The organism is Sanguibacter sp. Leaf3 (assembly GCF_001425965.1).
In the GTDB taxonomy this organism is placed as follows: domain Bacteria; phylum Actinomycetota; class Actinomycetes; order Actinomycetales; family Cellulomonadaceae; genus Sanguibacter; species Sanguibacter inulinus.
Genome location: NZ_LMRH01000003.1, coordinates 227,271 through 283,062, shown reverse-complemented (window position 1 = coordinate 283,062; position 55,792 = coordinate 227,271). Strand labels below are relative to the sequence as shown.

Annotated in this window: 57 protein-coding genes and 1 pseudogene (1 of these 58 running past the window's edge); 33 read left to right on the top strand and 25 right to left on the bottom strand. The window is 70.3% G+C overall.

Annotated elements, in window-relative coordinates:
• The 4 genes from ASG53_RS14710 to ASG53_RS19585 form a co-directional block, all read left to right on the top strand.
• A protein-coding gene (locus tag ASG53_RS14710) for a hypothetical protein (RefSeq protein WP_056135015.1) crosses the window boundary here: on the top strand, positions 1 to 601 show its 3' portion. The gene continues 494 nt to the left of window position 1, outside the view; 601 of the gene's 1,095 nt are visible here — the last part of the coding sequence; its start codon lies beyond the left edge, outside the window; its stop codon occupies positions 599 to 601.
• Positions 602 to 1,063: 462 nt separating this feature from the next.
• Positions 1,064 to 1,330, top strand: a complete 267-nt coding sequence (locus ASG53_RS14705; RefSeq protein WP_162246156.1) for a helix-turn-helix domain-containing protein — start codon at positions 1,064 to 1,066, stop codon at positions 1,328 to 1,330.
• 695 nt (positions 1,331 to 2,025) lie between these two features.
• Positions 2,026 to 3,294, top strand: coding sequence for a hypothetical protein (locus tag ASG53_RS14695; protein ID WP_156382830.1), 1,269 nt, complete (start codon positions 2,026 to 2,028; stop codon positions 3,292 to 3,294).
• A gap of 84 nt (positions 3,295 to 3,378) precedes the next feature.
• Positions 3,379 to 6,417, top strand: a complete 3,039-nt coding sequence (locus ASG53_RS19585) for an SIR2 family NAD-dependent protein deacylase (RefSeq protein WP_082544096.1) — start codon at positions 3,379 to 3,381, stop codon at positions 6,415 to 6,417.
• 182 nt (positions 6,418 to 6,599) lie between these two features.
• On the opposite strand, the gene ASG53_RS20685 is transcribed toward ASG53_RS19585, so the two are convergent.
• The 3 genes and pseudogenes from ASG53_RS20685 to nrdH all read right to left on the bottom strand — a co-directional run bounded on the left by ASG53_RS20685 (position 6,600) and on the right by nrdH (position 7,514).
• Positions 6,600 to 6,791: an SOS response-associated peptidase family protein gene (locus ASG53_RS20685; protein WP_082544095.1), complete on the bottom strand. Its 192-nt coding sequence runs from the start codon at positions 6,789 to 6,791 to the stop codon at positions 6,600 to 6,602.
• Between the two features lie 12 nt (positions 6,792 to 6,803).
• A complete protein-coding gene (locus ASG53_RS19915; protein ID WP_156382829.1) occupies positions 6,804 to 7,214 on the bottom strand; it encodes a hypothetical protein in 411 nt (136 codons plus the stop codon).
• 67 nt (positions 7,215 to 7,281) lie between these two features.
• Positions 7,282 to 7,514: pseudogene (nrdH, locus tag ASG53_RS14685) on the bottom strand (glutaredoxin-like protein NrdH).
• An 11-nt stretch (positions 7,515 to 7,525) separates the two neighbouring features.
• Here nrdH and ASG53_RS19575 point away from each other — a divergent pair.
• Positions 7,526 to 7,666, top strand: coding sequence for a universal stress protein (locus ASG53_RS19575; RefSeq protein ID WP_235533953.1), 141 nt, complete (start codon positions 7,526 to 7,528; stop codon positions 7,664 to 7,666).
• Between the two features lie 62 nt (positions 7,667 to 7,728).
• Here ASG53_RS19575 and ASG53_RS14680 read toward each other — a convergent pair whose 3' ends face one another.
• Both ASG53_RS14680 and ASG53_RS14675 read right to left on the bottom strand, forming a co-directional pair.
• A complete protein-coding gene (locus ASG53_RS14680; RefSeq protein ID WP_156382828.1) occupies positions 7,729 to 8,250 on the bottom strand; it encodes a hypothetical protein in 522 nt (173 codons plus the stop codon).
• A gap of 172 nt (positions 8,251 to 8,422) precedes the next feature.
• A complete protein-coding gene (locus tag ASG53_RS14675) occupies positions 8,423 to 10,210 on the bottom strand; it encodes an ABC-F family ATP-binding cassette domain-containing protein (RefSeq protein ID WP_082544094.1) in 1,788 nt (595 codons plus the stop codon).
• A gap of 451 nt (positions 10,211 to 10,661) precedes the next feature.
• On the opposite strand from ASG53_RS14675, the gene ASG53_RS14670 reads away from it, so the two are divergent.
• From ASG53_RS14670 to ASG53_RS14655, 4 genes are all read left to right on the top strand, one after another.
• Positions 10,662 to 11,027 carry a hypothetical protein gene (locus ASG53_RS14670; protein WP_056134996.1) on the top strand — a complete coding sequence of 122 codons (366 nt, stop codon included), beginning with the start codon at positions 10,662 to 10,664 and terminating at the stop codon, positions 11,025 to 11,027.
• 85 nt (positions 11,028 to 11,112) lie between these two features.
• Positions 11,113 to 11,688, top strand: coding sequence for a GTP-binding protein (locus ASG53_RS14665; RefSeq protein ID WP_056134994.1), 576 nt, complete (start codon positions 11,113 to 11,115; stop codon positions 11,686 to 11,688).
• The gene (locus ASG53_RS14660; RefSeq protein WP_082544093.1) at positions 11,685 to 12,149 is read left to right on the top strand and encodes a roadblock/LC7 domain-containing protein; all 465 of its coding nucleotides are present in this window, start codon (positions 11,685 to 11,687) and stop codon (positions 12,147 to 12,149) included. Before ASG53_RS14665 ends, ASG53_RS14660 begins: the two co-directional genes overlap by 4 nt.
• 172 nt (positions 12,150 to 12,321) lie before the next feature.
• Entirely contained in the window at positions 12,322 to 12,801 is a 480-nt protein-coding gene (locus tag ASG53_RS14655) for a hypothetical protein (protein ID WP_056134991.1), read from the top strand.
• 11 nt (positions 12,802 to 12,812) lie between these two features.
• On the opposite strand, the gene ASG53_RS14650 is transcribed toward ASG53_RS14655, so the two are convergent.
• The gene (locus ASG53_RS14650) at positions 12,813 to 13,274 is read right to left on the bottom strand and encodes an aminoacyl-tRNA deacylase (protein WP_056134988.1); all 462 of its coding nucleotides are present in this window, start codon (positions 13,272 to 13,274) and stop codon (positions 12,813 to 12,815) included.
• Positions 13,275 to 13,405: 131 nt separating this feature from the next.
• On the opposite strand from ASG53_RS14650, the gene ASG53_RS14645 reads away from it, so the two are divergent.
• Entirely contained in the window at positions 13,406 to 13,951 is a 546-nt protein-coding gene (locus ASG53_RS14645; RefSeq protein ID WP_162246155.1) for a DUF1990 family protein, read from the top strand.
• 25 nt (positions 13,952 to 13,976) lie between these two features.
• On the opposite strand, the gene rbsD is transcribed toward ASG53_RS14645, so the two are convergent.
• The 6 genes from rbsD to ASG53_RS14615 all read right to left on the bottom strand — a co-directional run bounded on the left by rbsD (position 13,977) and on the right by ASG53_RS14615 (position 20,258).
• Entirely contained in the window at positions 13,977 to 14,360 is a 384-nt protein-coding gene (gene rbsD, locus ASG53_RS14640; protein ID WP_056134982.1) for a D-ribose pyranase, read from the bottom strand.
• The gene (locus tag ASG53_RS14635) at positions 14,357 to 15,592 is read right to left on the bottom strand and encodes a ribokinase (RefSeq protein WP_235533952.1); all 1,236 of its coding nucleotides are present in this window, start codon (positions 15,590 to 15,592) and stop codon (positions 14,357 to 14,359) included. Before ASG53_RS14635 ends, rbsD begins: the two co-directional genes overlap by 4 nt.
• On the bottom strand, positions 15,589 to 16,548 hold the full coding sequence (locus tag ASG53_RS14630) for a substrate-binding domain-containing protein (RefSeq protein WP_056134979.1): 960 nt from the start codon (positions 16,546 to 16,548) through the stop codon (positions 15,589 to 15,591). The genes ASG53_RS14635 and ASG53_RS14630 overlap by 4 nt, the downstream gene beginning before the upstream one ends.
• A 106-nt stretch (positions 16,549 to 16,654) precedes the next feature.
• Complete coding sequence (locus tag ASG53_RS14625) at positions 16,655 to 17,656, bottom strand: ABC transporter permease (protein ID WP_156382826.1); 1,002 nt, start codon at positions 17,654 to 17,656, stop codon at positions 16,655 to 16,657.
• On the bottom strand, positions 17,653 to 19,251 hold the full coding sequence (locus tag ASG53_RS14620) for a sugar ABC transporter ATP-binding protein (protein ID WP_156382825.1): 1,599 nt from the start codon (positions 19,249 to 19,251) through the stop codon (positions 17,653 to 17,655). Before ASG53_RS14620 ends, ASG53_RS14625 begins: the two co-directional genes overlap by 4 nt.
• Entirely contained in the window at positions 19,248 to 20,258 is a 1,011-nt protein-coding gene (locus ASG53_RS14615) for a LacI family DNA-binding transcriptional regulator (protein ID WP_056134976.1), read from the bottom strand. The genes ASG53_RS14620 and ASG53_RS14615 overlap by 4 nt, the downstream gene beginning before the upstream one ends.
• Positions 20,259 to 20,421: 163 nt before the next feature.
• Here ASG53_RS14615 and ASG53_RS14610 point away from each other — a divergent pair, with 163 nt between their 5' ends.
• From ASG53_RS14610 to ASG53_RS14605, 3 genes are all read left to right on the top strand, one after another.
• Entirely contained in the window at positions 20,422 to 20,844 is a 423-nt protein-coding gene (locus ASG53_RS14610; protein ID WP_056134972.1) for a hypothetical protein, read from the top strand.
• A gap of 122 nt (positions 20,845 to 20,966) precedes the next feature.
• Positions 20,967 to 21,131, top strand: a complete 165-nt coding sequence (locus ASG53_RS20160) for a hypothetical protein (protein ID WP_179912050.1) — start codon at positions 20,967 to 20,969, stop codon at positions 21,129 to 21,131.
• 202 nt (positions 21,132 to 21,333) lie between these two features.
• Complete coding sequence (locus ASG53_RS14605) at positions 21,334 to 26,088, top strand: DUF3418 domain-containing protein (RefSeq protein ID WP_056134969.1); 4,755 nt, start codon at positions 21,334 to 21,336, stop codon at positions 26,086 to 26,088.
• Positions 26,089 to 26,187: 99 nt separating this feature from the next.
• On the opposite strand, the gene ASG53_RS14600 is transcribed toward ASG53_RS14605, so the two are convergent.
• Complete coding sequence (locus tag ASG53_RS14600) at positions 26,188 to 26,475, bottom strand: hypothetical protein (protein WP_156382824.1); 288 nt, start codon at positions 26,473 to 26,475, stop codon at positions 26,188 to 26,190.
• A gap of 445 nt (positions 26,476 to 26,920) precedes the next feature.
• Entirely contained in the window at positions 26,921 to 27,544 is a 624-nt protein-coding gene (locus tag ASG53_RS14595) for a hypothetical protein (RefSeq protein ID WP_056134962.1), read from the bottom strand.
• 53 nt (positions 27,545 to 27,597) lie between these two features.
• Here ASG53_RS14595 and ASG53_RS14590 point away from each other — a divergent pair, with 53 nt between their 5' ends.
• From ASG53_RS14590 to ASG53_RS14580, 3 genes are all read left to right on the top strand, one after another.
• Positions 27,598 to 27,972: a pyridoxamine 5'-phosphate oxidase family protein gene (locus ASG53_RS14590; RefSeq protein WP_162246154.1), complete on the top strand. Its 375-nt coding sequence runs from the start codon at positions 27,598 to 27,600 to the stop codon at positions 27,970 to 27,972.
• A gap of 67 nt (positions 27,973 to 28,039) precedes the next feature.
• Positions 28,040 to 28,564: a GNAT family N-acetyltransferase gene (locus tag ASG53_RS14585; protein WP_056134957.1), complete on the top strand. Its 525-nt coding sequence runs from the start codon at positions 28,040 to 28,042 to the stop codon at positions 28,562 to 28,564.
• Positions 28,565 to 28,657: 93 nt separating this feature from the next.
• Positions 28,658 to 29,143, top strand: a complete 486-nt coding sequence (locus tag ASG53_RS14580) for a tetratricopeptide repeat protein (RefSeq protein WP_056134954.1) — start codon at positions 28,658 to 28,660, stop codon at positions 29,141 to 29,143.
• Here the strand turns inward: ASG53_RS14580 and ASG53_RS14575 are convergent.
• Positions 29,121 to 30,203 carry a helix-turn-helix transcriptional regulator gene (locus tag ASG53_RS14575; RefSeq protein ID WP_056134951.1) on the bottom strand — a complete coding sequence of 361 codons (1,083 nt, stop codon included), beginning with the start codon at positions 30,201 to 30,203 and terminating at the stop codon, positions 29,121 to 29,123. The genes ASG53_RS14580 and ASG53_RS14575 overlap by 23 nt on opposite strands.
• 109 nt (positions 30,204 to 30,312) lie before the next feature.
• Here ASG53_RS14575 and ASG53_RS14570 point away from each other — a divergent pair, with 109 nt between their 5' ends.
• From ASG53_RS14570 to ASG53_RS14560, 3 genes are all read left to right on the top strand, one after another.
• On the top strand, positions 30,313 to 30,768 hold the full coding sequence (locus ASG53_RS14570) for a VOC family protein (RefSeq protein WP_056134946.1): 456 nt from the start codon (positions 30,313 to 30,315) through the stop codon (positions 30,766 to 30,768).
• A gap of 186 nt (positions 30,769 to 30,954) precedes the next feature.
• Entirely contained in the window at positions 30,955 to 31,794 is an 840-nt protein-coding gene (locus ASG53_RS14565) for an alpha/beta fold hydrolase (protein ID WP_056134943.1), read from the top strand.
• Entirely contained in the window at positions 31,787 to 32,365 is a 579-nt protein-coding gene (locus ASG53_RS14560) for a TetR/AcrR family transcriptional regulator (RefSeq protein WP_056134940.1), read from the top strand. The genes ASG53_RS14565 and ASG53_RS14560 overlap by 8 nt, the downstream gene beginning before the upstream one ends.
• A 101-nt stretch (positions 32,366 to 32,466) precedes the next feature.
• Here the strand turns inward: ASG53_RS14560 and ASG53_RS14555 are convergent, their stop codons facing one another.
• Positions 32,467 to 33,861 (bottom strand): MFS transporter, encoded by a 1,395-nt coding sequence (locus tag ASG53_RS14555; protein WP_235533951.1) that lies wholly within the window; start codon positions 33,859 to 33,861, stop codon positions 32,467 to 32,469.
• A gap of 891 nt (positions 33,862 to 34,752) precedes the next feature.
• On the opposite strand from ASG53_RS14555, the gene ASG53_RS14545 reads away from it, so the two are divergent.
• From ASG53_RS14545 to ASG53_RS14500, 10 genes are all read left to right on the top strand, one after another.
• Entirely contained in the window at positions 34,753 to 35,373 is a 621-nt protein-coding gene (locus ASG53_RS14545; protein ID WP_056134932.1) for a hypothetical protein, read from the top strand.
• Between the two features lie 70 nt (positions 35,374 to 35,443).
• The gene (locus tag ASG53_RS14540; RefSeq protein WP_156382823.1) at positions 35,444 to 36,082 is read left to right on the top strand and encodes a hypothetical protein; all 639 of its coding nucleotides are present in this window, start codon (positions 35,444 to 35,446) and stop codon (positions 36,080 to 36,082) included.
• Complete coding sequence (locus tag ASG53_RS14535) at positions 36,079 to 36,675, top strand: hypothetical protein (protein ID WP_056134927.1); 597 nt, start codon at positions 36,079 to 36,081, stop codon at positions 36,673 to 36,675. The genes ASG53_RS14540 and ASG53_RS14535 overlap by 4 nt, the downstream gene beginning before the upstream one ends.
• Entirely contained in the window at positions 36,672 to 37,304 is a 633-nt protein-coding gene (locus tag ASG53_RS14530) for an LPXTG cell wall anchor domain-containing protein (RefSeq protein WP_056134923.1), read from the top strand. Before ASG53_RS14535 ends, ASG53_RS14530 begins: the two co-directional genes overlap by 4 nt.
• Positions 37,297 to 38,592: an RCC1 domain-containing protein gene (locus ASG53_RS14525; RefSeq protein ID WP_056134919.1), complete on the top strand. Its 1,296-nt coding sequence runs from the start codon at positions 37,297 to 37,299 to the stop codon at positions 38,590 to 38,592. Before ASG53_RS14530 ends, ASG53_RS14525 begins: the two co-directional genes overlap by 8 nt.
• Positions 38,589 to 39,242, top strand: a complete 654-nt coding sequence (locus ASG53_RS20005) for a hypothetical protein (protein ID WP_056134916.1) — start codon at positions 38,589 to 38,591, stop codon at positions 39,240 to 39,242. Before ASG53_RS14525 ends, ASG53_RS20005 begins: the two co-directional genes overlap by 4 nt.
• Positions 39,239 to 39,922 (top strand): signal peptidase I, encoded by a 684-nt coding sequence (locus tag ASG53_RS20000; RefSeq protein WP_056134913.1) that lies wholly within the window; start codon positions 39,239 to 39,241, stop codon positions 39,920 to 39,922. The genes ASG53_RS20005 and ASG53_RS20000 overlap by 4 nt, the downstream gene beginning before the upstream one ends.
• Positions 39,919 to 40,629 (top strand): zf-HC2 domain-containing protein, encoded by a 711-nt coding sequence (locus ASG53_RS14510; RefSeq protein ID WP_056134910.1) that lies wholly within the window; start codon positions 39,919 to 39,921, stop codon positions 40,627 to 40,629. Before ASG53_RS20000 ends, ASG53_RS14510 begins: the two co-directional genes overlap by 4 nt.
• A 100-nt stretch (positions 40,630 to 40,729) precedes the next feature.
• The gene (locus ASG53_RS14505; protein WP_056134907.1) at positions 40,730 to 42,184 is read left to right on the top strand and encodes an RNA polymerase sigma factor; all 1,455 of its coding nucleotides are present in this window, start codon (positions 40,730 to 40,732) and stop codon (positions 42,182 to 42,184) included.
• A 217-nt stretch (positions 42,185 to 42,401) separates the two neighbouring features.
• A complete protein-coding gene (locus ASG53_RS14500) occupies positions 42,402 to 43,064 on the top strand; it encodes a dihydrofolate reductase family protein (RefSeq protein ID WP_056134904.1) in 663 nt (220 codons plus the stop codon).
• A gap of 21 nt (positions 43,065 to 43,085) precedes the next feature.
• Here ASG53_RS14500 and ASG53_RS14495 read toward each other — a convergent pair whose 3' ends face one another.
• Positions 43,086 to 43,664, bottom strand: coding sequence for a sugar O-acetyltransferase (locus ASG53_RS14495; protein WP_056134901.1), 579 nt, complete (start codon positions 43,662 to 43,664; stop codon positions 43,086 to 43,088).
• Positions 43,665 to 43,718: 54 nt separating this feature from the next.
• A complete protein-coding gene (locus tag ASG53_RS14490) occupies positions 43,719 to 44,285 on the bottom strand; it encodes a TetR/AcrR family transcriptional regulator (protein ID WP_056134897.1) in 567 nt (188 codons plus the stop codon).
• Between the two features lie 89 nt (positions 44,286 to 44,374).
• Here ASG53_RS14490 and ASG53_RS14485 point away from each other — a divergent pair, with 89 nt between their 5' ends.
• Entirely contained in the window at positions 44,375 to 45,244 is an 870-nt protein-coding gene (locus tag ASG53_RS14485; protein WP_056134894.1) for an alpha/beta hydrolase, read from the top strand.
• A 129-nt stretch (positions 45,245 to 45,373) separates the two neighbouring features.
• Here the strand turns inward: ASG53_RS14485 and ASG53_RS14480 are convergent, their stop codons facing one another.
• The 6 genes from ASG53_RS14480 to nirD all read right to left on the bottom strand — a co-directional run bounded on the left by ASG53_RS14480 (position 45,374) and on the right by nirD (position 49,708).
• Positions 45,374 to 45,790, bottom strand: coding sequence for a hypothetical protein (locus ASG53_RS14480; protein WP_056134890.1), 417 nt, complete (start codon positions 45,788 to 45,790; stop codon positions 45,374 to 45,376).
• A 97-nt stretch (positions 45,791 to 45,887) separates the two neighbouring features.
• Positions 45,888 to 46,481, bottom strand: a complete 594-nt coding sequence (locus ASG53_RS14475) for a GNAT family N-acetyltransferase (RefSeq protein ID WP_056134888.1) — start codon at positions 46,479 to 46,481, stop codon at positions 45,888 to 45,890.
• Between the two features lie 119 nt (positions 46,482 to 46,600).
• Positions 46,601 to 47,206, bottom strand: coding sequence for a GNAT family N-acetyltransferase (locus tag ASG53_RS14470; RefSeq protein ID WP_056134885.1), 606 nt, complete (start codon positions 47,204 to 47,206; stop codon positions 46,601 to 46,603).
• Between the two features lie 32 nt (positions 47,207 to 47,238).
• Complete coding sequence (locus ASG53_RS14465; protein ID WP_056134880.1) at positions 47,239 to 48,477, bottom strand: amidohydrolase; 1,239 nt, start codon at positions 48,475 to 48,477, stop codon at positions 47,239 to 47,241.
• Positions 48,478 to 48,551: 74 nt separating this feature from the next.
• The gene (locus tag ASG53_RS14460) at positions 48,552 to 49,289 is read right to left on the bottom strand and encodes a CbiX/SirB N-terminal domain-containing protein (RefSeq protein WP_082544090.1); all 738 of its coding nucleotides are present in this window, start codon (positions 49,287 to 49,289) and stop codon (positions 48,552 to 48,554) included.
• Complete coding sequence (gene nirD, locus ASG53_RS14455) at positions 49,286 to 49,708, bottom strand: nitrite reductase small subunit NirD (RefSeq protein WP_056134877.1); 423 nt, start codon at positions 49,706 to 49,708, stop codon at positions 49,286 to 49,288. Before nirD ends, ASG53_RS14460 begins: the two co-directional genes overlap by 4 nt.
• Before the next feature lie 262 nt (positions 49,709 to 49,970).
• On the opposite strand from nirD, the gene nirB reads away from it, so the two are divergent.
• From nirB to ASG53_RS14440, 3 genes are read left to right on the top strand one after another with little or no spacing between them, the layout of a single operon-like run.
• The gene (nirB, locus tag ASG53_RS14450) at positions 49,971 to 52,610 is read left to right on the top strand and encodes a nitrite reductase large subunit NirB (RefSeq protein ID WP_056134874.1); all 2,640 of its coding nucleotides are present in this window, start codon (positions 49,971 to 49,973) and stop codon (positions 52,608 to 52,610) included.
• A 3-nt stretch (positions 52,611 to 52,613) separates the two neighbouring features.
• Positions 52,614 to 53,636 carry a uroporphyrinogen-III C-methyltransferase gene (gene cobA, locus ASG53_RS14445; RefSeq protein ID WP_056134871.1) on the top strand — a complete coding sequence of 341 codons (1,023 nt, stop codon included), beginning with the start codon at positions 52,614 to 52,616 and terminating at the stop codon, positions 53,634 to 53,636.
• On the top strand, positions 53,633 to 54,766 hold the full coding sequence (locus ASG53_RS14440) for a uroporphyrinogen-III synthase (RefSeq protein WP_056134868.1): 1,134 nt from the start codon (positions 53,633 to 53,635) through the stop codon (positions 54,764 to 54,766). The genes cobA and ASG53_RS14440 overlap by 4 nt, the downstream gene beginning before the upstream one ends.
• Before the next feature lie 12 nt (positions 54,767 to 54,778).
• On the opposite strand, the gene ASG53_RS14435 is transcribed toward ASG53_RS14440, so the two are convergent.
• Positions 54,779 to 55,777, bottom strand: coding sequence for a serine hydrolase domain-containing protein (locus ASG53_RS14435; RefSeq protein WP_200945511.1), 999 nt, complete (start codon positions 55,775 to 55,777; stop codon positions 54,779 to 54,781).
• Positions 55,778 to 55,792 lie beyond the last annotated feature (15 nt).

The window sequence follows — 55,792 nt, the reverse complement described above, 5'->3', positions numbered from 1 at the left end:
TCCGAGCCTCGCCATCTCTGGCGAGGATCACACCTACACGGTCGTCGAAGCCATCCACCTCATGGTCGCTCGCCCTCGCCTCCGGAACTACCACAGCTACGGGAGCGAGTGGCACTACTCCGACTTCGACAGGCGCGCGGGCCGGGCGGTCTATCGCTGGCGGGTGAACGAGCTCCTGGAGCAGAGCAGTTCGCTCCTGAGACTCGATGAGACCGGGGTGCTGGTCGAGACGACCGGCGACCCGCGCGATGAGCTGTTAGAGACGCTGGCTCACGATGAGGAGGCCCCGTCGCCGAACGCGTTGCACCACGCGATCGATCAGTTCCGGCGGCGAGGAGCGACTCGTGAGGACAAGCGCGCTGCCATCATCGCTCTATCCGGGATCCTGGAGACGAACAGAGCCCTCCTCAAGGAGGAGCTACTTCGGTCGGACGAAGGCGCGCTCTTCAATATTGCGAACAGCTACGCGATCCGACACCAGCGGGCAGACCAGCGGCCCGACTATGACGACGCGTACCTCGATTGGATTTTCTGGTGGTACCTGGCCACCGTCGCTCTCGTGAAGGAATTGCTTGCACGTCAAGCTGCAACCTCTACCTAAGCCCAGACGATGACCAGCCGATACCTGCTCGATGAGCTCTGTAAGGACTTGACCGTAGGGCTCCGGTCGAGTCTGCTGCGCGCCTCCGCGCAGGCGTCACTACGTCATGGCACAGAACGCCTAGGGTCCTCCTCGGGGGTCCGGCTCATACGAGCCGGACCCCCGAACAGTTCAGCGCCGCACGGGGCGGGCACAGTTGCCGACGGGGCACCGCCAGCAGTCGAAGTCGAAGACCATCTCGACCCCGTGCTCCTTGCACCTGGGTTGTGGCATCCGGACCACCTCCTTCCTGCAGGACCACCGCGGTGGGCTCTGCACGACCACTAGTGCCGCCATGTAGCGTGGGCACATTCACCGACCAGCGAAAGGTGGCGGATGTCTAGGGCGAAGGTCCCAGCGGTAGTTGTCCGGTCTTGGCCAGAACTCGGGCTCTCTGCCACCGAAGTCGCGCACGCGGCGCACGTGCTGCAGGTCGTCGCCCAAACCACCCGGCTACGGATCATCAGTGAGGTGGCCCGGAGCGAGCCTCCCGGACCGTCATGTGAGGAGTTGCGGCGCACGCTCGACCTGAACAGCTCGGCGGTTGTGCCTGGCCACGTGGATGCGCTCGAGGAAGTCGGCCTCGTGGTCAGCACGCATCGGCCAGACCGGTGGAAGCGCACCGTCCAGCTGCGCGACCCCGCCGCCGTCGCCGAGCTCTTACGCGCTGCGGCAAACATCCACGCCTAGGTGTGTTGTCATCGCCCGACCTCTCGGATCCCGCCATCGCGTCGGCGCGCCTAGATCACGCGAATGAGTTCCGGGGCGGTCAGTCGGCAATGCGGACGTCGTTCAAGGCGCGGCTGACCAGGTGCGTGGCCATGGCCGTGGCGATTGCCTCTCAGCTCGCGTCGATCATGGGCACCATTGCCGTGGGGCCCTCGACCGCGGCACGAACGATTTTTGCCTCTCAGGGAATCCGCGGCCGCGCAGCGGCCTCCAGCAACTCGTCCACAGCCGACGCGTCCGCTTGAGGGCATCTGCCGTTCGAGGGTGGGTCCCGTCGTGCCCCTGTGGGCGGGTGGAGCCGCGCAGCGACGGAGCTCGGGCCGTCCCCAGGTGTGCGAGGGGTGACGCCCCTCCCCTGGGCTCACCAGAAACGCCTGGTGCTGAGTTTCGGGTCGACGAGGTTCCGGGGACAGGTTTCGGTGCGGCGGCGGTCGTCGTGTCGCACTCAGACTGACCCAGCCGCGACCTCTCCCGGAAGCGATCGTTTTCGGCTCAGCCTGCCGGGAGCCCTTGGTGTTGATGTCGACTTCACCCGGCAGGCCACTAGGTCCGTCGGTCTTGACTCGTAGGCTCTCGAGCGGGAGGTCCACATGCTGTGGCAAGAACGCTTCACTGCCAGCCCCGCCTGGCAGCACCTCGAGCAGGCTCGCGCGCACATGAACGCCTCAACGCTGCCCGAAGATCCATCCGAGCAAGACGCGCTCGCCTATGCCGGCTGGGTCCTTGTGCACCTCAAGACCCGCCGCGACGACAGCGATCCGCACGAGATCACTCCCACGATGCTCGCCAACCTCGCCAGCACTATCGCCTCGTTCGCGAGCTATATCGAGAACGTCAACGCTGGTGGCTACACCTGGGCCATGGTCGTCTCCCAGGCGGATGCAGTGATGGACTCGCTCGCCTCCTGGCCCCCCTTGAAGATCGCGCGCTACATGACAGGCATCAACGGTGCGATCGAGTCCTTCCAGACGAAGGCGTCGAAGGCCGTTGAAGAGGTGCGTCAAAATGCCCAGACCTTGACCGGCGAGTTGCAAGCGATGACTGAGCGCCAGACTGAGGTGAGGACGCTAGTTGAGACTGAGCGGCAGAGGATCTCGGAGGCGGTGGCACAGTTCACGGCGAGCTCCGCAGAAGCCATCTCTCAGGTGCGTGAGGATCAAGAGCAGCGGCTGGTCGCCCTAGCCCAGCACTGGGAATCGGCTGAGGAAGCCGCGAACACTCGTGCGGATGCCACCGTGGACCGGCTGGGCGCTCTCGAAGAACAGGCAAAGAACGTTGTTCACGCCACGACGTCGCGCATCGTGGCCACCGACTATGGCAAGTACGCACGGAACAAGACCATCGCCGCGTGGATCTGCGACGTCGCCGCCGCCCTGATCGGCGGTGCCGGGGTCGTAGTCATCGTCTATCACCTGCTCAGCATCGATCCCGAGGCTCACGCGAACATCGGCCTGTCACTGACACGGATAGCCGTGTCCCTGGGGACGCTGGGCATCGCCGGGCTGCTCGGCCACCGGGGCCAGCAACACCACCTCGAGGCCAGAGCGGCAAAGAGAACCGCCTGGCCCTCAGGCAGATTCTGCCCTTCACCGCGAACCTCGAGGAGGACGAGCAACGCAAGATCGTCCGAGAGTTCACCAACCGGGTGGTCATCAGAGGAGACATTGACATCCTCAAGACCACCCGACCGTCGCCGAGGGTGCGCCGGCCCCGGGGGGCGGCCGAAGCCTCCGCTGAAGAGGCGGAAACGTAGGCCTCAAGCCCTCCCCGACCTCCGCCAGAAACGATCGTCTTCGATACGCGGCAACCTCCGTCCTCCCGTCACCGCCCCAGGCGTACCCCGACACCACCACCCATCAGCTTCGGTCATGCGTCCGGCTGTCCACCCGATAGCCGACTTAATTTCACCCATCTCTCCGCCGTGAGATCTCTCGCCGAGGCTAGAATCACCCGCATACTCGCTCGATCAGCCGACCGAAGCCCGCCGGCCACGAACCCACCGGAGAACCATGACTCTCGATGACCTCAAGCGGAAGATTGCTGCCGGTGACGCGCTCCTAATAGTGGGAACTGGTGTTAGCAAGGCGTTGAGCGATAACGCCCCCACAGCGGATTGGTTGGGGCTCCTTCAAGATGGCTTGACTCGCATAGCGAAGTATCCCGAGGTGGATGGTGACCTGCATTCCACCTACGAACTGATGCTTGAGCAGGCAAGAAAAAGTTCCACGACCAATTTTCTCATTACATGTGCCAGCACAATCGGCGACACCATCAAGGATGGATCGTTGCAGCGTTACCAAAACTGGCTTTCAGAGGCAATCGGTGACTTGGAGATGACTGACTCGCGTCTAGCGAAAGCACTAGCAAAACTCGAAACTCCAATCCTTACCACTAATTACGACACTTTAATAGAGAAGGCTCTCGGACTGCCGTCCGTGGCGTGGACCGACGCCGAAGCAATGAGAGAGGTCTACTCCGGAGAGAAAAAGGCAGTCGCTCATCTCCACGGAATCTGGGATCAGCCGGAAAGTGTCATTTTAACTAGCGCGGACTACGCCCGTATTCTGAGCGACACATCGAGCCAACACTTGCAGAGCGCCTTCCTTACCGCCAAATCCTTTGTCTACATAGGGTTTGGAGCAGGACTTGCTGACCCAAACTTCTCACGTCTACTGGCCGAAAACGCTGCACTCTTCAAGCATTCGAGGGCAAGACATTTCCGCCTCTGCGCCGCCTCCGATCTAGATAAATTGACGGCCGAACATGCAGACGACAGCATTGAAGCGATCTCTTACGGCAATTCACATCAGGATCTACCTCTATTCCTGGAAAGGCTTGCTACGGCTCGACGCCAACTCCTTTCGAACACTCCGGGTTCTTCCGTCTTTGCACGTCAGCTGATCGTAAAGAACGTACGTGGAAACTATCTATTTACCCGTCAAGCAACCGACTACAATGAACGCGAGATTGACAGACTTACGATCCCGCCCGTGTTATTGCGAGTGCCTCACAATCAATCTTCAGCCGCTCAGGCGGCCATCGAAGAAGACATGGAGCCGATTCGCGTCGACGCCACAACGGTGCTCGAGAAAAAGAAGCTACTGATAGTCGCGGGCGACGAACTTTCAGGCGTCAGCACTGCTCTGCAGTGGCTACTGGCAGAGGGAAGCATGAAGCACTCTCTTGCCCCTCTTTACGTCGACGCGATGGCCGCAAAAGCCCCCAAGCAACCTTTGAGTGCTTTGGTGCTTGACGCCGCTAGTACCGCCCGTTTGATCAATAACGATTTTGATCCAATTCCGCCTTACATCCTTGCCGTGGACAATATGAGGCCATCATCCTCACGCATTCAACGGGCATTCGTCGAGAATATTAAGACTATCGAAGCAGATACGGTCCTGATTGGGTGCCGAGAAGGCGACGAAAGAGGCCTCTTCGAGTCCCTGCAGGGATCCGCCCTCGAGGTTGAAGTCGTCTACCTCGGCAGGTTTGGACTTCCGGAGATTGAGGCTCTAACCGGTTTGGTCTCGAGTTCTGACACCTCCAAGGTGGCTCGAACCGTTGCTGAAAACCTTCGCAAACACCGCCTCCACCGCACTCCGCTCAATATCTGTCTCTTGATCGTCTTGGTTCTTGATGGAGAGTCACTCGGACCGACCTCTTCCGAAACGGCGATCTTGAATAAGTACGTTCTTCGAATGATTGGCGCCGACGGACCTTACGTGGATCCACGGTTGACAATTTCTCCACAGAACCGTGAGGCCGTTTTGGCCGAACTCGCCCGCGTCATGACCGTCGCAAAAGTTGGCTCTCTTGGATACGCGGACGCGCTCCAAGCGGTGGCCAAATACATGAGGTCTGTTGGTTGGAATGAGCAGCCGAGCGCCACTCTCACAGGCTTAATTGAAACGCGAATTCTACGGATTGGCGCCGGAGACGAAGTCAGTTTTCGCCAGACTAGCTACCTGCATTTATTTGCTGCGAAAGCCGGCGAAATGGATCCTGATGGCTTTTACCGGGACCTTCTGGAAGATCCTCTAGACTACGCGCCTATAATTCGCCACTACTCGGCCCTGAAGCGGTCGAGTGAGATCACACTGATTAAAATGCGTGACTTGCTTATCTCGAACGTAGGCGTTCATGAGCCCGGAAGCCGGATCTTCTCGCAGCTTGAATTGACCGACGCTCCTTCTGATTTGAGCCGCCGCCATAGCGAGAAGGAGGTCCGAGATTCTGCTGCGGAGGAGGAGGATGAGGAGGAGTACTACGACGACACTCCTGACGACGACACGGTTCCTTTCCCCGTGAAGCGCAGCGTGGATCGACCTAGCTGGGTCCACAAAACCGACCTCCTTGACCTCGCGTCACGCGTTCTCCGCGATTCGGATCACGTCCCCAATCCGGAATTGAAGGACGAGGTCTTTATCCTGGTTGTTCGCGGATGGGGAGAGTTGCTTGACGAGTTTAGCAAGCAGGGAGTGCTTGATGAAGCGGCAGCCTTCGGCGCGAATGCCATGCTTGAGGCCGGGTACTTCGACGAATCATCGCTCGAGGATGTACGAGAGGCCTTGAGCCTCCTGCTGCCAACCTTCACGATTGTTGGAGCATTGTACACATGTCTTGTCTCAACAAAACTTGCCGTCAACGCAAAGAACGCACTGTCAACGCCCGGATTTGTTGAGGACGTTCAAGGCGCATCGGCCGCGGCGATATTTATGCTGGCGCTTTCGCTTCCAGGGTTCGGCGATTCGCTGAAGAAGATCGGCGATCACCACGGGAAGAAGTGGTTTGTCGGATTCGTGCTCGCGGTTCTAGGTGAGCGCGCCTATATGAACCAAGACCTCTCCAACGATGATGAGATTGCTTTGCGGAAGTTCATCGTGCAGATGACCGGTGGGCGACACAGATTCCGCGACGATGCGCAGAAGAAGGAGAAGCTTGACGCCTTCGATACAAAACTAAAGAAGGAACGCCTCCTCTCGAGTCCAAAGCGTCTCAGTGAAGGTGAGACCATCATCGACCGGCTCGGGGAGAAGACGTCAGAGTAGTGCGACTCATCAATCGATCGGGGCGATGAGGATCGGGGCGGACAGATCGGCCTTCTGCGTGCTGTTGACCTTTCGGTCGACGGGTGCGTGGTGATCGTGGCCGCGACCTGCTCCGACGAAGACGTCAGGGCCTCGACCATGACGTCTTTGTCGCCGAGCTTGTCGGGAGACAGCCACTCGTCTCACAGATCCGACAGCAGGAACGTGGGCATCCTGTCGTGGACCTCACCGGAGGCGTCGCGGGCCTCGCGGGTGATGATCGTGTAGGTCAGCGCCAACTCTCCCGACGCCTCGTCCTTGCGGGCGGCGTAGAGGCCGTCTGCGGCGAGCGGCCCGGGGCCGTGGATGCAGTGCGGCTGAGCCTGCCACGCAATCGGACGGGCCGCTCAGAAATCAGGCATGTCCTCAAGTGCACGATCTCGCACCTCGGCCAGCGCGCTCTCTTTGGACACCTCTAGACCTGCTCGGTTCAGGAGAATCCACGCCCACGTCCCGTCCGGTTCGTAGCGGCGGACCCAGCGGTAGCCGAGATCGCGAAGTGCGGCGCTCTCTGCCTCGCGGTCGGCTTCTCGTGCGGCCTGTTTTGCTGCCCGGAGATCTGCGCTCTGCGTCTTCCGGATGCCCTTGGAGCAGTCGGCACAGGTCTTGCGACGGCCGTCGACGCTGGATGGCCACAGCGGGAAGGCGGAGGCCGGCAACTTCTGGTCGCAGCCGGGGCAGTCCTTGGGGTCGTGCACGTGGGGGCCTGCGTCGACGTCGACGCGTTGCTTGCAAGCCCCGCAGGTCTTCAGGTTCATGGCCCGACGCTATGGCGAGCCACCCACACGGCAGCCGCCGGCCTGGCGCGTGCGGGCTGTGAGTAAGTCAGGAAGCGAGGGCGGTGATCTGGTCGGGGCGGAATCCGGACCAGTGGGTCTTGCCGGCGACGGCGACGGGGGCCTGGAGGTAGCCGAGGGATCGCACGAGCTCGAGAGCGGTCGGGTCCTGGGTGAGGCCGACGACGTCGTAGTTGATGCCGTGTTGTCCAGCGCCCGGCAGATCGCGTCGCACTGCACACAGGCGGGCTTGGAGTAGACGGTGACGGGGTTGGCACTCATGGAGTCCTCCTGTGCTCCGCTCCGAGGCGCAGTTCATCGTCATCGGGTCGCGCAAGCGCCCGAGCGTCGACAAGTTCCTCCTCGGCAGCACCACCCAGCGCGTCCTGCTCGACTCCGCCGTCGCCGTGCTGGTCATCAAGGCGAGGCGCTGACCCTCGCCGCCTGCCGAACGGCGGCGCCCGGCCTCAGGGCGTGACTGCCGACCCTGCCGCGGTCAGCCCTGCGACGGTCCGAGCACCATCGCCGACCACGCGCCGTCTCGGTCGGCACCCGAGACGCTGAAGCCGACTCCCGTCACACCGTCGGCCTCGAGGGCGAGCTCGGTGTCCTCCCCGCACGGCAGAGCCCGGAACGTCTTCGCCGTCCTCTCAGTGCCTGCACCGTCGGAGGTGGTCGACAGGTGGACCGTCAGGTCCACAGTGCTCTCACCGAAACAGGATGCGAGCACACCTCGGACAGCAACCTGTCCTTGGCCGAGCTCCACGGCGACCGGCTGTTGCGCCGCCTGCTCGTCGTCGAGCTCCTCGGTGGGGACGACGACCCCGGACGCCGACCCGAGGCTGTCCTCCGTGGACACCCCTGCGAAGGGCCGGTTCATCCATTGCTGGATCTCCTCCGAAGGTCCCCCTGCGGGCATCTCTTCGGAGGTCGCCCCGTCGGACGACGAGCACGCGCCGAAGACGAAGGCGACGGCAAGGACTGGAACCCATCGGACGACAGAGCTGGTCGAGGTCATCGGAGGAGCCTAGCTCCGCGGGGTCGCCCGAGGACACCGTCACACGCACGACCCTCACGACCCCAGCGGCAAGAGCCAGCGCACCCTCTGTCCGCGCTCTCCTGCCCGGTCGACGTCCACATGACGACTCAGCCCGATCAGTCCAGCCCTGCCGCGCAGACCAGCACGCCCCTCACCCCAACGCCAGCGTCGACCCCTTCCACGTCCGGCGGAACCACCGGTCGTGCGATGCGACGACGATCGTCCCCAACGCCGTCCGCACAGCCTCCCCGAGCTCTTCGGCGAGGCTCAGCGAGATGTGGTTGGTCGGCTCGTCGAGCAGCAGCACCTCGGGGGCCTGGGCGACGAGCATCCCGAGGACGACGCGTCTGCGCTGGCCTGTGCTGAGCTCGCGCAGCGGCCTGTCGAGGTCGTGGCGTCCGACGAGGCCGAAGTCTGCGAGGGCCTCGGAGGCGCCGAGCAGCGTGAAGAGCTCGCGCGGCGAGCGGACGTCGTCCTGCAGGTAGATGTCCTGCTCGAGCAGGCCCACCCCGACACCGGGGGCCTGGGTGACGGTCCCGCTCGCAGGCACCACGTCACCCGCGAGGACCGAGAGCAGGGTCGACTTGCCGGAGCCGTTGGGTCCGGTGACAAGCAGCTTGGTCCCGGCGAGGAGGTCGAGCGAGGCGATCTCGAGGCGTCCGGGGACGACCACGTCGCGCAGCGACATCACGACGCCGCGGCCTCCCTCGGCCGCCATGCCGTAGCTGCTCGGCCTGAAGACGAGCGGGCGTGGCGGGCGCCGGACCTGGGCGGCGCTCAGGGTGTCGATGCGCTGCTGGACGTTGCGCACGCGCCGGGACACCTGCGACTGGACCCTGTCACCGCGCCGGCCGTAGGCCATCTTGTTGTTGTCGGTCGCATCACGAGAGTGCGAGACCTTCCGGGCCGTCGTCCCGATCGACTCGCGCAGGTCGGCGAGCTCCTCCTGCTCCTGCGCGTACTGGCGCTCCCACGCGGCACGCTCGTCACGCTTGGCCTTGCGGTACTCGCTGTACGCGCCGCCATAGAGCGTCCCGCTCGTGCCCTCTGCGGTCGGGTCGAGGTCGAAGATCTCTGTGCAGACCTCGTCGAGGAAGTCCCGGTCGTGGCTCGCGAGCACGACGGCACCGGGGATCGCCGCGACGGCCGAGGCGAGGAACTTGGCCGCGTCGTCGTCGAGGTGGTTGGTCGGCTCGTCGAGCAGGAGCGCGGCGGGCTGGCGGATGAGCAGGGCCGCGAGGCCGAGCCGTGTCCGCTCGCCACCGGACATCTGCGCGACGGTCCGCCCGCGGACGTGCTCGATGCCCAGACCGGCGAGCGTGATCTCGGCGCGGCGGTCGGCGTCCCAGACCTCGGAGGCGTCGCTGCGCGCGAGAGCCGTCGCGTAGGCGGCCTCGGCCTGCTCGCGCGCCTCTCGGGCGAGGGTGCGGGAGTCCGCAGTCTCGTCGTCGCTGCCGTCGCTGCCGTCGCTCCCTGCACCGTCGGTGCTCGCTCCCCCGTCGGGGCCGTCGTCGTCGACCGGGGCCAGCGCCGCGAGCGCGGCGGCGGCCGACGCGAGGTCAGCCTCGACGGCCCGCACCTCGGCGAGGGCGTCGGCGACGACCTGCTCGACCGTCGCGGTCAGCGGGTACGGGGTCTCCTGGTGGAGGAAGCCGAGGTCGTCGGGGCGGACGACCGAGCCGCGGTCGGGCTCCTGCTGCCCGGCGAGGAGGCGGAGCAGCGTCGACTTGCCGACGCCGTTCTCGCCGACGAGCCCGACCCTGTGGCCGGGCGGGACGTCGAGGTCGACGCCGTCGAGGACGGTGCGGTCGCCGTAGGCGAAGGTCACGTCGAGGGCGCGCAGCGCGACGGCGCCGGGCTCCCCCTCGGCGAGGGCTGCCGCGTCGGCTGCGGCGGTGAGGTCGTGCTGAGGACTCGGGGTGCTGTGCTGGTGGGTCATGGAGCTCCTACCCGCTGCGCAGCGCTCGTCCGTGCTCGCCTGTCCTCGTCGGGCGCTCGTCGACCAAGGTCGGGAGGCTCAGCAGGGGTCGGCACGTGTCGGCACTGCGGTCGGGTGCGTCGGTCGGACTGGTCCGGGGCGGCTCACATCCACATGCGACCAGTCTGCCCTGCCGGGCGGGCGGTCCGCGACGTGATTGATCGCCGGGGCACCCTCCCGCGACAAGGCCCGCGAGCGCGCGCACGGGGCGTCAGCAGAGCATGACCGGGGGTGGAGCGGGATCGGAGCAGAGCGGGACGGGACCAGGTGTGGTCGGTCGCAGAGACACAGATCACCCGAGATTCAATCGGATTCAACTAACGCTCGGCCTCGCGCGTCCCGATGAACCTCGTGGACGGGCGCCCGGACCGCGGCCCCTGCTCTCCCCCACCACCTCGCAAGGACGTTCATCGTGACCACAGTTGACCAGACCCTCCAGGCCGCCCTCGGGATCGACGGCGCGCTCGCCACAGCACTCGTCGACTACGAGAGCGGCATGTCCCTCGGCCAGGCCGGCTCGGGCATCGACCTCGACATCGCCGCGGCCGGCAACACCGACGTCGTGCGCGCCAAGATCCGCACCATGCAGCACCTCGGGCTCAGCGGGAAGATCGAGGACATCCTCATCACCCTCGACACCCAGATCCACCTCATCCGCCTGCTGCAGAGCCAGTCCGGCAGCGGCCTGTTCCTCTACCTGGTGCTCGACAAGTCGCGCTCCAACCTCGCGATGGCCCGCCGCCAGCTGCTCAACCTCGAGCGCGACCTCGACATCTGACGCCTCGTCGACCCACGCCCGACCCTGGGACGGACCGGCCCACGGCCGGACGCCTCCCGCTCCCCCGACGGACCGAGGACCTGACGTGACCGCGAGCGCCCCGACCAAGATCGTCGTCACCGGACCCTTCGGTGCCGGCAAGACGACTTTCGTGTCGACCCTGTCCCAGGACCCCGTGGTCTCGACCGAGCGGGCCGTGAGCGACTCGACGGTCGCGGTCAAGACGTCGACCACCGTCGCGATGGACCACGGCGGCCTGCACGTGACGCCGCCGCCCGGCGCCCGGTGGGAGGCACACCGCGTCGGGCTCTTCGGCACCCCCGGGCAGCAGCGCTTCTCCTTCATGTGGACGATGCTGGCCCGCGACATGGACGGGTACGTCGTCCTCGTCGACGCGAGCCGCAGCGAGAGCGTCGCCCAGGCACGGGACATCGTGGCGGCCTTCGCAGACCTCGCCCCCTACGTCCCCCGCCTCGTGCTGGTGAGCCGCTGGGCCGACCCCGCGGGGACGCGAGCCGAGCTGGCCGCAGCGCTCGGCACGCCGGTCCAGTCCCTCATGCCCTGCGACCCACGCGACCTCGCCGACGCGACAGCCGCGCTCCACGTGCTCCTCGACGGGGTGCAGACCCTCTCCGGACGAAAGAAGCAGCAGACCCCATGATCGTCAGACAGCACGCTCTCGGCGTCGCCGCCACGCTGCGCAGCGAGATCCCCGGCATCCGCCGTGTCCTCGTGGCGCGGACCGACGGCCTGCCCTTCTACGACGACGGTGATCCTGCGCTGCACGACAGCTCGGCCGCCGTGGTCGCCACGGTCCTCGGCATCGCCCAGCAGTCCGGCATGGCCTTCGGGCTCGAGGGGCTGGAGATGACCACGGTGCGCGGGCCTGCGGGGTCGATGGTCGTGTACGCGGTCGACGACCACCACCTGCTCACCGTCGTGACCGAGCCGAAGGTCAACCTCGTGCTGCTCGACAGGGTGGCGCTCCGGCTGATCGCCGGGATGGTCGGCGCGGGGCCGCAGGGTGCGGGGTCTCTGGGTAGTGAACTGCAGGGTTCGGTACTGCAGAGCGCTGGGACGCAGAGGGCTGTGCACCCGCGGCCGGCCGCGCACGCGCTCTGACACTGCCGTCCGGTCTCTGAGCCCCAGGCGCTGCACCCGGCGCACCGAGCGTGCGGTGACCGGCAGGTCTGGAGCGCTCGCCCTACCCTCCCAGCGGGACGTTCGCCGAACCCTCACCGACTGCCGACCGGTCGTCCCCCGACCGAGGTCACGCATCGGTCACACTTGAGCCATGCTCCGATTCAAGCGCCCCACCCGTGCAGCCGTCGCAGCCCTCGGGCTGACCACAGCGCTGACCCTGTCTGCGTGCTCCGACCTCCCCGAGGTCAACATCACGACGGAGCAGCTCACGCAGTTCGTCCAGGATGCCAAGGCGCAGGTGCAGACCATCGCGGCCGACGCGCAGACCATCGGCGCCAGCATCGGCGACCTGCCCGAGTCGGTCCGATCGACCGCCCAGGACGCCATCACCTCCGCGCAGTCTGCCGCCGGGAAGGCCACGGGCGCCCTCGAAGACGCCCAGGCCGAGGGCAGCGACGCGCGCCAGAAGCTCGACGAGGCGAAGACAGCCCTCGACGACGCGACCACCAAGCTCACCGAGCTCAAGGACGCCGCGGGCGAGAACATCACGCCCGAGGTCCAGTCGGCGATCGACGGTCTGCAGACCGAGGTCGACAGCCTCAAGGAGAAGGTCGCCGACGCGACGAGCTGACCCGAGAGCGGTCAGGCGGGGTCGGTGACGTCGGCGACCTGGGCGCCGAGGGCCTCGGCGGCGGCGCGGCCGTCGACGGTGATGCCGACGCCGTGGGTCCCGGACCCGAGCGACACCGGGCCGACGACCCGCTCGTCGGCGACGACGGGCCACGGGTGCGTCGACCCGAAGGGTGTGATGGTCCCGCGCTCGTAGCCGGTGACGGCCTTGGCGACCGAGGCGTCGGGCATGGACATCCGCTGGACACCGAGCAGCGCGCGGAGCTTGGGCCACGAGATGGAGCGGTCGCCGGGGACCAGTACGAAGAGGTAGTCGTCCTCGGCCCGTCGGACCACGAGGGTCTTGACGATCCCGGCCGGTTCGACGCCGAGCGCCGCGGCGGCCTCGACGAGCGAGGACACCTTCCCGATCGTGCGGACGGTGTGCTCCAGCCCGGCAGCCTCGAGGGCCGCGACAGCGCGCTCAGCAGTCATCGCACCACCCTACGACCCCGGGCGTGACCCGGTGCGTCGTCCTAGCATCAGAGGACCAGCCCATACCGCGGCTGGTGCCCCGACCCCCGGACCGCCGTGATCGCCCTCTCCTCCCCACAGTCGGCAACGCCGTGAAACGTCACGACGCCCCCGTGCCGCCCCTGCCCACCCGGACCGAGGCCCACCTGCGCGCCGCGCAGGTCACGGCGCCACCCGGTCTTGCCGTCGACGCCATCCCGCCGGCCGGGTTCCGGCGCTTCTCGCACGTGGTCACCCTCGACCGCCGCGACCTCGACGCCGCCGCAGCCGAGCTGTTCTCCTGGCAGGTGCAGCGCCGTGCGGGGCTGCGCGTGCAGTCGTCCGACGCCGTGCTCGTCGTCGGGACCGTCGTCCTCCTGCACCTGGGCTTCGGCAAGGCTGCGGTCCGGATCCCCTGCCGCGTGGTCGAGGTCGTCGACGAGCCAGGCCTGAAGAGCTTCACCTACGCGACGCTGCCCGGGCACCCGGAACGCGGCCTGGAGAAGTTCGCGCTGTCGTCCACCGACGACGGTCGGGTCAGGTTCGCGGTCTCAGCCGTCTCGCAGCCCGCGACCCGCCTGGCGAAGATCGGCGGTCCGCTCACCCGCGCCGCTCAAGACCTCATGACCCGCCGCTACCTCGCAGCACTCAGAACCTGACCTTCGTCGGGGTCGCTCTGATCCCTCAGAACGGCACGCCGCAGCGCAGCGCGACGTTGGCCCAGGCTGTCGCCTCACCCGTGCGGACGACGAGCGCGGCGCCGGGCAAGAGAGCCTTGAGGTCCTCGTGCGGGACGAGCTGCGGGTTCAGGCCGCGCTCCTCCAACCAGTCGGTCACGACGGTCCCGGCCGACTCGCTCGCCGCGACGGACCCCTCGACGACGATCTCGTCGAGCACGGCGTCGAGCACCTGCACGAAGCTCGGCACCCCGGCGACGACAGTGACGTCGACGACCCGCGCACCCGGCGGGATCGGCGTCCCGCAGTCGACGACGAGCACGAGGTGCCCGTGGCCGAGGCGCGCGACACCAGCCGCGAGGTCGGGGTTCAGCAGCCCGGTGCGCTTCACCGTCGGTCGTCCTTCGGCTCGTGGTGGTCGGCTCCCGCGCGGGTCGCGCCCACGGCTGCCTGCGCCGCGGAGGTCGCGGCGGACGCTGCACGGGCTGCGCACTGCGCGACGGGCTCGGGCAACGGGTCGCCGGCCCAGGGGTAGGACGGCTGCGCACCGCTCCCCCGGACGGCGTACGCGCCGACGCGGGCAGCGAGCCGGGCGGCCTCGACGAGGCCGTCACCCTCGGAGAGCCTGTAGGCGAGCGCACCGACGAAGGCATCTCCTGCGCCGGTCGTGTCGACGGCCTCGACTCGCGGAGACGGGACGCGGGTGGTCCCCGACCCGTCCGCGACGAGCGCGCCACGAGCCCCGACAGTCAGGACGACCGACGGCACGCCATGGGCGAGCAGCGCGTCGACGACACGCTGCTCGTCGTCCGCCGTGTCACGGTCGGTCTCGACCGCGGTCTCCTCAGGCTCGGTCTCCTCGGGCGCGCTGCCCGTGGTCGCGTCGCTCGTGGTCGCGCTGCCTGTGGCCTCGCTGTCCGGAACCTCTGCCCCAGACGACGTCGCACCCGAGGAAGCCGCCTCACCCAGACCGGACGACGCGTCGAGCATCGCGAGCACCAGAGCCGCCTCGTGCTCGTTGACGACGAGCGGGTCGGCCGCCAGGAGCACCTCGCGGTCCACGTCGACGACGGGGGCGAGGTTCACGACGAGACGCCCCTGGGTGTGCCGGGCTGCGGCCTCGATGCCCGTCCGCGGGATCTCCCCCTGGACGACCACGACGGCCGCCCCGCCGACGAGCTCGGCGTAGGCGTCGACGACCACGTCGTCCACGGATGCGTTCGCACCCGGGATCACGACGATGGCGTTCTCCCCGTCTGCCGAGACCGTCACCTGCGCGATGCCCGTGGACCCCTCGACCGCCGTCACGGCACCGAGGTCGACCCCGGCGGCCTGCAGGCCGGCCAGCGCCGGCTCGACGAACTGGTCGGAGCCGACGGCCCCGACGAGGGCGGTCTGCGCGCCCAGCTGCGCCGCGGCGACAGCCTGGTTGGCGCCCTTGCCGCCGGGCAGCACGTCGAGGGTGCGCCCGAGGACGGTCTCGCCGGGGCGCGGGTGCTGGTCGACCGTGGTGAGCAGGTCGGCGTTGACCGACCCGACGACCACCACACCGGTCCGGCCGTGCGCTGCGGGTGGTCCCCCGGCCACCTCGGGCCGGGGGACGGTGCGGGTGTGCTGGTTCACGACTGGTAGTCCCCCACGTTGTCCTTCGTCACGGTCTCGACGGCCACGGGGACCTCGCTGTCGACAGTCTCCCCTGCGAGGACGTCGGCCATGAGCTCGACGGACTGGCGACCGAGCTCGCGGGGCTGCTGCGCGATCGTCGCCTCGAGGGTCCCGGACTCGACGGCTGCGAGGCCGTCGTCGGTGCCGTCGAAGCCGACCACGTGGACGTCGTCACCGGCGCGTGCGCCGAGCGCCTGGATCGCACCGAGAGCCATCTCGTCGTTCTCGGCGAAGATGCCGACCACGTCGGGGTTGGCCTGGAGCAGGTTGGTCGCGACGTCGAGGGCCTGCGCCCTGTCGAAGTTCGCGGTCTGCATGGCGACGACCTCGATGCCCGGGTAGGCAGCGATGCCCTCGGTGAAGCCCGCACCGCGGTCGCGGCTGGCGGAGGTGCCCGGCTGGCCCTGGAGCACGATGACTGTGCCCTGCTCGCCGATGGCCTTGGCCAGGGCGTCGGCGGCCTGGCTGCCGCCGGCGACGTTGTCGCTCGAGACGAGCGAGGTGATCTCGGCGCCGTTGACCGTCCTGTCGACACCGATCACGGGCAGGTCGCCCGACAGCGCCGGGGCGACGGCTGCCGCAGCGGCGTCGGAGTCGACGGCGTTGATGAGCAGCCCCTCGGCGCCCGAGGACACCGCCGAGGCGATCTGGTCGGTCTGGGCTGTCGAGTCGTTCTGGGCGTCGACGACGGTGAGGTCGATGCCGAGCTCGTCGGCCGCCTCCTGGGCGCCGTCGCGGACGTCGACGAAGAACGGGTTGTTGAGGGTCGACAGCGACAGGGTCACGGACTTCCCGGACCCTTCGCCAGAGCCGCCGCCGTCGGTGTCGCCGCGGCCGCAGGCTGCGGTGCCGGCGAGGACGAGGGAGGTGGTCAGGACTACGGCGGCGAGGCGGCCGCGGGTGGTGAACGTCATCGTTCGCTCCTTGAGGTGGGGGTGGGGAACTGCGGAGGGGTGTGGGAACTGGAGAGATGGGTGGCGGCAGAGGGCGCGGAGGCGCCCCGGCCCGAGTCCCGGACGGTCAGCTGCGGGTGCCGCGGCGGCGCAGCACGTCGACGAAGACGGCCAGCGCGATGACCAGTCCGATGACGACCTGCTGCCAGAAGGACGAGACGCCAAGGACGTTGAGGCCGTTGCGGATGACGGCGAGGATCAGGGCCCCGACGAGGGTCCCTGAGGCCCGCCCGACACCGCCGGAGAGCGACGCCCCGCCGATGACGACAGCGGCGATCGCGTCGAGCTCGTAGCCCGAGGCGGCCTGCGGCTGCGCGGAGTCGAGGCGCCCGGCGATGAGCATCCCGGCGAGGGCCGCGAACAGCCCGGACAGGGCGAAGACTGTGACCAGGACGCGCTTGACCGGGATGCCGGACAGGCGGGCGGCCTCTTCGTTGCCGCCGACGGCGTACATCGAGCGACCGATGACGGTCCTGTTGAGGATCACGGCCGTGACCACGCCCGCGACGGCCAGCACGATGATCGGCACCGGGACGCCCAGGACGTCGCTGCCGAGCCAGGAGACGGCGGGCGAGGTACGGATGGGGCGCCCGTCCGAGATCACGAGGGTGAGACCCCGGGCCACCGACAGCATGGCGAGGGTCGCGATGAAGGCCGGGAGCCTGCCGTAGGCGACCGCAAACCCGGAGACCGCACCGGCCACCAGACCCGTGAGCAGCCCGCCGACGAGAGCGAGCCAGCCGGGGAGGTCGGCCGTGGCGAACATCCACGCCGACAGCATCCCGGAGAGCGCCGCGACCGAGCCGACCGACAGGTCGATACCCCCGGCCACGATGACGAAGGTCATGCCGAAGGCCATCACCGCGATGGTCGAGGCCTGCACGCCGACGTTGAGCAGGTTGCCGTAGGTGAGGAAGTTCGGCGTGAGGATGAACAGGACGAGGCAGAGGACGAGCAGCCCGATGAAGGGCAGCAGCGTCGTGGCCAGCTGGCCGGAGAGGCCGGGCAGCCGCAGCCGCCGCTCCTGGGTCGAGGGCTTGGTGGGGGCGATGGTGCTCGAGCCGCTCATGAGGGGCTCCCTTCGGGTCCGTGGGAGGGGGCGACGTGGTCGTCGTCGTCCGCGTGCTTGACGGCCAGGGCCATCACCTGGTCCTGGGTGGCGGTCGAGGCGGGCAGCTCGCCGGTGAGCCGGCCACCGCTCATCACCAGGACCCTGTCGCTGACGCCGAGCACCTCGGGGAGGTCGCTCGAGACCAGCAGGACGGCGCCGCCCGCAGCGGCGACGGCGTTGATGAGCTCGTAGATCTCGACGCGGGCGCCGACGTCCACGCCGCGGGTGGGCTCGTCGAGCAGCAGCACGCGCGAGCCGGCGAGCACCCAGCGGCCGAAGACGATCTTCTGCTGGTTGCCGCCGGACAGGTCGCGGGCGGCCTGGTCGACGTCCCGCATGCGGATGCGCAGGCGGGTGGCGACCTCCTGCGCGCGGCTGCGCTGACCGCTGCGGTCGGCGAAGCCTGCGCGCGAGGTCGCGGCGAGCGTCGCGTAGCCGAGGTTCTCGGCGACCGAGGCGTCGAGCACGAGGCCCTGGCCCTTGCGGTCTTCGGGGACGTGGCCGATGCCCGCCGCGACGGCGCTGCCGACAGAGCGCGGCGCGAGACGCTGGCCGTCGACGTGCACGGTCCCGGAGTCGTAGGGGTCGGCGCCGGCGATCGCGCGCAGCATCTCGGTCCGGCCTGCGCCCACCAGCCCTGCGACACCGACGACCTCGCCGGCCCGGACCTGGACGTCGATGCCGTGCAGCACACCCGTCCGGGTCAGACCGCGGACGTCGAGGAGCACCTCGTCGCCCGGGGTGTGGGTGCGGCGCGGGTACTGCTCGGTGATGTCCCGGCCGACCATGAGGCGGACGAGCTCGTCCTCAGGAGTCGAGGCGGGGACCTCGGCGACGAGGGCGCCGTCGCGCAGCACGCTCACCTCGTCGCCGATCGCGGCGATCTCCTCGAGGTGGTGGCTGATGAACACCATGGCGACGTCGTCGCGCCGGAGCTCTTCGACGACGCCGAACAGCACCTCGGTCTCGCTCCCGGTGAGCGCAGCGGTCGGCTCGTCGAGGATGAGCACACGCGCGTTGAGGCTCAGCGCCTTGGCAATCTCGACGAGCTGCTGGCGGGCGATGCCGAGCTGGCCGACCGGGGTGTCGAGGTCGACGTCGAGGCGGACCCTGTCGAGGGCCTCGCGAGCGAGCCGGCGGGTGGTCCGTCGCGACACAAAACCACCGCGCGAGGGCAGACGGCCCATGAGCACGTTCTCGGCCACGGTCATGCTGGGGACGAGGTTGAGCTCTTGGTGGATGGTCGCGATGCCCAGGCGCTCGGCGTCGCGGACGCTGCCCAGGTGCACGGCCTTGCCGTCGACGACCACGCGGCCGCCGTCGGGCTGGTAGATCCCGGACATCATCTTGATGAGCGTGGACTTGCCGGCGCCGTTCTCGCCGAGCAGCACCTGGACGCGCCCGGGGCGGACGTGGACGGTGATGTCCTTGAGGACGTCGACAGGCCCGAAGGACTTGGAGACGGAGTCGAGGGTGAGCACAGGTGCGGGGGCCGGGACGGAGGTGCGGCTGCGCGACGGCTCGCTCGCGGGGACGGGGGCTGCGGCGGTCATGCGCTCCTCCTGGCGGGTCCGGTCGAGGCGCGCTCGACGAGGTTCGAGGCCAGCACGGCCGAGGTGACGGGCTCACCGGCGAGCAGATCGCGGATCATGGCGACGGCGAGGGCCCCCATGCGTGCGGGGTCGTGCGCGATCACCGTGACCGGCGGGTTGACGAGTCTGAAGGAGTCGATGTCGTCGTAGCCGATCACCGAGACCTCGTCGCCGATGCGCACACCGCGGTCCTGGCACTCCTGGAGCACCCCGAAGGTCATGAGCGAGTCGGCCGCCACGAGGGCTGTCGGGGCGTCGTCGAGGTCGAGCAGGGCACGCGCCCCGGCGACGCCCGAGGCGACGCGGAAGTCACCCTGGTAGACGAGGGCCGGGTCGGAGTCGAGGCCCGCCGCGGCGATCGCCTCGCGGTAGGCGACGAGGCGCTCGCGCCCTGTCGAGGTCTCCTGCGGTCCGGCGACAAAACCGATCCTGCGGTGACCGAGCGCTGCGAGGTGCTCGACGGCGGCTGTCACGCCCGACCGGTTGTCGGAGGTGACGCTCGGGACGTCGACCCCGTCGATCACGCGGTCGACGAAGACCACCGGGAGGCCGAGCTTGAGCACGTCGCGCAGCGACCCGGAGCCGTCGCCCTGCGGCGTGACGATGATGCCGTCCACGCGCTGGGAGACGAGGAGGTCGAGGGCGTGGTCCTGCTGCTCGGTCGACTCGTCGGCGTTGCACAGCAGCGTCGCGATGTCCGAGGCCAGGGCGGTCTGGGCGACTGTGTGCGCAATCTCGGCGAAGAAGGGGTTCCGGACGTCGGAGAGCAGGACACCGATGGTGTCGGTGCGGGTGCGGCGCAGGGAGCGCGCCTGGGCGTTGGGGCGGAAGCCCATCTCGGCCGCGGCGGCGAAGACCTTCTCGCGGGACGAGGCGGAGGTGCGGGGATCCTCGGAGAGGACGCGCGAGACTGTGGCCACCGAGACCCCTGCTCGGGCGGCGACATCGCGGATCGTCGGCGTCGACATGCGGACTCCTCGGTGAGCTCGGTCGTCTGACGCTGCGGTGCGCCAGCCGTGTAATCGTTTCCATGGAACCGATTACATGGAGAGTAGGGGCGATCGTCGGAGAGGTCAAGACCGTCGCGGAACCCGGGGTGGCCGTCGACGACGCAGCCCGAGGTGAGAGACGATGAGACCTGCAGGTCAGCGCGGTGACGAGGCGTTCGGGGGCAGCGTGCGAGGACGTAGAGCGGTCAGCAGAGCGGTCCTGGGTGCCGTCGGCACGGTCGTCGTGATCCTCGGCCTCGTCGTGGTGGTGCCCCTCGTGCTCGTGGAGATCGACGAGTCTGCGGTCCCGTCGGCCGACCAGGTCGACCTTCCCGACGGGGTGGTCGTGGACGAGAGCAGCGTCTGGTGCGCGTCGGGCGGCTGCTGGCTCGAGGTCCACCTCGATACCTCCGACCAGCCTGAGGCCGTCCTCGACGAGCTGCGCGCGATGGATGGCACGTGCCCTGCCGTCGGTGGGCTCGACAGGCGTCGCGTGTGCATCGACAGCCTCGGCGGCGGCGTCACCTCCTTCGCGCTCTCGTACAAGAAGACGCTGGGCCTCTGACCAGACCCTGGCTCGCCAGCCGGACTGGCCGGACCATGACCGCTGCTGTCAGACCATGACCCCTGACAGGACGTCACATCCTGCTACCGTTGCCAGCAGAATCTCAGTCTTGGAGGACCCCCATGCGTGGCATCACCTTCGTCGTCACCCTCGCCCTGTTCCTGCTGGGCATGTACCTGATGGCGCTCGCCTTCACGACGCCCGACCTCGAGTTCCTGCTCTTCGGAGGCGGCCTCCTCGCGGTGAGCCTGGCGTTCTTCGCGCCGCTCCAGCTCAGCCGGGACTGACCCCGACCCGCACCAGGTCGCACCCGCTGCACCCAGGTCGTACAGACACGCCAGAACACCGCCCTCCGGCGCCTGTTCTGGCGTGTCTGTACGACCTCGCGGTCAGGCGGGGGTGGGTCGTGCCACATGGACGGGACCTCTCGGGGGCTGTCCACCGCTCCTGGACGAAAAGAGTTGGCGGCGCCTGGGAGGATGGTGGGTTGTGAGCACGGCACCGAACTCCCCAGACCCGCAGGACGCTCCCTCCGGTGCGCCCGCGCGCCGCGACGGCGGTCGACGCCGGCGTGGTGGACGCGGTCGAGGGACCTCGTCGACACCTCACGACGAGACGTCTGCCAGCCCGACCGGTCGCGGCGAACCGGCACAGGGCGCGATCGCACAGGGCACGAAGGCGCAGGGCGCGCGGGCACAGAGCACGCGGGCACAGGGCGCGAAGGAGGGTCGCGGCAAGGGCTCCGGTCGCCGCGGCAGCACGCCGCGCGTCGACCACGGCAAGCTCGCTCGCGCCGCCGCCGCCCGCACGGCTGTCGAGCTTCCCCCGATCACCTTCCCCGAGCAGCTGCCCGTCTCGGCGCGCCGAGAAGACATCGCTGCGGCGATCCGCGACAACCAGGTGGTCATCGTCGCGGGTGAGACCGGGTCGGGCAAGACCACGCAGCTGCCGAAGATCGCCCTCGAGCTCGGCCGCGGCCGTGCCGGGCAGATCGGCCACACCCAGCCTCGTCGTATCGCGGCGCGCACGGTGGCCGAGCGCATCGCCGAGGAGATCGGCACGCCACTCGGGGAGATCGTCGGCTACCAGGTGCGGTTCACCGACACGTCGTCGGAGAACACCCTCGTCAAGGTGATGACCGACGGCATCCTGCTCGCGCAGATCCAGCGCGACCCGCAGCTGCTCGCCTACGACACGCTCATCATCGACGAGGCTCACGAGCGCTCCCTCAACATCGACTTCATCCTCGGGTACCTCACGCAGCTGCTGCCGCAGCGCCCGGACCTCAAGGTCATCATCACGTCGGCGACGATCGACTCCGACAGGTTCGCCCGGCACTTCGCGCCGCGCGACGCCGCGGGTGCGCCGGCTGTCGTCAGTGCGGCGGAGGCCACCGTCCCGACGGCTCAGCAGGCCTCGCAGCAGTCAGCCGACGAGACCGCCGACGACGTCCCCATGGCGCCGGTCGTCTCGGTCACCGGCCGCACCTTCCCCGTCGAGATCCGGTACCGCCCGCTGACGCCCGAGGACTCCTCGGCCAAGAAGGGTGCGGAGCGCGACCTCATGACGGGCATCTGCGAGGCCGTCGACGAGCTGTGCGCGGCCGGTCCGGGAGACATCCTCGTGTTCCTCTCGGGCGAGCGCGAGATCCTCGACGCCCAGGACGCCCTCGCGAGCCATCTGGGTGCTCGTGTCAACGACCCGCGACGCCCCGACCACGTCGAGATCATGCCGCTCTACGCCCGCCTCTCGGCCGCCGAGCAGCACCGCGTGTTCCAGGCGCACCCGGGCCGGCGCGTCGTGCTCTCGACCAACGTCGCCGAGACCTCGCTGACGGTCCCGGGCATCCGGTACGTCGTCGACCCCGGCACAGCCCGTATCTCGCGCTACTCCAAGGCGACCAAGGTGCAGCGCCTGCCGATCGAGCCGATCGCGCAGGCCTCGGCCAACCAGCGATCGGGTCGCTGCGGCCGTGTCGCCGACGGCATCGCGATCCGGCTGTACTCCGAGGACGACTTCCTCTCGCGTCCGGAGTTCACCGAGCCCGAGATCCTGCGCACGTCTCTCGCCTCCGTGCTGCTGCAGATGATCTCCGTCGGCGTGGTCCGCACCCCCGACGACGTCGCGAAGTTCCCCTTCGTCGAGCCTCCCGACACCCGGGCCATCCGCGACGGCGTCCAGCTGCTCACCGAGCTGGGTGCGCTCGAGACCCGCAAGCCCGAGAGGCGCGGAGCCCGGTCCGAGGCGAGCCAGACACGGACCGCCGGCCCCTCCTCCGAGGGCACCGGCACCCCCGCAGGTGCTGACGGCACGCAGGGTGACCTCTCGACCGAGCAGCCGTCACGATCAGACCGTGACGCCCTCGGCGCCGGTGGCGGGACGCGTCTCACGGAGACCGGCCGGGCCATCGCCCAGCTGCCGATGGACCCGCGCCTGGCCCGGATGATCGTCGAGGGCGGGCGCCGCGGCGCTGCCCGCGAGGTGATGATCATCGCGGCGGCGCTGTCGATCCAGGACCCCCGCGAGCGTCCGACCGAGCAGCGCGCTCAGGCCGACCAGCAGCACGCCCGCTTCACGGACCCGACCTCGGACTTCCTCACGTACCTCAACCTCTGGGAGTACGTGCGGGGTCAGCAGCGTGACCTGTCGTCGTCGGCCTTCCGCAGGCTGTGCCGGGCGGAGTTCCTCAACTTCCTGCGGATCCGGGAGTGGCAGGACGTCGTCGGTCAGCTGCGCGAGATGTCCAAGCCCCTCGGCATCGTCATGAATGCACCCGGCCGCCGCTCGGGCGGAGCCGGCGGGACCGTCGGACCCGAGGCGCAGGGCAGCACCGTCGCGTCCAGGCTCGATGACGGGGTGTCCGAGCTCGACCTGCGCCAGACCTGGGACGGCGACACGATCCACCAGTCGCTGCTCGCCGGGCTGCTCTCGCAGATCGGCATGCAGGAGGCCACCGAGGTCAAGGCCTCGGCCGTCAAGGGCCGGGAGACCGCGGCCGACCGCCGGGCCAAGAAGTTCGCGCGGAACGAGTACCTCGGTGCGCGCGGTGCCCGCTTCGCGATCTTCCCCGGCTCGGGCCTCGCCAAGAAGCCGCCGGTGTGGGTGATGGCGGGCGAGCTCGTCGAGACCTCGCGCCTGTGGGGCCGCGACGTCGCGAAGATCCAGCCCGAGTGGGCCGAGGAGCTCGCCGCGCACCTGGTCAAGCGCACGTACTCTGAGCCGCACTGGTCGAGCAAGCAGGGTGCTGCGCAGGCGATCGAGAAGGTGCTGCTCTACGGCGTGCCGATCGTCGCCGACCGCAAGGTGCTGTTCTCCAAGGTCGACCCGGAGCAGGCCCGCGAGTTGTTCATCCGCCACGCCCTCGTCCAGGGCGAGTGGACCACCCACCACACCTTCTACGCCGACAACCGCCGCCTGCTCGACGAGGCCGCCGAGCTCGAGGCCCGCTCGCGCCAGCGTGGCCTCGTGGTCGACGACGATGCGCTCTTCGCCTTCTACGACGAGCGCGTGCCCGCCTCGGTCGTCTCGGCACGGCACTTCGACCAGTGGTGGAAGTCCGCACGCCGCGACGACCCCGAGCTGCTGACCTTCACCCTCGACCTGCTCGTCCCCGAGGGAGTCGAGGTCTCGGCCGAGGACTTCCCGCAGGAGTGGGTCCAGGGCGACCTCACGCTCCCGCTCACCTACCAGTTCCAGCCCGGGACGGACGCCGACGGCGTCACCGTGCACATCCCGATCTCGGTGCTCAACCGCGTGGTGCCCGACGGTTTCGACTGGATGGTCCCCGGTCTGCTCGACGAGCTGACGACCGCGACCATCCGCGCCCTGCCCAAGCCGGTCCGCGTCCAGCTGGTCCCTGCGCCCGACGTCGCCCGCGGTGTCGTCGCATGGATCCGGGCGAACACCCCGTCGTGGGGTGACATCACGCGTGCCGGTGACATGGCCGAGTCCTACGAGCAGGCCTTCACCCGGGCGGTCAAGGCGCTGCGCGACGTCGACGTGCCCGACGACGCCTGGGACCGCGAGAAGCTCCCCGGCCATCTGCGGATGACCTTCCGGGTCTTCGAAGAGCGCGGCAGCGGCTCCGGACCGCGCGGGCAGGTGGTGCTCGACGAGTCCAAGGACCTCGTCGCGCTCCAGCGCCGGCTCGCCGCGCAGTCGCAGGCTGCTGTCCGCTCGGCGGTCAAGAGTGCCGTCGGCACAGCGCTGCGCGAGGCGCAGCAGGAGGCGGCTGCGGCCGCGAAGGGTGCGAGTGCCGGGGGCGTCCCCGGCGGGACAGGGGCTCCCGCACCTGCGGCAGCACCGCGGACCGCGACGCCCGACGCCCCGACAGGTGTCACCGTCGCCGAGGTCGCCTCGCTCGCCACCTGGCCGTCGGCCCTGCCCGACGGGGTGCTCCCGTCCCAGGTCGACACGCCCGGACCCGGTGGCATGGTCGTGCGCGGGTACCCCGCCCTCGTCGAAGAGCGCTCAGGGGCGACCACCACCGTCGCCCTGCGGGTGCTCGCCGACGCGTCACGCCAGCAGGCCGAGCACACGCGCGGGGTCCGCAGGCTGATCCTCGGCGAGACAGCCCTCCAGCAGTCGCGGGTGACGTCACGGTGGTCGGGGACCCAGTCGCTGACCCTCGCCGCGAGCCCGTACAAGAACACGGGCGCGCTCGTCGCCGACCTCCAGCTCGCCGCTGTCCAGCACCTCACCCCGGAGGCTGGTCAGATCCGAGACCTCGCGACGTACACGGCGACCCGCGCAGCTGTGAAGAAGGCGCTCGAAGAGGAGATCTACACGGTCGTCGGGCACGTCGTCGCGGCACTCACAGCGGCGCGGACCGTCGACGGCGAGATCCGGTCGTCGAGCTCGCTCGCGCTGCTCAACACCCTCGCCGACGTCCGCGACCACGTGGCCGGGCTCGTCTACGACGGTTTTGTGGCTGCGACCCCGCCGGACCGCCTGCCGCACCTCGCCAGGTATCTGCGGGCGGCGTCGTACAGGCTCGAGAAGGCCGCGAGCAACCCGAACCGCGACGCCGAGCTCGCGTGGAAGGTGCACGACGTCGAAGAGGCCTACGACGCGGCCCGGGCCGCCTACGCAGCAGGCCGGCCAGACCCGGCCCGTGCCGCCGAGCTGAGCCAGGCCCGCTGGATGATCGAAGAGCTGCGCGTCTCGCTCTTCGCCCAGCAGCTCGGCACGGACGGGCCCGTCAGCGAGAAGCGCATCAGGAAGCTGCTCGCCGGGTCGGCGTGAGGCGAGGCGAGGCGAGGCGAGCGGGATGGTCCGCTCGCGGTGAGGCTCGTCCGCGCCAGCGGGCCAGCGGTGTGCGGCGAGACGCGATCCGCGGAGGGCTCAGAGGCCGTCGGTCTCGCGGTCCTTCCGCGCCTTCCGGTTCTTGTAGAGCATCCGCATGCCGATGATGCGTCCGACCGACCCGACGATCAGCAGGACGAAGGCCGCCGCAGCCAACCAGGCGTACCCGCCGGACAGCTCGGCACCACCGTCGGAGGTCGAGGCGAGCGCGTCAGCGGCCTGGGCGTGCGGGGCCAGGAGGATGCTCGCGCAGAGCACGAGGACGAGGGCCACTGCGGCGAGCGCGGCGCGCGGCGGTCTAGAGACGATCGACGAGGGAGATGTCACGGCACCAGCCTAGGCGGGAGTCTGAGTTCCGTGGCGTGCGGCAAGAGCGGCACCACAGGTAGTCATCGCTGGAAACGCACGCCAGCGGGGCCGGACAGCGCTGCTCGCGCTCGGGGATCGTCGGACGAGCCTGCTCACGTCGCTCCGCCGTGAGATCCCTGCTGCACGTCCTCGGTAGACTTGTCCCATATTCCCCCTAGGGGGTTCGGAGATCGCCGTAGGCCGTAGGCCACGGCGATCTCGTCTTTCTCGGGACAGTGCGGTCCGGAGCGCACCGGCAGGGCACCCAGCACGCTCGCTCAAGCAGGAAGCGTTGGAACCCGGAGCGTCAACCTCATCCTGCCGGCAGCGGTCTAGGTGAGCGTGTGAGTGCCCGGGGACCGGATCCGAGCACACTCACGAGCGATGATGAGCTCGCCCTCTAGACCGCACGCCGAGAGGGGCCCTAGCCCTGCGGGACGAGGGTGAAGGTGCTGCTCAGCTGGTCACCGGTGTCGTAGACGGCGAGGTTGCCGCTCTCGGTGTCGACACCGAGGTACCCGGCGGCGGTGGTCAGCCCCACCTGCTCGGGGCTGTCGAGCGGCGAGACCACGAAGACCTGGTCGGGGTCCTGCTCGTCACAGCTCGCGAGCGACGGGTCGGCGTCCATCGCGACGGCGAGGCAGCTGGGCTCACCGTCGGTCTCGGCGACAGTGACGATCTGGTAGCCCGTGCCGCCCGACGGGAGCGGCGTGACGACCCACTGTGCGGGCACCTCGTTGGCCGCGGGGTCCGGCACGAGGGCGACGCCGCCCTCGACCGTGGGCGCGAGATAGGTCCCGGCGTAGGACTGGATGTCCACGGGCTGGTTGCCGTCCATGAGGGCACCGTCGTCGGTGCTCTCGGCGGGGTCGGTGGTCGCAGTCTCCGGGGCGGCAGGCTCTGAGGTCTCGGCCGAGGTGGTGGCCGGCTCGGAGGCAGGCGAGGCCGTCGTCGCGGTGCCTCCGTCCGAGTCGGACGAGCACCCGGCGAGGGCGAGGCCTGTGCCCAGGACGGCGATGGACAGGACAGTGCGTGGTGTCGTGTTCATCCTCCGAGTCCACCACACCCCTCCGGGCGGTGCAGGTCGGGGAGACTTGGTCTGTGCACAGAGACGACCTCCTCGACCAGTCCCTCCACCTGTGGTTGTCCGCCAACCGGCCCGACGGACCTCCCCACACGACCCCTGTCTGGTTCGTCCACGTCCAGGGCGACCTCTGGCTGTCCATCACGACGGGATCCCGCAAGGCGAGCCTGCTGCGCAGGGACCCGCGGGTCAGCGTCGCGATCGCCGGGACCGAGCCCGACGGCGGGCTGGTCGGACAGGGGACGGCCGAGCTCGTCGACGTCGGCGCCCGGCCAGACGTCGTGGCGTCGCTCGCCGCGAAGTACGGGTGGGACGCCGCCGACCCGGCGACCGACGGTGCCAGGGTGCTGGTCCGCGTGACCGTGGACAGGTGGCTGCTCGAGCCTCGCTGACATCGCCCTGGGCGCGTCGCGCCGAAGACGTCGGAGTTCTCCGCCCGCAGGTGGCACCCTCGCAGGCATGTCGTCTCGCACCCGCCTCGTCACCCCCGAAGATGCCACCGTGATCGCCGAGCTCCAGACGCGCAACCGTGCCTTCCTGGCACCCTGGGAACCTGTCCGCGAGGACACGTACTTCACGGTGGTCGGCCAGCGCGCAGACATCACGACGGCCCTCGAGCGGCACGAGCGCGGCGAGTCCCTCCCCTTGGTCGTGCTCGACCACGACGGTGAGGTCGCCGGTCGCCTGACCCTCAGCGGGATCGTCCGCGGGCCGTTCCTCTCGTGCAGCATGGGGTACTGGCTCTCCGAAGACAGAACAGGCCAGGGGCTCGCCACCGAGGCCGTCGAGGCCGCCGTCCACATCGCCTTCGACGAGATGGGCCTGCACAGGGTGGAGGCGGGCACGCTGCGCTCGAACTCCGCCTCGCAGGGGGTGCTCGGGCGGGCTGGCTTCAAGCAGTACGGCCTCGCGCCGGGCTACCTCAAGATCGCGGGGCGCTGGGAGGACCACGTGCTGTTCCAGCGGCTCAACCCGCTCGTCTGAGGGAGCCGCGCTCGGCCGGTCCGCTCGCGCACGTAGGCGCGAGGCCCGGTCAGCAGCGTGCGCCGCGCCCAGCCGCGCTGCGAGGATGGTCTGATGGACATCTCCTGGGACCAGCGGGTCGACGAGTACTGGGCAGCGGCGGACGACGAGCACCCCGAGCAGGCGCTCGACGCCATGCGCGAGCTGGTCGCCGAGCGCGGCGCAGAAGACCCCGACGCCCTCTACGAGTGGGCGTCCGTGCACGACTTCCTCGGTCTCGAGACCGAGGCCGTCCCGCTCTACAGGGCAGCGCTCGACCGTGGGCTGAGCGGCGACCGTGCCCCGCGCGCCGTGGTGCAGCTCGCAAGCTCGTTGCGCAACGTCGGCGAGCCCGAGGCCGCGGTCGACCTCTTGCGCACGGTCGACGAACCGAGCCTGGGCGCAGCACCGCAGGCCTTCCTCGCGCTCGCGCTGCGCGACGCCGGACGACCCGACGAGGCTCTCCGGGTGGCGCTGCTCGCCCTCGCACCGACGCTCCCCGAGTACGGGCGGTCGGTCACGGCCTACGCCGAAGAGCTCACCGCACCACCGCGCGACTGAGCCGCCCAGCGACGGCATCAGCCTCGTCTGCGAGAGCAGCCGGTCCGACGACACGGAAGGGTGCGTCGAGGCGGAGGAGGTCGGCGAGCAGCCCGTGCCACGACCACGACCCTGCGGTGACCCGGCACGCCTGCGCGGAGACCGGCTCGACCCGCCAGTCCCGCGCCCACGGCAGCACCTCGGCTGCTGGGAGGTCGATCTCGACCTGTCCGACGCACGGCCACAGGTCAGCCTCAGTCGCACCCTTGGCGCGGGCGGCGAGGAAGGTGACAGGGTCGCCGGTCGGGATGGGGCGCGGGGTGAAGACCGCCCCGGCTGGGGTGCGGGGTGCCAGCCTGTCGAGGCGGAAGATCCGCCAGTCGTCGCGGTCGAGGTCGTAGGCCACGAGGTACCAGAGGCCGGTGCGGGCGACGAGGCCGTGGGGTTCTACGCGGCGCGCCGGGGCTGGGGTTGTCTGGCTCACCGCATCCGTCCCGGTCACAGCGCCCGTCCCGGTCACAGCGCCGGCCCCGGTCACAGCGCCGGTCTGGCTCACGGGACCGGGCTCGGTCCCGGCCCCAGGCTCGCCCGCTGGACGGGTCTTGTAGTCGAAGCGCAGCACCCTGCGCAGCCGGACCGCCTCGCTCACGGCCTCGAGCACACCGGGGTCGACCAGCACGCGGCTCCCGGCCCCGGCCCCGGCCCCGGAGAACTGGACCCCGTCGACCCGGTGCCGCAGCCGTGAGGGCATGACCTGCCGGACCGTCGCGAGCGCCCGTGCCGCGGCCTCGTCGATGTCGACCCCGCTCGACGGCGCGTGCTGGAGCGCGACAGCCAGGGCGACGGCCTGCTCGTCGTCGAACAGCAGCGGGGGCAGCTCGGAACCCGCCGCGAGCCTGTAGCCCCCGTCCGGACCCTTCACGGCACTGATCTGGTAGCCGAGCTCGCGGAGCCTGTCGACGTCGCGCCGGACCGTGCGGGTGGTCACCCCGAGCCGCCCAGCCAGTGCGACCCCAGGCCAGTCGCGGCGGGCCTGGAGCAGGGACAGCAGCGTGAGCATGCGGGAGGACGGTCCGGTCATAGGTCTCATCCTCCCGCAGGCAGCGGACACGATCTGTCCTCTACCCCGGGCAGGATCTCTCCCGTGCGGCGCTCCGCCCGCTCTCCAGGCTCGAACCAGAGGACACCCGATGACCTTCACGACCACGACCCACCTCAACTTCCCCGGCACGGCCCGCGCGGCGCTGGACTTCTACCAGTCGGTGTTCGGGGGCCAGGTGCAGACGACCACCTACGGCGACCTCGGGATGCCCGCCGGTCTGCCCGACACCGGCAAGGTCGTCTTCGGTCGGCTCAGCTCGGACGACGGCTTCAGCGTGATGGCCTACGACGTCCCGGGCCAGACCGAGGCCGTCGCGAGCACGACCCGGCGTGAGAACGGCACGACAGTGACCGACAGCCCCTTCTTCCTGTCGGTGCGCGGCACGTCCTTCGACGAGACCGCCCGCCGCTGGGAGGCCCTCGCCGACGGGGCCGTGGTCGTCGAGCCCTTCGCGGCGTCGGCCTGGAGCGCGGGATTCGGCATGCTCACCGACAGGTTCGGCGTGACCTGGGTCGTGGACGTCGAGAGCACCGACGCCGCCTGACCGGTCTCAGCGCTCCCGGGCGTCGCAGAAGCCCTGGGCCGTCGTCCGGCGCCCCTCCCCGCCCCGCACGAGGCCGAGGCGGGGCAGGGCGGGGCGGGTATCGGTGTCATCGCGTGAGGGGTTGACGCCTTCGGCTAACGCTATTAGCCTCAGGCTAAGAGCATTAGCCACCGTCCGGAGGACGTCATGACCCAGCACCTGAGCATCGGCACCAGCACCCTCGCCTACGACCTCGTGGGCGAGGGACCGCTCGTCGTCCTCGCCCATGGGATGGGCGACACCCGGCGGTCCTACAGGTTCCTCGTCCCCGGGCTGGTCGCCGCCGGGTACAGGGTCGCGAACGTCGACATCCGCGGCTGCGGCGAGTCGAGCGTCGAGTGGGACGGCTACAGCCGCACCGACATCGCCGGCGACCTCGTCGCGCTGATCCGCCACCTCGGCGGGCCCGCCGTGGTCGTCGGCCAGTCGATCAGCGGCGGGGCGGCGACCATCGCCGCCGCGACAGCACCCGAGCTCGTCGTCGGCGTGGTCGAGCTCGCACCCTTCACCCGCAAGCAGCCGATGCTCGATGTCTCCGGCCTCCTGCGCTCCCCCAGCTACCGCAAGGGCTTCACCCGGCTCGCCCAGGTGCTCGCGACAGGCAGCCTGCCCGCCTGGACCCGGTATCTCGACCTCGCCGTCCCGACCAAGCCCGCCGACTGGGACGCCGAGCTGGCGCGGACCGTCGCGACGATGAGCGAGGCTGGTCGCATGAAGGTGCTCCAGAAGATGTGCCAGACCTCCCCCGCCGACGCCGGCGCACAGCTCGCGAACGTCCGCTGCCAGGTGCTCGTGGTCGAGGGCAGCGCCGACCCCGACTGGACCGACCCGCGCGCCGAGGGCGAGCGCATCCTCGCCGACCTGCCTGAGGGCCTCGGCGAGCTCGCCGTGATCGAGGGCGCCGGCCACTACCCCCACACCGAGACCCCCGACGAGGTCCTCACGCTCACCCTGCCGTTCCTCGCCAGGACGCTGACCCGTGGCTAGGGCCACCCTGACCCCGGCCTCGGTGACCGAGGCGGGCGCCGTGCTCGCCGACGAGGTGGGCCTCGCCGGGCTCAGCATGGGTCTGCTCGCCGAGCGGCTCGGCGTCAAGACACCCTCGCTCTACAAGCACGTGAGCGGCCAGGCCGACCTGCTCCACAGGATCGCCGTCCTCGGAGCAGACGAGGTGGCCGACGCCGTCCGCGACGCGACCCAGGGACGCTCGGGCACCGACGCCCTCGCCGCGGCAGCGAACGCCATGAGGACCTTCGCCCGCGAGCACCCCGGGCGCTACGACGCCGCCAACAGCGCCCGGTCGACCGACCCCGAGGACCCCTTCGTCGCGGCCAGCACCCGGTTGCTCGCCTCCCTCGCCGCGGTCCTCCACGGCTACGAGATCGACCCCGCGCAGGAGATCCACGCGCTGCGCCTGCTGCGCAGCGTCCTGCACGGCTTCGCGGACATCGAGGGCTCGGGCGGCTTCCAGCTGGACACCGACGTCGACGAGAGCTTCGCGTGGATGGTCTCCCTCGTCGACCGCGGGCTGGCGAGCCTGGCACGGCAGACGACCTGAGGACGCCGTCCGCTCGTCAGGACGGACGACGAGAGGGCAGGTGCGCACGGCACCTGCCCTCTCGTGATCCTGCGTCAGCGACGTCAGCGACGTCAGCGCTGTCAGTGCCCCGTCGGGACCATGACCTTCTCCTCGGCGGCCACGGCTGCGCGGTCGTGCTGGGGCAGCGCGACGAGCGCGATGATCCCGCCCACGAGCATGAGCAGCGCGCTGCCCAGGAACACCGCGCCGTAGCCGTCGACCATCGCGTCGATGGTCATGGCGCTGCCGGTCGCACCGGCGGCGACGGTCGTCCAGACGGCCAGGCCGACAGACCCGCCGATCTGCATCGACGCGGTCGAGAGCGCACCGGCGACACCGGCGTCCTGCGGGCTGACGCCGCGCAGCGCGACGTTCTGCAGCGGCAGGAACACCATGCCCATGCCGATACCCGTGAGGGCGAGGCCCGGCAGGACGTGCGTGGCGTAGCTGCCGCCCACGGTGATGAAGGACAGCCAGAACAGACCAGCCGCGGTGAGGACCGGGCCGAGCACGAGGAAGGGCTTGGGGCCGATGGCCTCGAGGTACCGCGAGCCGACTCCGGCGACGACCATGATGAGCACGGTCTGCGGCAGGGTCGCCAGACCCGCCTCGAAGGGCTTCATGCCCAGCACGATCTGCAGGTGCAGCGTGAGGTAGAGCATCGAGCCGATCATCACGGCACCGGCGATCGCCTGGATCGCGAAGGCCGTGCCGCGCACGCGGTGCGTGACGACGCGCAGCGGCAGCAGCGGGTGGGCACGACGGGCCTGCGTGACGACGAAGGCCGCCACGAGGAGGACACCGAGGACCAGCGAGACGATCACCTGGGGCGAGGTCCAGCTCTTCTCGGCCTCGGTCAGACCGAAGACGACAGCACCGAGACCCAGGACGACGAGCAGCGCACCCCAGCCGTCGATGGGGTTCTCACGGTCCGGCGGGGAGTGGCGCAGCGAGGTCGAGCCGGCCACGACGATCACCACGGCGATCGGCACGTTGATGAGCAGGCACCAGCGCCACGTCGCGTACTCGGTCAGCAGTCCGCCGAGCAGCAGGCCGACAGCGGCACCGACACCCGCGACGGTCCCGAAGACCGCGAAGGCGATGTTGCGCTCGCGCCCCGAGGTGAAGGTGATCGTGAGGATCGCGAGGGCGGCCGGTGCGAGGAGGGCCGCGAAGACGCCCTGGAGACCACGGGCGATGATCAGCTCGGTGCCGTTCTGCACGACGCCGCCGAAGCCGGAGGCGATCGCGAAGCCGACGATCCCGATCATGAAGGCCTTCTTGAGGCCGAGGTAGTTGACCAGGCGCCCGCCGAGCAGCAGCAGACCGCCGAAGGCGAGGGCGTAGGCCGTCACGACCCACGAGCGCTCGCCGTCCGAGAGGCCGAGGTCCGTCTGGGCCTGGGGCAGAGCGATGGTGACGATGGTGCCGTCGAGGACGACGACGAGCTGGACGAGCGCCACGATGGCGAGCACGATCCAGTCTCTGCGAGGGGTGTGCGAAGACATGTGTTCCGTTCGGGTGGGCGCACGGCACGCAGCGCTCGGCTGCGGTCGCGACGTCGCGGAGGGTGGAGACGAAGAGCCGTCGACGTCAGAGCGACGGATGAGCAGAGGGTGCGCCGTAGTCCGGCTCGCGGTGCGAGCGGTGGCACAGTCCGAAGGACCGGCACAGGGCAGCCCTGAGAACTTAGCCGCTCCCGCGCCCCGGAGCACCCCCACGAGGGCGTGGGGATGATCATGCTCGCGACCGCTGGACTTTCAGGCGCGCGTCCTACCTCTCGGGAGGTGCGTGAGCCAGGTCACGACGAGCCTGTCGCGAGGCCCCGCAGACCGTCGAGACGGCCGTCGGCGACAGCGATCCACCGCAGCGCTACAGTCGACGCACGGACGACAGCCCGCACGGGTGAGCAGGGAACCCTGCACCTCTGCCAGTCGCGGACGACTGATCGTCGCCCCTGGAGGCAACATGCTTCTCGAGCTGGTCGACACCTTCCCGGTGCCCCTGGGGGGATGCACCACGGGCACCCGGGCCTTCCTCCCCTCAGCCTGCCGCTCCCTGCCCGACGAGCGTCGCACCAGCCACCCCGAGACGCTGCGGCCCGGCACCGAGGACGTCGCCGCGACCCTGGCTGCGCCGAGTCAGCAGGGGACGAGACCGCGTGAGCGACCGGTGATCCAGGGAGCCGGCCGGGCGGCCGCGCCGGACCAGGCTGGCGCCCATGACGAAGAAGTCTGCACGAACCTCGTGACAAGGACCCGACCGAGGACTCATAGATGTGCACGGCACACAACCACGTGTCCGTGGGGCGCTGCAGCCAGCGCCTACCTCCACGCCGCCCCGACAGGCGGAGCAAGGAGCTCATCGTGAGCACCACCCCCCCGAACGGCCGCAAGCGCATGTACCTCGCGGCAGGATCCGTCGCCGGCATCGCTGCACTGGTCACCGCAGCGGCCTTCACCGACTTCGCCAACCTCAACCTCGGCAACGGGACCGACGACTCCGGTGTCGGTGGCAACAACCGGTTCAACATCCAGGTGGTCGGCACCGACGCCGCCGGGAACCCTGTCGCCGGGACGTGGCAGGAGGCGGCCACAGCCGAGGGCGTCAACATCAACGTGCCCGGGGCGGACCTCATCACCCCCGGCGACACGGTCTCCGTCTCGATCCCGTTCCGGAACGAGAGCCCTGTCCTCACCGCGGACATCGCCTTCTCGCTCCAGGACCGTCCGGGCTTCACCTCGGACGCGACGATCGCCGACGCCCTGCGCTACACGGTCTCGCTCGACGGCGCACCGCTCGTCACCGACGCCACGCAGGCCGCCGTCGCGGACCTCGACCTCGGCGACTACCCGACCGGCGACTCCGGTGAGCTGACCATCTCGATCACTCTCCCCGACCAGGGCAGCGGCGACGCGAACAACGCCCTCCAGGGGCAGGTCTCCTACGTCCAGGCGCACTTCGACGCCGTCTCTGTCCAGCCGTGACAGAAGGCTGGGTGCGCTTCGACGGCGCACCCAGCCGCAGTCCCCGTCCCTCCCACGAGAGAGCAGCCCGATGCACGGGAACACCAGCAGGACCACCCCCTCACGCAGCGGGCGGACGCGAGTGATCGTCGCGAGCGGCGCGCTGCTCGCCGCCGGAGCGCTGATCACCGCAGCAACCCTCACCGACAGCGCTGACGTGACGCTCTCGATGGACGGGTCGCGCAACACCTTCGACATCCAGACGACGGGGAGCGTCACCCCCGGCTGGGAACCCCGAGCCTCCGACTGGGTGCAGGGCAACCCGTCAGCCTTCGAGATCCAGCTCACGGACGACGGCAGCGGCTACGTCATGGTCCCTGGAGGCTCGCTCGACCTCCGGGTCGCGGTGCGCGACGCCAGCCCTCGCCTCGCGGCACAGCTCAGCCTGACGATCCTCGACCCGGATCCCCGCGGCACCGCCGTCGACCCGGCGGCCGGCACCTACCTCGAGCTGTTCGACCAGCTCGTCTTCACCGTCCGCGACGGTGACCAGACCATCTTCGACCAGGTCCCCGCAGGGGAGCTGACGACCTACACCTGGGTCGACGCACTGCCCTCAGGAGAGGCCAAGGTGCTCGACGTCCAGATCGAGATGCCCGACTCCGTCGGGAACGAGTGGCAGCTGGCGTCGACCGACATCCAGCTCAGCTTCGAGGCGGTGAACGCATGACCCGGCAGCAGAGGTCCGGCCGGACCAGGACGATCCTGGCGGCCGGCATCGTCACCCTGACCCTCGCAGGAGCGGGCATGACCGCAGCCGCCTACGTCGACCAGGCGACCCTCAACCTCGGGACCGGCACGCCAGGCTCGGGGATCGGCAACCCTGACAGGTTCGACATCGCCGTTTCCGACGCGGCAGGTGCCCTCCAGGACGCCGCCGCACCCGCCGACGCGGTCGTCCTCCCGATCACCGGGGGGACCATGCTCTCCGAGCTCGTCCCCGTCAGCCTCGACGTCACGGTCACCAACAGGGACCCGGGCATCGCCGGCGACCTCACCCTGTCCCTCTACGACCCAGACCCCGCAGCGGGTGACCTGTTCGACCTGCTGCGGTTCACCGTCTACCTCGACGGTTCGGCCACCCCGGCTGTCACAGGCGCCACAGCACAGCAGGTGACGGACGCCGCGCTCCGCTTCGAGGACGTCCAGCCGGGCGAGCAGCACACGGTGACCGTCTCGATGGTCATCGCCGAGAACTCCGGAGCCGCCGTCGCCGGCAAGACCACCCAGGTCGGGCTCCTCACGGACGGGGAGAGCCGATGACGTCACCACGCAGCCTGCGGTCAGCCGCGGGCGCCCTCGCGGCGGGAGCGTTCCTGCTGATCCCTGCGGTCCCGGCCCACGCCGAGACCGCCGACCTGATCGACGCAGACCCTGTCGAGGTCGTGATCGAGTCACCGGCCCCCGGAGAGTCCAGATCTTTCGACCTCTCGGTCCTGAGCGCCACCGACACCACGGTGCCCATCGGTCTGACAGTCGTGGACCAGAGCGGCGCCCTGGTCGCGGGACCCACGCCCGTCGAGATCACCCTGACCGACGACGCCGGCCAGACCGTGCTCGAGAGCACCCGCGCCGACGACCTGCTCGGGAGGACACTCGACCTCCCCGACCTGAGCGCCGGGGCCAGCTATCACCTGGCAGGCACCGTCACCCTGCCGGTCGACGCCGGGAACAGCTACCAGGGTGCAGACGGGCAGATCGTCTTCAGGTTCCAGGCGAGCGCCGAGCCACCCGCTGGGGAACCGTCGGCCCCCGCCCTGACAGAGGCCGTGACCTCACGGCTGGCCACCACCGGAGCGACGGTCCTGGGTGCCGTCGTCGCCGGCGCCGTCCTGCTCGCCGCAGGGTGGGCGATGCTCGCAACCCGCAGAAGGAGAGACACCCATGCATGACCAGACCCCCCGCCGACGGATCGGCAGGACCGTCGCCCTGGCCAGCCTCGTCGCCGTCCTCCTCACCGCGACCTTCGTCCAGACCACAGGCGCGGCCTACCGCGACCAGGCGCACGCACGGACCGACTCCCTCGAGGCCGTGCCCGTCCCGACCTTCCAGGTCGGGCTGGCGCGAAACTCCAGGATGGTCGACACAGGGCTCGGGCTCTCCTCCTCAGGAGACGTCTACGTCTGGGGCCGGACCGACATGTCGATCAACGGCGGCGCGGCCGACCCCGGGACGCAGCGCGCCCCGCAGCGTGTGCCGATCCCCACCGGGACCGTACGGCAGGTCACCGGCGGCATCTACAACGCCAACGCGCTCGACACCTCCGGTTCGGTGTGGGGCTGGGGCAGCGACAACGGTCGCGACGGCACGGACGCCGCCAAGCCCGGCGCCAACCCGCGCCAGGTCCGCATCGGGACGCCCTGGGACGGGACCGGCGCGATCCTCGACGGGATCATCTCGATCTCGTCGACCGAGTACGCGGGCGCCGGTCTCCGGGCCGACGGGACGATCTGGCACTGGGGCGGCAGCACGGGCTACGGCGGCAACGCCGGCACCGGCGCCAGCCAGCTGCTCGGGATGCCCGACCCGACCGTCCCCGGCAACCGACCGGTCTACCTCAAGGGGGCCTACACCAACTTCTTCGTCATCCTCGAGAACGGGCAGGTCTGGTACTGGGGAGGCACGGGTGGGAACAGCCTGCCGTCCGGGCTGGCGAACGTCGCCTCGGTCCCCCAGCAGATCACGTCGCTGGCGCCCTGGGCGAGCGGCTCGGTCGCTGCCGGCCAGCCGCACATCACCGCAATCGACGGAGGCATCAACATGGGTGGCGCGCTCCTCTCCGACGGGCAGGTCCTCAGCTGGGGGAGCACCAGCGACCGCATCGGCGGTCGATCGCCCGGCACACCCAGCGCCCCGCGCACCCCGGCCCTGGTCCCCGGGCTCTCAGGGATCACCTCGATGCAGTTCAGCTTCACCGGCGTCGCGATGGTCGACTCGCTGAACCAGCTCTGGGGGTACGGCGCGGACGACGACTACGGCGAGTTCCCCGTGGCCCCCGCGATGATCGACACCGGCATCGTCCAGTACGCGTCCGGTCAGGGCTACTACATCTGGCAGCGGAGCGACGGGAGCTTCTGGGGTCGGGGCTACAACCCCGCAGGTGCGCTCGGCTCACCTGTCGGGACGCAGCAGACGAACAGGCAGATCAGCAGCATCGACCTCGGGGTGGTGGCGCAGTGAACGACTCGACCAAGAGATCGCACCGGAGCGGCCGACGACGTCTCGCCGTCTCGGCAGGAGTCCTCCTGCTCGCAGGGACGCTCGTCTCGAGCGCAGCATTCGTCGACCAGGCCACCCTGAACCTGGGCGGCGGGGGGATCGGCTTCCCGTACACCTTCGACATCGGTGCAGTCCTCCCGGACGGGACCGTGGAGCAGGCCGACACCGACGCAGGCTATGACTGGGTGGTGGACGGGGCGCAGACCCTCGTCCCTGGAGGCTCTGTCAGCACGACGGTCCCTGTGTTCAACAACACCCCGACCCTCGCCGCCGACACGACGGTAGAGGTCGTGCTCCGCAACGGAGACGGCACCGTCGCGGCCGGCATCCCCAACATCACCCCGTTCTTGCGTTTCAGCGCGACCGACCAGGCAGGGACGGCGCTCTTCACGGACGTCACCTGGGACGCCGCTCGAGCCACCCTCGGCCTGCTCGCGCCGCGCGGAGCAGCCGAGCTGTCGGCCGGCGACGCCTACACCGCGGGGCAGGTCGGCAGCGAGGGAGCGGTCACGCTCACGATCGACTACCTCGACGTCCCGGGTGTCGAGGCGTTCAACGGTGGTCAGGCGGCGCTCGCGCTCCGCTTCGACGCCACCTCGGTGGCGCCGTGAGGCACAGAGCCGCGCCAGGCACCCGTCGTCGCGCCACGTCGTCGACCCTGTGGCCGGACGACGAGCACGCCGAGCAGGACCTCCTGACGCTGCTGAGCCCGACCGACGAGAGCCGGCGTCGCCCCCGTGCGCAGACGAAGCAGCGCACGGGGCGCGACCGGCTGATCACGACCTGGTCCGCAGCGAGGTCGGTCTTCCTGACCCTCTTCGCCGGGCTGGGCGTGGTCTGCATCCTCGTCTTCGCGGGTTCGCTCGTCTTCGGGGTCAAGCCTCTCGTCGTGATCTCGGGGTCGATGGAGCCGACCGTCCCCGTCGGGTCTGTCGCGTTCACGAGGGCCCAGCCCGCCGACGAGGTGGCTGTCGGCGACATCGTGACCGTCGAGCGGCCTCGCAACCTCGGTCTCATCACCCACCGAGTGGTGTCCGTCGAGCCGGGCGACGACGGGACCACCCAGCTCGTGCTCCGAGGGGACGCCAACGCCGTCGACGACCCTGAGCCGTACACAGTCACCTCGGTGGGCAGGTACCTGGGCCACGTCCCAGGGCTCGGCAGCCTCGCGATGGTTCTCCAGACCACCGGTGGCCTGGTCCTGGCGGGGGGTGTCGCGCTCTTCCTCCTGGCCGTGTTCCTCTTCGACCCCAGACGCGCGGACAGCCCAGAGCCCGAGGACGAGCCGTGAGCCCCTTCATCGAGATGTACTCGGACACAGAGCTCGTCGAGGAGGTCAGGTCCGGCGTCCGCGACGCCGGGCTCGTGCTGTGGCGGCGGCACTCGGAGGAGGCACGCACCCTCGTCGCCTCGCTGCTCGACGAGAGTGCGGACGTCGACCTCGTCATCCGCAGCGCCTTCGCCCAGGTCCTGCACGAGATCACCGACGGGACAGACCCGCTGTCCGAGTTCGACCTGTACCTCAAGACGACGGTCCTGCTCACCGCACGTGCGCTCGCGGGGCGTCGTCACCACGAGCCCCCGATCGTCCGGGCGTTCACCCTGCTGAGCCGGATGGACCAGATGCTGCTGTGGCGTGCGTTCGTCGACGGCGCGTCAGACGTCGACATCGCCCTGACCGCGCTGGTCTCGCCCGAGCAGAGCGCGGCCCGGGTCCAGACGGCGCAGGCTCGCCTCCGGGCGGCGTGGGTCGACGAGGTGCGCGACCGTCCAGACGCGAGCCCCACGTGCCTCTGGGTCGTCCAGGTCGTCTCCGAGGGTCAGTACGGGCGCTTGACCCCGGCGCAGGTCCGGCGGCTCGATGCCCATCTCGAGTCCTGCTCCTCCTGCCTGGACTTCGGCCGAGAGTTCGCGCAGCTCCCTCAGTCGCTCGTCACCCATCTCGTCCGTCCCTCAGCTCTCGGCGCGAGGAGACCGTCTGGCGCGCACGAAGAATGAGCCCGTCAGATCCGCAGGATTCCGCCGAATATGCGCTGACGGTCCGCTAAGATCGAGCGCACAGGGCGTCCCCCCGCGCCCGGTGAGCGAGGAGCGTGCAATGAGTCTGGCACCGCTGGATTCGCGAGACAGGATCGCCGATCTCTACGTCGGAGAAGGCGGCCTCCTAGCGCGCTATGTCCTCAAGCACGGCGCGCAGCCCGAGGACGCCGAAGACATCGTCTCCGAGGCCTTCGCGACCCTCCTGGTCATGGAGGACGACCGCCTCGAGGGCATCCGCGACCTCCGGGCCTACCTCTTCACGATCGGCCGGAACCTCGCGATCCGCACGGCACAGCGTCGCGGTCGTGTCTCTCCGGTGCCCGACCACGAGCTCGACCTCTCTGTCACCGACGACGACCACCTCGTCGCGACGGAAGACCGTGAGCTCGCACGTCGCGCCTTCGCGAGCCTCGCACCGGCTCAGCAGGAGATCCTCTGGCGCACAGGCATCAGGCGCGAGGGATCACGCGAGGTCGCCTCGGCTCTCGGCACCTCGGTCTCGTCCGTCACCTCCCAGGCCCAGCGCGCCCGCGCCGCACTGCGCGAGGCCTACATCACGGCCTTCGTGGAGGCGCGACCTCTCCCCTGCGGGACGGACAGCACCCTCCTCGCCAGGGTGGCGCTGGGGACAGCGTCCGCTCGTGCGCTCTCTCGCTTCGAGAAGCATGCGCAGACCTGCCCCTCCTGCGTCGAGCTCCTGCTCCAGGCTCGGTCCCAGGCGAGCTCTCGCGCGCTCGTCTTCGTCGTCGCCCTCGGCGGGGTCGCAGCAGGCGGGCTGTCCGGCACGCTGCACCCCGAGACCTCGACCTCGCCGCACCCAGACCGAGGCCGCCGCAGCGGTCGACGACGTCTCGCCCTCGCCCTGGCCGCGCTGGTGCTCCTCCTGCTCGCCCCCCTGCAGATCTTCCGAGACCAGGTGCTGCAGGCGATCCAGGGCAGCACACCGGTCCAGACAGAGCCGCTGGACGAGGTCGGCATCGACGCCACCCCGGACCAGATATCGCTCCAGATGCCCGCGCCTGGCGAGTCCGTCAGACGAGCCATCACCCTGACGAGCTCGTCGACGGTCGCGACGTCCATCGTGCTCTCGGTCACCGGGGCGACAGGCTCAGGCCCCGAGGAACCCCTGGTCGAGATCGTCCGAGACGGCATCAGCATCGTCGCCCCGGTCGAGCTCGACAGCCTTGCCAGCGCCCTCTACCTCGGCGAGCTGTCCCCGGGCGAGGAGATCGTCGTCGACGTCCTCCTGAGCAGGGACGCGGCCGACACCGACGAGAACCTCTCGAGCGTGAGGGGGCTCCGGTTCGTGGCGGGGGTCGGGCTCGGGGACGGGCTCACCGTGGGCTCCCCCGTAGAGCACGGGCAGCCCCAGACCTCGCTCGCCGCCACAGGGCTGACCGCCCTGCCGTGGGTCCTGACGGCCCTCCTGCTCGTCGGGCTGGGCGCCTGGGGCGTCGAGCGGTCCAGCCGCTCCCGAGGCAGGCGGAGACCTTCAACCCCTTCTTCTGCGTGACCGGAGAGTCCTTCAGGACTCATCGCCAGAGGACGACGGACCAGCCCGTCCGTCGTGAGCCACCGCCGAGCAGCCGCCTGCGCCGTGCTCTCCGGGCGTAGCGCGGCGCTCGGCCCGGCGCTACTGTCGGGAGACAGACGCTCGGCCCGCACGGGCAGGTAGGACCTCCTGCACCTGCGCCCGCCTGCGGACGTCTGACCGTCGACCTGGAGGCAGCATGTCCCTCGTCCGAGTCCACAACTTCACGGTGTCCCTCGACGGCTTCGGCACGGGCGAGGGGCAGTCGCTCGACACGCCGTTCGGGCACGCCGGCTCCAGGCTGATGGGGTGGGCCTTCCCCACCCGGACCTTCCGGCGGATGGGCCTGCACGGCGACGGTGCGGGGTCGGTCGGGGTCGACGAGGCCTTCGCGAGCCGGTGGGCCGACGGGATCGGCGTCGAGATCATGGGCCGCAACAAGTTCGAGCCCGTCGAGGGTGCGCCGAGCGACGAGGAGTGGCGGGGCTGGTGGGGCGAGAACCCGCCCTTCCACACCCCTGTCCTCGTCCTGACCCACCGACCGCGCCCGCCGCTCGAGATGGAGGGCGGGACGACGTTCTACTTCGTCGACGCCGAGCCCGCCGAGGCCCTCGCGCAGGCCCGGGACCTCGCGGGAGACCTCGACGTCAGGCTCGGCGGCGGCGCCACGACGATCCGGCAGTTCCTCGCGGCCGACCTGGTCGACGAGATGCACGTGGTCGTCGCGCCCGTCGTGCTGGGCCGGGGCGAACGGCTCTGGGACGGGCTCGAAGGGCTGGAGGAGCGCTTCGACATCGAGGCGACGCCGTCCCCGAGCGGCGTGGTGCACCTGACCTTCGTCCGGCGGAGCACCGCGGACTAGGGGCGGAAGGCGCGGGACCGATCAGATCTCGCGGACCACCCGGGCCGGGTTGCCGACGACGACCACGTTCGCCGGGACGTCCTTGGTCACGACAGACCCGGCGCCGACGACGGAGTTCTCGCCGATCGTCACGCCCGGGCAGACGATGACGCCACCCCCGAGCCACACGTTGTCGTGGATCGTGATGGGCTTCGCGGCCTCCCACTTGTCACGGCGCGGGCCGGGCTCGACGGGGTGCGTCGGCGTGAGGAGCTGGACGTTCGGGCCGATGAGCACGTCGTCCCCGATGGTGATCGGGGCGACGTCGAGGGCTGTGAGGTTGAAGTTGGTGAAGCACCGAGCGCCGACGGTGATGTTCTTGCCGAGGTCGACGTAGATCGGCGGACGGAACTCGGTGTCTGCGCCGACGGAGCCGAGCAGGTCGTCGAGGATCAGCGTGCGCAGCGGCCCCTGACGAGCCGTCGTCGCGTTGTAGGCCTGCTGGAGGTCCTGGGTCTTCGCGACGCTCTCGCCGATCTGCGGGTCGTCCGCGATGTAGAGGTCGCCGTCCAGCATGCGCTGGTACATGGTGCGGTCGTCGCCGGGTTCGATGATGCTCATAGGTACGATCGTACGCTCCGCTGCGAACCGGTCAGCGTCGGACCACGACCCGGGTCAGCGCAGGATCCGCTCGACGTACTCGTCGACGACAGTCTCGATCGACAGGCTCTCGTCCATCGGCGCCGTCAGACGGTCGAGCATGAGCCCGTCGATGGCGTAGTGGAACAGCGCCAACTCGACCCGCCCTGCGGGCAGCCCCGCACTCGCGCTGAAGGCGACGTCGGCCTCGAAGTCGCGCCGCCTCCACGCGCCGAGCGACGCAGCCACGCTCGGCCGCCTCGCCGCCTCGAGCCGGAGCTCGAACAGGGCGAGGGCGAGGTGCGGCGTCGCACTGAGCCGCCGGACGAGGTCACGCAGGTGCTCGGCGAAGGCCGCGCGGTCGATCGTGCCCTCCTTGAGGCGAGCGACGGCGTCGGGATCAGGGGCGAGCCGTTCTTCGATGCGGTCGACCAGCGCGGCGACGAGGTCCTCGCGCGTCGGGAAGAAGTTGGAGGCCGTCCCCCGCGGGACCCCGGCGGCCGCGTCGACAGCACGGTGGGTGAGCCCACGGCCCCCCTCGTCCGCCAGGACACGGATCCCCGCGTCGGCGAGGGCAGAGCGTCGTCCGTCGTTGCGTGCCATGCAGACGATGGTAGACGAACCACGGCACCTGTCGTAGATTAACCACGACACCTGTTGTTGTTCGACAACCCGCGAGACGAGGACGCCTGATGAGCACGATCCTGCACGGCTGCTTGCCCGACACCACCTACTTCGAGACCACGGCACGGTCCGGCAACCAGTACGGCGTCTGGGTGACCACCCCGCCCGGTTACGCCGAGTCCACCGAGCCGCTGCCGCTGGTCTACGTGGTGGACGGCAACTGGAGCGTCGGGCTCACGGCGCCTCTGATCGTCACGCAGGCGGACCCGTTCTTGACGGTCGAGCCGTACGTCCAGGTGACCGTCGGTTTTGCCGGCGACGAGGCCGCAGAATGGGCCCAGCTCCGCAACCGCGACCTGGTGCCGCCCGGAGAACCTGTGAGCGAGGAGATGGTCGCCGCCGTCGCCTCAGCCCGGGAGACGGGGGCGATGACTGCCGAGCACGCGGACGCCTATCTGGCGATGCTGGCCGACACCCGCGCGGACGTCTTCCTCGACTTCCTCACCGAGGAGCTCCACCCTCGGCTGCAGTCGGAGCTCCGGGTGAGGGAGTCGGGGCACGGGCTCTTCGGCTACTCCTACGGCGGCCTCTTCGCGCTGTACGCCTGGCTGCGGGGCGGGACCCCCTTCGCGACCTTCGGGGCGGGGACCCCCGGTGTCGCGAGCGCGGAGAGCGAGGTGTTCACGATGCTGGACGCCCTCCCCGACCGCAGCCCGGGCTCCACGGTCCCCCGGCTGCACGTCACGCTCAACGAGGTCGAGATCTTCGGTCACCTGCCCATCTACCGACGCCTCGCGCGCACGGTGCTCTCGGTCCTCGACCAGCTGCACGGCAAGGGTCTGGCTGACGCCATCTCGAGCGAGGTGCTGCGCGAGACGCACGTGACCGGTCTGCAGGCGTCGTTCTTGAGCTACCTCACGGCCTGCCACTCCAGCTGACGACCGACACCTGGGAGCCCTGAGCGGCCACGGACGACGGCTGCGGTGCCAGCTCCCGATCAGCCCCGGCTGGGAGCCAGGGCTCCGTGCGGTCGGCTCGGACGGACCGATCGGCGGCGCAGCCGCGCGTCAGAGCTCTTCCGGCGTCTCCACGACCCGCGCGACCTGCACGGGCATCCCAGTCGCGCGGATCCGCTCGGCGTACTCCTCGAGCCAGACGTCCGCGGCGGGCACAGGGTTGCCGTCGTGCTCGACGAGCGCCCAGAGCGCCATCCCCTCCGACGTCGGCGTGTACACGGCCTCGCCGACCGCGACGTCACGCCACTGCTCGGCGAGCACCTCGGCTCCGGGGAGGACGTCCAGCTCGGCCTGGACGAGCGCGTGCGCCTCGTCGTAGGTCAGGTCCGCCGGGCCGACCTCGGCGCGGATGAGGGAGTCGTCGGCGACCAGCCGCACCCGCAGGCTCGTCCAGCGCGCGCCTCCAGACGCCCGGCCGTCCGCCGGGGTGTCCTGCGTGCTGTCGTCGGGCTGCGTGCTGTGCGTCATCGAACCGTCCTCGCTCTCGTCCTGGCCGCGCGTCGGTCACCGCGACGGCCAGCATCAGTCTTGCAGCGCCGGGCTGCGCGCGGCCAGCGCTCGGGCGTCAGGAGGGCCCGTGTTCGCCGCGGGCCGAGGACGCGGCGGTCAGCTGCGCGTACATGTACATGTCCCGAGGCTCGCCGCCCACCCGCTCCCAGGCGCGGAGCAGCCCCTCGCGCTCGTAGCCCGCGGACTCGGCGGCGCGCCACGACCCCTCGTTCCACGGCTCGACGTACAGCTCGAGCCTGTCGAGGTCGGGCAGGTCCCGGGCCCAGGCCGTGAGGACCTGGAGGGCCTCGGCCGCGTACCCGCGCCGCCGCTGCGACGGGCAGGTCCAGTAGCCGATGCTGCCGCGGGCACCCTCCGCGGTCCGGAGCTGCAGGATGATGAAGCCGACGGCGCGGTCGTCTGCGTCGGCGACAGCGAAGGGGTAGCCCACCCGGTCGCGGAGACGGTCCTGCTGACGCTCGACGAAGGCGAGCGCCTCCTCCTCGCTGTCGACCGAGGGCACCGAGGTGATGACCGGGATGAGCGGGTCGTAGGACGCCTCGCGGACCGCGTGGGCATCCGTCGACCGCCAGCCGCGGAGCCGCACACGCGCCCCGACGAGCTCGGGGAGGCGCAGCGGTCCAGGAGTCGGCGGGGCGTCGGCAGTCATCGCTCCATCCTGCCCGACGCGCACGGGCTCAGGCTTCGCGTGCCGGCTCGGTCGCTGGCGGGCGCGGCTCGGACCGCCTCCGAGTCGGCACGACCTGAGCGGGAGGCGCGAGACGGCGCCTAGGCGTGGGCGACGAGCCAGCGCATCGCCGTGGGCGTGAGGTCACGGTCCGCGTAGATCCTCCGGGTGGGTGGAGCAGTGCCGTCGGGCTCCGGTGCTGCATCTGGTCGCTGCCCCTCCCAGACGAGGGTGAGACCGATCTTCTCGAGCACCGCGACAGATGCCGGGTTGTTCGAGAGCACGCGGGCGGTCACGGGGACCTGCGGTGTCACGTCGGCAGCGGCAGCCACGGCAGCCCGGGCGATCTCGGAGGCGAAGCCTCGGCCCCACGCCGCCGGGTCCAGCCTGTAGCCGAGGTTCCAGACCTCAGCCTCCGCCGCGTACCCCACGCCTCCAGAGCCGATGAAGGTCCCGGCCTGGAGCGTGGCGTCCGCACCCTCGGCACTGACCCGGACCGCCCACATGCCCAGCCCGTGCCGCTCCACGTCACGGGCAGACCGCTCGATCCGTTCCTGCGCCTGCTCGACACGCGTGAGCCTGCCCGACGGCAGGTGCTCCCAGGTGCGCAGGTCGCTGTAGACGCGGAAGAGGTCGCCGGTGTCAGACGGCGCGAGCGGCTCGAGCCGCAGCCGCGCCGTCTGAGCGGACGGCAGGTGTGCTTCCATGCCAGCCAGTCTCCGACGACCCTCCGACAGTCTCAGCCTGCGCGGCGGCCGAGTCGCTCGACAGCACGACCGACGCCTGCCTCGGCGTCCCAGGTGTAGACCTCCCGGCCGTCGATGAACACGCGCTCCGCCCGCGACATGGAGTCGAGCGGGTCACCCGACCACACGACGACGTCGGCGTCGAGGCCCTCCGCGAGGGCGCCGATGCGTCCGCCGAGCCCGAGGAAGGACGCGGGGTTGGTGGTGAGCGCCTCGAGGGCGGTCTCGCGCGGGAGCCCGTCACGCACCGCGAGCGTCGCCTGGGTGACGAGCAGGTTGATGGGGATCACCGGGTGGTCGGTCGTGATCGCGACACGGACACCGGCCTTGGCGAGGGCGACGAGGTTGGTGATCGCGCGGTCCCGGAGCTCGACCTTGCTGCGGTTGGTGAGCATCGGCCCGTAGATCACCGGGATGTCGCGCTCGGCAAGGACGTCGGCGAGCTTGTGCCCCTCGGTCCCGTGGTTGATGACGAGGCGGTAGCCGAACTCGTCGGCGAGGCGGATCGCCGTCGCGATGTCGTCGTGGCGGTGCACGTGCTGGTCCCAGGCGAGCTCGCCGTCGAGGACGCGGGCGAGCACCTCGAGGTCGAGGTCACGGGCGAAGGGCTCACCCTTCTTCTCTGCGGCGACCCGCGATGCCGCGTAGTGCTGCGCCTTGGCGAAGGCCTCGCGGAGGATGAACGCGACGCCCAGACGGGTCGACGGCATCTGCTTCTTCTCGCCGTAGACGCGCTTCGGGTTCTCGCCGAGAGCGGACTTCACGCTCACCGACTCGCTGATGACCTGCTCGTCGATCGTGCGCCCGCCCCACGTCTTGATCGCGACGGTCTGCCCACCGATGACGTTGCCGGATCCCGGCTTGACGACGACCGAGGTGATGCCGCCGGACAGCGCGTCCCGGAAGCCCTCGTCGTCGATGTTCACGGCGTCGATCGCTCGGACACCGGGCGTGGTCGGGCGTGTCATCTCGTTGACGTCGTTGCCGATCGGGCCGTTGCCCTCTTCGTCGATGCCCACGTGCCCGTGCGACTCGACAAAACCGGGCAGCACCCACTTGCCCTCGACGTCGACGACGGTCGAGTCGGCCGGGATCTCGACGTCGGCGCCCACGGCGACGATCGTGCCGCCGCGCAGCAGGACGGTCCCGCGCTCGACGGGGGCAGAGGCGACGGGGACGACATAGCCGTTGACGAGGGCGGTCAGGGAGGAGGTTCCACGTGGATCAGTCATGCGTCCAACCTATCGCCGGTGGGAGCGGGAGCCGCGATCGTGACCGGTCCGCCGTCCCGTGCGAAGGACCTCAGCTACATCCCGAACCGCTCGACCACGAGCTCGACCATCTCGTGCGGGGCCGGGTCGGCGGCGCTCAGCAGCGGCTCGGTGACCACGTCGGCGCCCGCGCGGCCCGCGAGGTCGGCGAAGTAGCCCGGGGCCAGCAGATAGGTGGCGACGGCGACCCGGCGGCCGCCGCTCCGCGAGCGCGCGGTCTCGACGGCGTCGGGCAGGGCGGGCTTCACGGCGGAGATGTAGCCGACGAGCACCTCACGGCCGATCGCGTGGCCGAGCATGCGGCCCATGACCTCGCAGTCGTCGACGGCACGGGCGTCGGAGGACCCGGCGACGGCGAGCACGACGGCATCTTCGGGCCGCAGACCGGCCTCGTCGAGACGCGTCACGAGCTGGCGCACCAGCCGCGGGTCCGGCCCGAGCGCGGGTCGCACCACGGCGTCGGGCGCCTCGGCGGCAGCCTCCGCCAGGTCGACGTACACGTGGAAGCCCGCCGACAGCAGCAGCGGGACGACGTGGACGGGCTCGTCGCCGATCTCTGCGAGGGTGGTCGGGACGTCGGGCTGCTGGACGTCGACGCAGCAGCCGAGCACGTCGAGGTCCGGGCGGCGGAGCGCGACGGCATCGACGAGGTCCCTGACAGCACGCTGCCCGACGACCGAGGACGTGCCGTGCGAGCAGGCGACGAGGACGGGCGCGCGGTCGACCGCACCCCGGGCACGCTCGTGCAGGACGCCCGGTCCGAGCACCGTCACGCCGCGACCCGCACCTCGGCCTCGGCCGCCACAGCGGTCGCCACCTCGAGGGCGACCTCGACATACCCGTCGACCACCTGCACCGGGTAGGTCTGCAGGTGCAGCGCGGGGTGGGTGAAGCACTCCCCCGTGACGATGTCGTACACCTGCTTGTGCAACGGCGACGCAACCGTCACCCGTTCCCCCGCAGCGACGGTCTTCGACCCGGTGATCCCACGAGCCATGACGTGCGAGCCCGTCGCGGGGTCGCGGTGGCTCACCGCGTAGACCCCGGCGTCGGCGAGGCGGAACAGCGCGACCTGCGCGCCGTCGACCATGGCGGCCTCTCCCCACCCGGTCTCGAGGTCGTCGATCCTGCAGACCCGGCGCCACTGCTGGGCGCGGGTGGTCCGGGGGCGGGCGATGAGCGTCTCGGTCATGTCGGGCTCCTGACGTGGAGGGGCGTCGTGCGGTGGGTGGGTAGGTAGGTGAGGGTCGCGGTGACCGTCGGTGAGCCCGACGCTATCGACGGGGTGTTTCCCGGAGGTCGGCGCAGGGTTTCCCTCTCGTGACCTTCTTCTCACTGCTGCCCTGGACGGCGGTGACAACCTGGTGACCCCCGGGACACCCGAGGGCAACGGGAGGGAAACGGCACGCCCGTACGGTCGAGGAACTCGCCGCAGCCCTCCTGGAGGTACTCGCATGACCGGAACCGACGGCACGCCCCCAGCCCGCCACGTCGTGGTCGTCGGCGGTGGGCCCGCTGCCCACCGCTTCGTCGAGGCCATGGCCTCGCGCGACACCTCGGACCTGCGGGTCACCGTGATCGCGGAGGAGGTGCACCAGCCCTACGACCGCGTCGCACTGAGCAAGGCCTTCGTCGGCGACGTCGACCTGACCCTCGGCGGCGGAGAGCTCTGGGAGCACCCGGCGGTCACGCTGCGGACGGGCGAGCGGGCCGTCGCGGTCGACGCGGCGGCCAGGACCGTCCGGACCACCACCGGCACCGTCACCTACGACGAGCTCGTGCTCGCCACAGGCTCCGACGCGGCACGCCTCATCTTCCCGAACGGCGACCGTACCCACGTGTACAGGACCGTCGACGACGTCTGGGGTCTCGCCGCCGAGGTGACGCGCCTGGCCGGGGAGCTCGGCCGGGCACCCCGGGCTGTCGTGGTCGGCGGCGGTCTGCTCGGCCTCGAGGCCGCGGGCGGCCTGCAAGAGCTCGGCGCCGAGGCCGCCGTGGTCAACGGTGCCGGCTGGCTGATGAACGCCCAGCTCGACGAGGGCGGCGGGCAGGCCCTCGGCCGTCTCATCGCGTCGACGGGCATCGAGGTGCACTGCGGGGTGCGCCCCGTCGGCATCCTCGTCGAGGACGACAGGGTGGTCGCCCTCGAGCTCGGAGACGGCGCCGAGCTCGCCGCCGACCTCGTGGTCGCCGCGATCGGCATCCGCCCCCGCGACGAGCTCGCCGCGTCAGCCGGGCTGGTGACAGGGCCGCGCGGGGGAGTGGAGATCTCCGACGACTGCTCGACCTCGGTCCCGGGGATCTGGGCGATCGGCGAGGTCGCGAGCTTCGAGGGGCGGTGCGTGGGTCTCGTGGCCCCGGCGAACACGATGGCCGAGGTCGTCGCCGACCGCCTGCACGGCGGAGCCGCGACCTTCCCGGGATTCGACACCGCGACCCGGCTCAAGCTGTCGGGCGTGGACGTCGCGAGCTTCGGCGACGCCTTCGGGACGACCGAGCACTGCCTCGAGATCGTCTACGCCGACCCGGCCCGCGGGATGTACCAGAAGATCGTCGTCACCGGCGACGCCAAGACCCTCCTCGGCGGCATCTTCGTCGGGGACGCCACGCCCTACACGTCCTTGCGCCCGCTGCTGGGCCGCGAGCTCGGCGCCGAGCCGGGGGCCTTCCTCACCGCGGCCGGCGGCGGCGAGGCGCCGCAGACCGAGCTGCCCGACGACGCGATCCTCTGCTCCTGCAACAACGTGGCCGTCGGCACGGCCCGCGCCGCGGTCCACGGCGACGGCAAGACCGCCCCCTGCCACGACCTGGGAAAGCTCAAGACCTGCACCCGGGCGGGCACCCAGTGCGGCTCGTGCGTGCCGATGCTCAAGAAGCTCCTCGAGGGCGAGCTCACCAAGGCCGGCGTCGCCGTGTCGAAGGCCATGTGCGAGCACGTGCCCATGTCACGCGCCGAGCTGTTCGAGGGTGTCCGCGCCCTCGGGCTGACCTCCTTCGAGGAGATCCTCGCGCGCTTCGGGACCGGGCGCGGCTGCGACATCTGCAAGCCGGCCATCGGCTCGATCCTCGCCTCGCAGCACACCGACTACGTGCTCGACCCAGGCCGCGGCGCCCTCCAGGACACCAACGACCGCGCGCTGGCGAACATGCAGAAAGACGGCTCGTACTCGGTCGTCCCGCGCATCCCCGGCGGCGAGATCACCCCGGAGAAGCTCGCGGTCATCGCGCAGGTCGCGATCGAGTTCGGGCTGTACACGAAGATCACCGGTGGGCAGCGCATCGACCTCTTCGGTGCCCGGCTCGACCAGCTGCCGGAGATCTGGGCACAGCTGGTCGAGGCCGGCTTCGAGTCCGGCCAGGCCTATGGCAAGGCGCTGCGCAACGTGAAGTCCTGCGTGGGCTCCACCTGGTGCCGCTTCGGCGTGCAGGACTCGGTCGCCATGGCCATCCAGCTCGAGCTCCGCTACCGAGGCCTGCGCGCCCCGCACAAGTTCAAGATGGGGGTGTCCGGCTGCGCCCGCGAGTGCGCCGAGGCCCGCGGCAAGGACGTCGGCGTGATCGCGACAGACACCGGCTGGAACCTCTACGTCGGTGGCAACGGCGGGTTCCAGCCCGTCCACGGCCAGCTGCTCGCGAAGGACCTCGACGACGAGACCCTCATCCGCTACGTCGACCGCTACCTCATGTACTACATCCGCACGGCCGACCGCCTGCAGCGCACGGCCCGCTGGATGGAGGACCTCGACGGCGGTGTCGACCACGTGCACCAGGTGGTCGTCGAAGACTCCCTCGGCGTCGGCGCGGACCTCGAGGCCGCGATGGCCCTGCACGTGGAGCACTACGAGGACGAGTGGGCGGCGACCCTCAAGGACCCCGACAGGCTGCGCAGGTTCAGGTCCTTCGTCAACGCCCCGACCGAGGCCGACGACTCGACCGCCTACGTCCGCGAGCGCGGGCAGCGCCGTCCGGCGACGGCCGCCGAGCGGGCCGGTGACCTCGGTCCGGGGATCGAGAGCTTCGACGAGCCCGTGCGCCGACCCGTCATGCTGGCCGGGCTGAGCATCCCCGTGCGTGCCGAGAACCAGGAGGGCTGACCCGTGAACCTCGACCTCGACCTCACCGGCACCACGGTGCTGATCCTCGGCACGGCGCACAGCGCCCGACGCGCCCTGCGGCGCTGCACGCACGCCGGGGCGGTGGTCCGCACGGCCCACACACCGGCCGACGTCGACCTCACCTCCCTCGACGACGTGCGCCTGGTCGTGGCCGTCGACGACTGCCAGGGCGGGTGGGACGAGGTCCTCGTCCGGCTGCGGCGGACGCACCTGGTGGTCCGCGAGGACGCTGCGGCTCCCGGTGGTCAGGTGATCCTCGTGGGTGGTGGCCCCGGGCAGGACGAGCTGCTGACCGTCGCGGCCCGCAAGGCGCTCGCCGACGCCGACGTGGTGCTGTACGACCGCCTCGCCCCGCACGAGAACCTCGCCGAGCTCACGCACGGTGCGGAGCTGGTCGACGTGGGCAAGCGCCCGGGCCACCACGCGATCACGCAGCGCGGGATCGAAGAGCTCATGGTCGACCGCGCCCGCGCCGGGGAGACTGTCGTCAGGCTCAAGGGCGGGGACCCTTACGTGTTCGGGCGCGGCTCGGAAGAGGTCGCCGCCGCGCGCGAGGCCGGGATCCCCGTGCGGGTCATCCCCGGCATCACCTCGGCAGTCTCCGTCCCGGCTGCTGCTGGCATCCCCGTGACGCACCGTGAGGTATCCCGCCTGTTCACGGTGGTCTCAGGCCACGTGCCGCTCACGGCGTCGGAGTGCGAGCACCTCGCCGGGCTCGGCGGCACGATCGTCGTGCTCATGGGGATCGGGACCATGCACCAGACCCTCGCGGGTCTGCGCCGCGCCGGCATGACGACCGAGATGCCCGTCGCCGTGGTCGAGCGTGGGTACAGCATGAACCAGCGCACGACCTGCTCGACTCTCGGCGAGGCGACCTCAGCGGCTACGCTCGCGGCATGTTCTAACCCGGCCGTCCTCGTCATCGGCGAGGTCGTCCGCCTCGGCCACGACTGGCCCCGTGAGCTCACCGAGCTGGCGGGCGCCTCGCTAGGAGTATCTGGATGAATGCTGCCGACGACACGTCCGGTGTCACCGAGTTCAGCAACGACCAGCTCTCGGGGTTCCGGATCGGCGTGACGTCGGACCGGCGGTCGGACGACCTCATCGCGGCCCTCGAGCGGCGCGGGGCGCAGGTGATGCACGCCCCCGCGCTGCGCATCGCCCCCGTCGAGGAGGACGTCGACCTGCTCGCCGACACCCGGGCGATCCTCGAGACCCCGCCTGACGTCCTGGTCGTCACGACCGCCTACGGCATGCGCCGCTGGAGCGAGGCTGCGGACGCCGCAGGTCTCGGTGACGCGCTGACCGACGTGCTGCAGGCTGCCCGGATCTTCGTCCGGGGGCCCAAGGCCCGCGGGGCCGTGCGGGCGGCCGGGCTCGACGACGTGGGCATCGCGCACGACGAGCGCACGGCGTCGGTGATCGACATGCTGCTCGACGAGGGCGTCGAGGGCCGGACCGTCGCCGTCCAGCTGCACGGGTACACCGACGGGCAGCAGCTCGAGAGGCTGCGGGCGGGCGGTGCCCGGGTGCTCACCGTCGAGCCCTACCGCTGGGTCAAGCCCGACGGCGCGGAGAGGCTGCCCAGGCTGATCGACGCGGTCTGCGCCCGGAACCTCGACGTCGTGACCTTCACGAGCGCCCCGGCGGTCGACGCCTTCCTCACCTCGGCGATCGAGCAGGGGGTGATCGACCAGCTGCTGGACGCGCTGCGCACCGACGTGGTCGCGGCGGCTGTCGGTCCGGTGACCGCGGGGCCGCTCGAGGCGGCCGGCGTGACGCCGATCATCCCCGAGAGGTTCCGTATGGGGGCGCTCATCAGGCTGGTGTGCGAGCACCTCGCGCTGCACCAGGTGACCGAGCTCTCGACAGCCCTCGGCCCTGTCCAGATCCGTGGGCGGTCCGTGGTCTTCGAGGGCCGGGCCGGTCAGCTCGCGCCGGCTCCGCTCGCGCTGTTCCGCGCCCTCGCCGCGAGCACTGGTGCTGTGCTGACCCGCAAGGACCTCATGGCGCACCTGCCGGAGGCGCAGAACGAGCACGCCCTCGACATGGCGATGAGCCGGCTGCGCGCGTCCCTGCCCGAGCCGCGGCTCGTGGCGACGGTCGTCAAGCGGGGGTACAGGCTCAACGTGTGAGCAGGGTGGTCCTCATGCCCAGCTCAGTGCTTCCAGCACGGGCCACGCGCCGTTCGAGGTGTTGGCGACGACCGACCCCGTGACCCCCGACGCCGGGTCGTGCCAGGTCCGGCCCGAGACCCCTGCGTCGTAGCCCTCGAGCAGGACCGTCTGCGACGACCAGCCCCGCCAGAAGCCGCGGGCGTACCTCATGTGGTCGCCCTCGACGTGGCTGACGGGCTCGGTCAGCGCCTGGAGCGTCGGGAGCGTCACGACCCGCCCGGCGAAGAGCGCCGACCAGAAGGCCGCGAGGTCGGCCACGGTGCCGACAGCCCCGCCGTCACCGTTGCCCCGGACGGGCAGGTGCAGCGCGTTCGTCCGGTCCCCCGCCTCCTCCAGGTACCCCAGAGCGGTGTCCCCGGAGATCTCGTCGGTCCGCGGGTACCCGGTCGAGACCATCCCGGCAGGTCCGAGCACCCGCTGCTCGACCAGGTCGTGGAAGGTCAGCGACGAGGCCCTCTCGGCCACCAGGGCCAGGACCACGAACCCGCTGTTGCAGTACGCGAAGGTCGACCCGGGTGGGCTCACCTGCGGTCGCCCGTCGAGCAGCGGGACGAAGGCCTCGGTCGTGCCGAGCAGGTGCAACGGCCTGTCGACCACGTAGTCGTTGATGTCACCGCCGGCCGACTCGTCGATGTAGTCGCCGATGCCCGCCGTGTGCGAGAGCAGCTGCCCGACGGTGACGGCGTCGTCGACGAGCGGGAGGTCGTCGCCGAGGACCGGGCGGACCGGGCTGTCGAGGCTCAGCAGACCGTCGTCGACGAGCGCCCCCACGGCCAGGGCCGTGAAGCCCTTCGAGATGCTCGCGAGCCCGCACCTGTGGTCGACGGTCATCGCCTGGCCCCGGGCGCGGTCGGCCCAGCCGTAGGCCCGCGACTCGCTCTCCCCGTCGGGGCGGTCGATGCGGACGACGCCGCTGAAGCCTGTGGACCGGGCGGCGGCGTCCAGCTGGGACATGAGGTCGTGTGGCATGACGACGACGCTAGC

Bases quoted from the DNA above. Each gene is read 5' to 3' on its own strand.
- ASG53_RS14610 (WP_056134972.1), top strand. From the start codon at position 20,422: ATGAGACCTGCAGGTCAGCGCGGTGACGAGGCGTTCGGGGGCAGCGTG.
- ASG53_RS14475 (WP_056134888.1), bottom strand. From the start codon at position 46,481: ATGACTGCCGACGCCCCGCCGACTCCTGGACCGCTGCGCCTCCCCGAG.
- ASG53_RS14615 (WP_056134976.1), bottom strand. From the start codon at position 20,258: ATGTCGACGCCGACGATCCGCGATGTCGCCGCCCGAGCAGGGGTCTCG.
- ASG53_RS14575 (WP_056134951.1), bottom strand. From the start codon at position 30,203: ATGACCGGACCGTCCTCCCGCATGCTCACGCTGCTGTCCCTGCTCCAG.
- ASG53_RS14540 (WP_156382823.1), top strand. From the start codon at position 35,444: ATGCACGGGAACACCAGCAGGACCACCCCCTCACGCAGCGGGCGGACG.
- ASG53_RS14655 (WP_056134991.1), top strand. From the start codon at position 12,322: ATGCTCCGATTCAAGCGCCCCACCCGTGCAGCCGTCGCAGCCCTCGGG.
- ASG53_RS14650 (WP_056134988.1), bottom strand. From the start codon at position 13,274: ATGACTGCTGAGCGCGCTGTCGCGGCCCTCGAGGCTGCCGGGCTGGAG.
- ASG53_RS14695 (WP_156382830.1), top strand. From the start codon at position 2,026: ATGAACGCCTCAACGCTGCCCGAAGATCCATCCGAGCAAGACGCGCTC.
- ASG53_RS14620 (WP_156382825.1), bottom strand. From the start codon at position 19,251: ATGACCGCCGCAGCCCCCGTCCCCGCGAGCGAGCCGTCGCGCAGCCGC.
- ASG53_RS14465 (WP_056134880.1), bottom strand. From the start codon at position 48,477: ATGACTGATCCACGTGGAACCTCCTCCCTGACCGCCCTCGTCAACGGC.
- ASG53_RS14525 (WP_056134919.1), top strand. From the start codon at position 37,297: ATGCATGACCAGACCCCCCGCCGACGGATCGGCAGGACCGTCGCCCTG.
- ASG53_RS14535 (WP_056134927.1), top strand. From the start codon at position 36,079: ATGACCCGGCAGCAGAGGTCCGGCCGGACCAGGACGATCCTGGCGGCC.
- ASG53_RS14580 (WP_056134954.1), top strand. From the start codon at position 28,658: ATGGACATCTCCTGGGACCAGCGGGTCGACGAGTACTGGGCAGCGGCG.
- ASG53_RS14530 (WP_056134923.1), top strand. From the start codon at position 36,672: ATGACGTCACCACGCAGCCTGCGGTCAGCCGCGGGCGCCCTCGCGGCG.
- ASG53_RS19585 (WP_082544096.1), top strand. From the start codon at position 3,379: ATGACTCTCGATGACCTCAAGCGGAAGATTGCTGCCGGTGACGCGCTC.
- ASG53_RS19915 (WP_156382829.1), bottom strand. From the start codon at position 7,214: ATGAACCTGAAGACCTGCGGGGCTTGCAAGCAACGCGTCGACGTCGAC.
- ASG53_RS14500 (WP_056134904.1), top strand. From the start codon at position 42,402: ATGTCCCTCGTCCGAGTCCACAACTTCACGGTGTCCCTCGACGGCTTC.
- ASG53_RS14585 (WP_056134957.1), top strand. From the start codon at position 28,040: ATGTCGTCTCGCACCCGCCTCGTCACCCCCGAAGATGCCACCGTGATC.
- ASG53_RS14660 (WP_082544093.1), top strand. From the start codon at position 11,685: ATGATCGTCAGACAGCACGCTCTCGGCGTCGCCGCCACGCTGCGCAGC.
- ASG53_RS14485 (WP_056134894.1), top strand. From the start codon at position 44,375: ATGAGCACGATCCTGCACGGCTGCTTGCCCGACACCACCTACTTCGAG.
- ASG53_RS14570 (WP_056134946.1), top strand. From the start codon at position 30,313: ATGACCTTCACGACCACGACCCACCTCAACTTCCCCGGCACGGCCCGC.
- nirD (WP_056134877.1), bottom strand. From the start codon at position 49,708: ATGACCGAGACGCTCATCGCCCGCCCCCGGACCACCCGCGCCCAGCAG.
- ASG53_RS14625 (WP_156382826.1), bottom strand. From the start codon at position 17,656: ATGAGCGGCTCGAGCACCATCGCCCCCACCAAGCCCTCGACCCAGGAG.
- ASG53_RS14470 (WP_056134885.1), bottom strand. From the start codon at position 47,206: ATGGAAGCACACCTGCCGTCCGCTCAGACGGCGCGGCTGCGGCTCGAG.
- ASG53_RS14495 (WP_056134901.1), bottom strand. From the start codon at position 43,664: ATGAGCATCATCGAACCCGGCGACGACCGCACCATGTACCAGCGCATG.
- ASG53_RS14440 (WP_056134868.1), top strand. From the start codon at position 53,633: ATGAATGCTGCCGACGACACGTCCGGTGTCACCGAGTTCAGCAACGAC.
- ASG53_RS14630 (WP_056134979.1), bottom strand. From the start codon at position 16,548: ATGACGTTCACCACCCGCGGCCGCCTCGCCGCCGTAGTCCTGACCACC.
- ASG53_RS14565 (WP_056134943.1), top strand. From the start codon at position 30,955: ATGACCCAGCACCTGAGCATCGGCACCAGCACCCTCGCCTACGACCTC.
- ASG53_RS14435 (WP_200945511.1), bottom strand. From the start codon at position 55,777: ATGCCACACGACCTCATGTCCCAGCTGGACGCCGCCGCCCGGTCCACA.
- ASG53_RS20160 (WP_179912050.1), top strand. From the start codon at position 20,967: ATGCGTGGCATCACCTTCGTCGTCACCCTCGCCCTGTTCCTGCTGGGC.
- ASG53_RS14675 (WP_082544094.1), bottom strand. From the start codon at position 10,210: ATGACCCACCAGCACAGCACCCCGAGTCCTCAGCACGACCTCACCGCC.
- ASG53_RS14680 (WP_156382828.1), bottom strand. From the start codon at position 8,250: ATGACCTCGACCAGCTCTGTCGTCCGATGGGTTCCAGTCCTTGCCGTC.
- ASG53_RS14480 (WP_056134890.1), bottom strand. From the start codon at position 45,790: ATGACGCACAGCACGCAGCCCGACGACAGCACGCAGGACACCCCGGCG.
- ASG53_RS14490 (WP_056134897.1), bottom strand. From the start codon at position 44,285: ATGGCACGCAACGACGGACGACGCTCTGCCCTCGCCGACGCGGGGATC.
- ASG53_RS14595 (WP_056134962.1), bottom strand. From the start codon at position 27,544: ATGAACACGACACCACGCACTGTCCTGTCCATCGCCGTCCTGGGCACA.
- nirB (WP_056134874.1), top strand. From the start codon at position 49,971: ATGACCGGAACCGACGGCACGCCCCCAGCCCGCCACGTCGTGGTCGTC.
- ASG53_RS14505 (WP_056134907.1), top strand. From the start codon at position 40,730: ATGAGTCTGGCACCGCTGGATTCGCGAGACAGGATCGCCGATCTCTAC.